The organism is Flavobacterium aeripolare (assembly GCF_013294025.1).
In the GTDB taxonomy this organism is placed as follows: Bacteria; Bacteroidota; Bacteroidia; order Flavobacteriales; family Flavobacteriaceae; genus Flavobacterium.
The window spans coordinates 346,030-403,700 of record NZ_JABSNL010000002.1 but is presented as its reverse complement, the minus strand read 5'-3'; the positions used below and the strand labels follow the sequence as shown (position 1 = coordinate 403,700).

48 protein-coding genes (1 of these 48 running past the window's edge) are annotated in these 57,671 nt (G+C 34.8%); 25 read left to right on the top strand and 23 right to left on the bottom strand.

What is annotated here, in order from left to right; translation table 11 throughout:
• Nucleotides 1-229: 229 nt before the first annotated feature.
• A complete protein-coding gene (locus HNQ00_RS04160) occupies nucleotides 230-763 on the top strand; it encodes a hypothetical protein (protein ID WP_173837068.1) in 534 nt (177 codons plus the stop codon).
• 7 nt (nucleotides 764-770) lie between these two features.
• Here the strand turns inward: HNQ00_RS04160 and HNQ00_RS04155 are convergent, their stop codons facing one another.
• A complete protein-coding gene (locus HNQ00_RS04155) occupies nucleotides 771-1,436 on the bottom strand; it encodes a hypothetical protein (RefSeq protein ID WP_173837067.1) in 666 nt (221 codons plus the stop codon).
• 258 nt (nucleotides 1,437-1,694) lie between these two features.
• Here HNQ00_RS04155 and HNQ00_RS04150 point away from each other — a divergent pair, with 258 nt between their 5' ends.
• The 6 genes from HNQ00_RS04150 to HNQ00_RS04125 all read left to right on the top strand — a co-directional run bounded on the left by HNQ00_RS04150 (nucleotide 1,695) and on the right by HNQ00_RS04125 (nucleotide 7,487).
• Nucleotides 1,695-2,081, top strand: coding sequence for a RidA family protein (locus HNQ00_RS04150; RefSeq protein ID WP_173837066.1), 387 nt, complete (start codon nucleotides 1,695-1,697; stop codon nucleotides 2,079-2,081).
• A gap of 50 nt (nucleotides 2,082-2,131) precedes the next feature.
• Nucleotides 2,132-3,388, top strand: coding sequence for a voltage-gated chloride channel family protein (locus HNQ00_RS04145; protein ID WP_173837065.1), 1,257 nt, complete (start codon nucleotides 2,132-2,134; stop codon nucleotides 3,386-3,388).
• Nucleotides 3,389-3,456: 68 nt separating this feature from the next.
• A complete protein-coding gene (locus HNQ00_RS04140; protein ID WP_173837064.1) occupies nucleotides 3,457-4,464 on the top strand; it encodes a DHH family phosphoesterase in 1,008 nt (335 codons plus the stop codon).
• A gap of 9 nt (nucleotides 4,465-4,473) precedes the next feature.
• Nucleotides 4,474-5,124 (top strand): gliding motility-associated peptidyl-prolyl isomerase GldI, encoded by a 651-nt coding sequence (gene gldI, locus HNQ00_RS04135; RefSeq protein WP_371738810.1) that lies wholly within the window; start codon nucleotides 4,474-4,476, stop codon nucleotides 5,122-5,124.
• A gap of 15 nt (nucleotides 5,125-5,139) precedes the next feature.
• Nucleotides 5,140-6,264: a peptidylprolyl isomerase gene (locus tag HNQ00_RS04130; protein WP_173837062.1), complete on the top strand. Its 1,125-nt coding sequence runs from the start codon at nucleotides 5,140-5,142 to the stop codon at nucleotides 6,262-6,264.
• A gap of 35 nt (nucleotides 6,265-6,299) precedes the next feature.
• Nucleotides 6,300-7,487, top strand: coding sequence for a peptidylprolyl isomerase (locus HNQ00_RS04125; RefSeq protein ID WP_173837061.1), 1,188 nt, complete (start codon nucleotides 6,300-6,302; stop codon nucleotides 7,485-7,487).
• Between the two features lie 96 nt (nucleotides 7,488-7,583).
• Here the strand turns inward: HNQ00_RS04125 and HNQ00_RS04120 are convergent, their stop codons facing one another.
• The 11 genes from HNQ00_RS04120 to HNQ00_RS04070 form a co-directional block, all read right to left on the bottom strand.
• Nucleotides 7,584-8,024 (bottom strand): hypothetical protein, encoded by a 441-nt coding sequence (locus HNQ00_RS04120; RefSeq protein ID WP_173837060.1) that lies wholly within the window; start codon nucleotides 8,022-8,024, stop codon nucleotides 7,584-7,586.
• A 36-nt stretch (nucleotides 8,025-8,060) separates the two neighbouring features.
• A complete protein-coding gene (locus HNQ00_RS04115) occupies nucleotides 8,061-8,420 on the bottom strand; it encodes a hypothetical protein (RefSeq protein ID WP_173837059.1) in 360 nt (119 codons plus the stop codon).
• A 68-nt stretch (nucleotides 8,421-8,488) separates the two neighbouring features.
• Nucleotides 8,489-9,667 carry an AIR synthase related protein gene (locus HNQ00_RS04110; RefSeq protein ID WP_173837058.1) on the bottom strand — a complete coding sequence of 393 codons (1,179 nt, stop codon included), beginning with the start codon at nucleotides 9,665-9,667 and terminating at the stop codon, nucleotides 8,489-8,491.
• Nucleotides 9,668-9,850: 183 nt separating this feature from the next.
• Nucleotides 9,851-11,344: a carboxypeptidase regulatory-like domain-containing protein gene (locus tag HNQ00_RS04105; protein ID WP_173837057.1), complete on the bottom strand. Its 1,494-nt coding sequence runs from the start codon at nucleotides 11,342-11,344 to the stop codon at nucleotides 9,851-9,853.
• Nucleotides 11,345-11,414: 70 nt separating this feature from the next.
• Nucleotides 11,415-12,773: a CsgG/HfaB family protein gene (locus tag HNQ00_RS04100; protein WP_173837056.1), complete on the bottom strand. Its 1,359-nt coding sequence runs from the start codon at nucleotides 12,771-12,773 to the stop codon at nucleotides 11,415-11,417.
• Between the two features lie 4 nt (nucleotides 12,774-12,777).
• Nucleotides 12,778-13,176, bottom strand: a complete 399-nt coding sequence (locus HNQ00_RS04095; RefSeq protein WP_173837055.1) for a curli production assembly/transport component CsgF — start codon at nucleotides 13,174-13,176, stop codon at nucleotides 12,778-12,780.
• Nucleotides 13,177-13,191: 15 nt separating this feature from the next.
• Nucleotides 13,192-13,479 carry a CsgE family curli-type amyloid fiber assembly protein gene (locus tag HNQ00_RS04090; protein WP_173837127.1) on the bottom strand — a complete coding sequence of 96 codons (288 nt, stop codon included), beginning with the start codon at nucleotides 13,477-13,479 and terminating at the stop codon, nucleotides 13,192-13,194.
• Nucleotides 13,480-13,517: 38 nt separating this feature from the next.
• Complete coding sequence (locus HNQ00_RS04085) at nucleotides 13,518-13,898, bottom strand: hypothetical protein (protein WP_254598436.1); 381 nt, start codon at nucleotides 13,896-13,898, stop codon at nucleotides 13,518-13,520.
• A gap of 19 nt (nucleotides 13,899-13,917) precedes the next feature.
• A complete protein-coding gene (locus HNQ00_RS04080; RefSeq protein WP_173837053.1) occupies nucleotides 13,918-14,448 on the bottom strand; it encodes a hypothetical protein in 531 nt (176 codons plus the stop codon).
• Between the two features lie 72 nt (nucleotides 14,449-14,520).
• Nucleotides 14,521-15,375, bottom strand: coding sequence for a hypothetical protein (locus tag HNQ00_RS04075; protein ID WP_173837126.1), 855 nt, complete (start codon nucleotides 15,373-15,375; stop codon nucleotides 14,521-14,523).
• A gap of 543 nt (nucleotides 15,376-15,918) precedes the next feature.
• A complete protein-coding gene (locus HNQ00_RS04070; RefSeq protein ID WP_173837052.1) occupies nucleotides 15,919-18,108 on the bottom strand; it encodes a glutamine synthetase III family protein in 2,190 nt (729 codons plus the stop codon).
• A gap of 286 nt (nucleotides 18,109-18,394) precedes the next feature.
• Here HNQ00_RS04070 and HNQ00_RS04065 point away from each other — a divergent pair, with 286 nt between their 5' ends.
• The gene (locus tag HNQ00_RS04065; protein WP_173837051.1) at nucleotides 18,395-19,354 is read left to right on the top strand and encodes a TerC family protein; all 960 of its coding nucleotides are present in this window, start codon (nucleotides 18,395-18,397) and stop codon (nucleotides 19,352-19,354) included.
• A gap of 59 nt (nucleotides 19,355-19,413) precedes the next feature.
• Here HNQ00_RS04065 and HNQ00_RS04060 read toward each other — a convergent pair whose 3' ends face one another.
• The gene (locus HNQ00_RS04060; RefSeq protein ID WP_173837050.1) at nucleotides 19,414-19,911 is read right to left on the bottom strand and encodes a hypothetical protein; all 498 of its coding nucleotides are present in this window, start codon (nucleotides 19,909-19,911) and stop codon (nucleotides 19,414-19,416) included.
• A gap of 85 nt (nucleotides 19,912-19,996) precedes the next feature.
• Between HNQ00_RS04060 and HNQ00_RS04055 the strand changes: the two genes are divergently transcribed.
• Both HNQ00_RS04055 and HNQ00_RS04050 read left to right on the top strand, forming a co-directional pair.
• On the top strand, nucleotides 19,997-20,578 hold the full coding sequence (locus HNQ00_RS04055) for a DUF1543 domain-containing protein (RefSeq protein WP_173837049.1): 582 nt from the start codon (nucleotides 19,997-19,999) through the stop codon (nucleotides 20,576-20,578).
• A 129-nt stretch (nucleotides 20,579-20,707) separates the two neighbouring features.
• On the top strand, nucleotides 20,708-21,253 hold the full coding sequence (locus HNQ00_RS04050) for a type 1 glutamine amidotransferase domain-containing protein (protein WP_173837048.1): 546 nt from the start codon (nucleotides 20,708-20,710) through the stop codon (nucleotides 21,251-21,253).
• Nucleotides 21,254-21,852: 599 nt separating this feature from the next.
• Here HNQ00_RS04050 and HNQ00_RS04045 read toward each other — a convergent pair.
• Complete coding sequence (locus tag HNQ00_RS04045) at nucleotides 21,853-25,293, bottom strand: methylmalonyl-CoA mutase family protein (protein ID WP_173837047.1); 3,441 nt, start codon at nucleotides 25,291-25,293, stop codon at nucleotides 21,853-21,855.
• Between the two features lie 190 nt (nucleotides 25,294-25,483).
• On the opposite strand from HNQ00_RS04045, the gene HNQ00_RS04040 reads away from it, so the two are divergent.
• From HNQ00_RS04040 to purU, 3 genes are all read left to right on the top strand, one after another.
• The gene (locus HNQ00_RS04040; RefSeq protein ID WP_173837046.1) at nucleotides 25,484-26,740 is read left to right on the top strand and encodes a hypothetical protein; all 1,257 of its coding nucleotides are present in this window, start codon (nucleotides 25,484-25,486) and stop codon (nucleotides 26,738-26,740) included.
• A gap of 221 nt (nucleotides 26,741-26,961) precedes the next feature.
• Nucleotides 26,962-27,669: a DUF4197 domain-containing protein gene (locus tag HNQ00_RS04035; protein WP_173837045.1), complete on the top strand. Its 708-nt coding sequence runs from the start codon at nucleotides 26,962-26,964 to the stop codon at nucleotides 27,667-27,669.
• Between the two features lie 22 nt (nucleotides 27,670-27,691).
• The gene (purU, locus tag HNQ00_RS04030) at nucleotides 27,692-28,546 is read left to right on the top strand and encodes a formyltetrahydrofolate deformylase (RefSeq protein WP_173837044.1); all 855 of its coding nucleotides are present in this window, start codon (nucleotides 27,692-27,694) and stop codon (nucleotides 28,544-28,546) included.
• A gap of 202 nt (nucleotides 28,547-28,748) precedes the next feature.
• Here purU and HNQ00_RS04025 read toward each other — a convergent pair whose 3' ends face one another.
• From HNQ00_RS04025 to HNQ00_RS04015, 3 genes are all read right to left on the bottom strand, one after another.
• On the bottom strand, nucleotides 28,749-29,534 hold the full coding sequence (locus tag HNQ00_RS04025; RefSeq protein ID WP_173837043.1) for an alpha/beta fold hydrolase: 786 nt from the start codon (nucleotides 29,532-29,534) through the stop codon (nucleotides 28,749-28,751).
• A gap of 120 nt (nucleotides 29,535-29,654) precedes the next feature.
• A complete protein-coding gene (locus HNQ00_RS04020; protein WP_173837042.1) occupies nucleotides 29,655-31,055 on the bottom strand; it encodes a di-heme oxidoreductase family protein in 1,401 nt (466 codons plus the stop codon).
• Between the two features lie 63 nt (nucleotides 31,056-31,118).
• On the bottom strand, nucleotides 31,119-32,291 hold the full coding sequence (locus HNQ00_RS04015; RefSeq protein WP_173837041.1) for an imelysin family protein: 1,173 nt from the start codon (nucleotides 32,289-32,291) through the stop codon (nucleotides 31,119-31,121).
• A gap of 319 nt (nucleotides 32,292-32,610) precedes the next feature.
• Here HNQ00_RS04015 and HNQ00_RS04010 point away from each other — a divergent pair, with 319 nt between their 5' ends.
• From HNQ00_RS04010 to HNQ00_RS03990, 5 genes are all read left to right on the top strand, one after another.
• Nucleotides 32,611-33,831 (top strand): DUF4856 domain-containing protein, encoded by a 1,221-nt coding sequence (locus tag HNQ00_RS04010; protein WP_173837040.1) that lies wholly within the window; start codon nucleotides 32,611-32,613, stop codon nucleotides 33,829-33,831.
• Nucleotides 33,832-33,880: 49 nt separating this feature from the next.
• Nucleotides 33,881-35,005 (top strand): imelysin family protein, encoded by a 1,125-nt coding sequence (locus HNQ00_RS04005; protein ID WP_173837039.1) that lies wholly within the window; start codon nucleotides 33,881-33,883, stop codon nucleotides 35,003-35,005.
• Nucleotides 35,006-35,050: 45 nt separating this feature from the next.
• A complete protein-coding gene (locus tag HNQ00_RS04000; RefSeq protein WP_173837038.1) occupies nucleotides 35,051-36,409 on the top strand; it encodes an HTTM domain-containing protein in 1,359 nt (452 codons plus the stop codon).
• Entirely contained in the window at nucleotides 36,348-38,825 is a 2,478-nt protein-coding gene (locus HNQ00_RS03995) for a TonB-dependent receptor domain-containing protein (RefSeq protein ID WP_371738805.1), read from the top strand. Before HNQ00_RS04000 ends, HNQ00_RS03995 begins: the two co-directional genes overlap by 62 nt.
• 398 nt (nucleotides 38,826-39,223) lie before the next feature.
• On the top strand, nucleotides 39,224-40,303 hold the full coding sequence (locus HNQ00_RS03990; RefSeq protein WP_173837037.1) for a hypothetical protein: 1,080 nt from the start codon (nucleotides 39,224-39,226) through the stop codon (nucleotides 40,301-40,303).
• A gap of 1,225 nt (nucleotides 40,304-41,528) precedes the next feature.
• Here the strand turns inward: HNQ00_RS03990 and HNQ00_RS03985 are convergent.
• The 3 genes from HNQ00_RS03985 to prfA all read right to left on the bottom strand — a co-directional run bounded on the left by HNQ00_RS03985 (nucleotide 41,529) and on the right by prfA (nucleotide 44,676).
• The gene (locus tag HNQ00_RS03985; protein WP_173837036.1) at nucleotides 41,529-42,335 is read right to left on the bottom strand and encodes an ABC transporter substrate-binding protein; all 807 of its coding nucleotides are present in this window, start codon (nucleotides 42,333-42,335) and stop codon (nucleotides 41,529-41,531) included.
• Nucleotides 42,336-42,596: 261 nt separating this feature from the next.
• Nucleotides 42,597-43,424: an orotidine-5'-phosphate decarboxylase gene (gene pyrF / locus HNQ00_RS03980; protein WP_173837035.1), complete on the bottom strand. Its 828-nt coding sequence runs from the start codon at nucleotides 43,422-43,424 to the stop codon at nucleotides 42,597-42,599.
• A gap of 175 nt (nucleotides 43,425-43,599) precedes the next feature.
• Nucleotides 43,600-44,676 carry a peptide chain release factor 1 gene (gene prfA, locus HNQ00_RS03975; protein WP_173837034.1) on the bottom strand — a complete coding sequence of 359 codons (1,077 nt, stop codon included), beginning with the start codon at nucleotides 44,674-44,676 and terminating at the stop codon, nucleotides 43,600-43,602.
• Nucleotides 44,677-45,954: 1,278 nt separating this feature from the next.
• Between prfA and HNQ00_RS03970 the strand changes: the two genes are divergently transcribed.
• From HNQ00_RS03970 to HNQ00_RS03945, 6 genes are all read left to right on the top strand, one after another.
• The gene (locus tag HNQ00_RS03970) at nucleotides 45,955-46,461 is read left to right on the top strand and encodes a hypothetical protein (RefSeq protein WP_173837033.1); all 507 of its coding nucleotides are present in this window, start codon (nucleotides 45,955-45,957) and stop codon (nucleotides 46,459-46,461) included.
• A gap of 228 nt (nucleotides 46,462-46,689) precedes the next feature.
• Entirely contained in the window at nucleotides 46,690-47,541 is an 852-nt protein-coding gene (locus HNQ00_RS03965; protein ID WP_173837032.1) for a formate/nitrite transporter family protein, read from the top strand.
• A 279-nt stretch (nucleotides 47,542-47,820) separates the two neighbouring features.
• The gene (locus HNQ00_RS03960; RefSeq protein WP_173837031.1) at nucleotides 47,821-49,236 is read left to right on the top strand and encodes a carbon starvation CstA family protein; all 1,416 of its coding nucleotides are present in this window, start codon (nucleotides 47,821-47,823) and stop codon (nucleotides 49,234-49,236) included.
• Nucleotides 49,237-49,676: 440 nt separating this feature from the next.
• The gene (locus HNQ00_RS03955) at nucleotides 49,677-50,168 is read left to right on the top strand and encodes a fasciclin domain-containing protein (protein ID WP_173837124.1); all 492 of its coding nucleotides are present in this window, start codon (nucleotides 49,677-49,679) and stop codon (nucleotides 50,166-50,168) included.
• A gap of 341 nt (nucleotides 50,169-50,509) precedes the next feature.
• On the top strand, nucleotides 50,510-52,816 hold the full coding sequence (locus HNQ00_RS03950) for a type IA DNA topoisomerase (protein ID WP_173837030.1): 2,307 nt from the start codon (nucleotides 50,510-50,512) through the stop codon (nucleotides 52,814-52,816).
• A gap of 147 nt (nucleotides 52,817-52,963) precedes the next feature.
• Entirely contained in the window at nucleotides 52,964-53,455 is a 492-nt protein-coding gene (locus tag HNQ00_RS03945) for a DUF6265 family protein (protein ID WP_173837029.1), read from the top strand.
• Nucleotides 53,456-53,781: 326 nt separating this feature from the next.
• Here the strand turns inward: HNQ00_RS03945 and HNQ00_RS03940 are convergent, their stop codons facing one another.
• The gene (locus HNQ00_RS03940; RefSeq protein WP_173837028.1) at nucleotides 53,782-54,312 is read right to left on the bottom strand and encodes a ferritin; all 531 of its coding nucleotides are present in this window, start codon (nucleotides 54,310-54,312) and stop codon (nucleotides 53,782-53,784) included.
• Nucleotides 54,313-54,429: 117 nt separating this feature from the next.
• Nucleotides 54,430-54,786, bottom strand: coding sequence for a hypothetical protein (locus tag HNQ00_RS03935; protein ID WP_173837027.1), 357 nt, complete (start codon nucleotides 54,784-54,786; stop codon nucleotides 54,430-54,432).
• A gap of 303 nt (nucleotides 54,787-55,089) precedes the next feature.
• Here HNQ00_RS03935 and HNQ00_RS03930 point away from each other — a divergent pair, with 303 nt between their 5' ends.
• Complete coding sequence (locus HNQ00_RS03930) at nucleotides 55,090-57,312, top strand: TonB-dependent siderophore receptor (protein ID WP_173837026.1); 2,223 nt, start codon at nucleotides 55,090-55,092, stop codon at nucleotides 57,310-57,312.
• Between the two features lie 178 nt (nucleotides 57,313-57,490).
• Here the strand turns inward: HNQ00_RS03930 and HNQ00_RS03925 are convergent, their stop codons facing one another.
• Nucleotides 57,491-57,671 carry the 3' end of a hypothetical protein gene (locus HNQ00_RS03925; protein WP_173837025.1) on the bottom strand. It continues 197 nt past the right edge of the window, so the window shows 181 of its 378 coding nt (coding positions 198-378); the start codon falls outside the window, past its right edge; it ends in the stop codon at nucleotides 57,491-57,493.

The following is a 57,671-nucleotide window of genomic DNA, read 5'->3' as shown; positions in this document are numbered from 1 at the left end:
ATATTTTAAATTGAAAAGTTGAATTTTGAAAATTTTAGATTTTTTTTCAGCCTATCAAATAATGGCGTTTTTATCAGCTGCTCCTTTTCGAAAATAATGAAAAAACAACAAATCTTTTCACTTAAGACTGGCTGTTATAAATAATCGATTCAGCAAATAATAGTGGCAACTTTTAAAACTGTAGCTTTGCCTCTTTAAGAAGACACCTTTTCGAATAAAAATCTATATCATGACATTAAGACAAAAAAGCACGATCACTATACTAGCAGCAACACTTGCAATCATATCTTGCAGTGTCGTGGATAAATTACTAACCTTTACTATTTCAAATACAGCAACGATTAAAATAGAAAGTGGCTTGCCTATAGGAGGCGTTTTTGAGATAGTCACTCCAGACATCACCACGAATTCAAGTAAAGAATTTGAAAACAATAATACCAAAGCAAATTTAGTTAAAGATGTCAAGCTAAACTCTTTGAACTTGACAATCACAGACCCTAGCGGTAAAAGTTTTAGTTTTTTAAAATCAGTGCGTTTGTATATATCAACTGACGCAAGTGACGAAATGGAGCTAGCTTATTTAGAGGATATTAATACCACATCTAATACGATCACTTTAATCCCTAACACAATTAAACTTGACAAATATATAAAGGCATCAAGCTATACAATTAGAACAAGCGCTGTTTTAAAAGAAACCGTAACTAAGGATATCACAATAGCAGCAAATATGAAATTTAAAGTAACTGCAGATCCATTTTAATAATTAATTACTCTTTTACTAATAGAATAGTTGCTTTAAAACCAGTCCCTAAATTCCATTGACTAGCAGATATCAAACCACCTTTATCGTCATATACTTTGAACTCAGCAGTATTAGGCCCAGAAGTTCCTTGATTAAGAGCTTCAAAATCGATTTTATTAAAACCTTTTTCAAGTGTAATCTCAAAACCCTTAAAGTTACTATCTAAATTTACTTGATATTGAATAACCTTATCATTTAGATACACTCTAATCTGGTCACCATCTACATAAGCGGCATCTCTATAAAGCACTTTTGCTGTAAGCGAGCTCGTTTTAAAATCCCCTAAATTTTGGTTTTTTCTATAAACAGTTGCCTCAGGATTGTCTTCTTTCTTATTGTACTTAGCTACAATCTCATCACCCGGATTCACAAAATCATTTTTTTTAACCATCGACATTTCTTTTGGCGCACCTATAGTGTATTGCCTTGGCGCAGGCAACAATGGATCTGGCTTTTTAAAAACATTAGGAGCCGTAATTACAGCTGGATCATTGTTTTTAATTTCTGATTTCTTGGGAGTGTAGTTGTTATCCACAGGTGGAATCGCCTTAAACTTATTGCTAAATTCATTTTGAGCGTATCCTGCAGTAGTGAAACCTACTATTAATAAGAGAAAAAATATTTTTTTCATAATGTGTTGTTGACTCGTCTAATAATTTTTTAAAAATAAAAAACCAAAATTAATAACTGACCTTCATCTAGATAATTTAACGTACTATTATAACTATCTTTTTTAACATTTATTACATCAAATGCTATAAAAAAGTATCCTATTAAACCATTAAACAAGCTAGGATTAAGACCGTCGTTTTATTATTTTTCCTAAATTGCAAAAAATATACCAAAGTACGTCTCGGGCCGTAAATAGCTTAATATAACATTCTAAATTATGAAAAGACAAAACATCTTAACAGGTTCTCAGTGGGAAGAGAAAATGGGGTACTGCCGTGCAGTAAAAATTGGCAATATAATAGAAGTCTCTGGCACCGTAGCCATTATCGATAGCAACACAGTTAAAGCCGATGATGCTTATGCACAAACTTTAAATATTCTAGAGAGAGTAGCTGTTGTTTTACAAGATTTAGATGCAAGTATGAGTGATGTAATTAGAACGCGTATTTTTACTAGTGATATTAATTCGTTTGAAGCTGTTGCAAAAGCCCATGCTACCTTTTTTAAAGACATTAAGCCTGCTACGGGATTTTACGAAGTTAGTAAACTCGTTGCTCCAGAATATTTGGTCGAAATCGAATTTTCAGCCGTACTTACAAACTAAACAGCAATACGAGATTTGCTCCACCACGTATATCACGTCTAAATTATAAAATGAATTTATCTACAATAAAAACAACGAGTGTCCTCATTTTAAAATGGGTTCTTATTTGTGCATTAATTGGTTTTTTCTCAGGATCAGCCTCCGCTTTTCTTCTAGTTGCTCTTGAATGGGCGGCAGCTACAAGAGAAAATAATAGCTGGATAATCTGGCTCTTACCCATCGCGGGCTTTATAATAGGACTAAGCTACCACTACTATGGAGTCATCGCCGTACGAGGCAACAACCTACTATTAGAAGAATATGAAAAACCCGTAGCCAAAATTCCTTTTCGAATGGCTCCCTTAGTTCTTTTTGGAACCATTGGTACGCATTTATTTGGTGGTTCTGCTGGTCGAGAGGGCACCGCAGTTCAAATGGGCGCTGCAATTGCTGATCAATTTACCTCATTTTTCAACTTAGACAAACCTGATAGAAAAACAATTATTATCCTTGGTATAAGCGCTGGATTTGCATCTGTTTTTGGCACACCATTAGCTGGAGCAATATTCGCTCTCGAAGTACTCTACTTCAGTAAAATCAGCCTCAAGAGTACCGCACTTTCTTTTCTTGTTGCTTATTTTGCCTATTATACAGTCGCCATCTGGAAAGTACACCATACTCATTATGCAATTCCCTTTGTGCCTGATTTTAGTTTAATAGTACTAGCGTGGATCATTCCTTCAAGTATTTTATTTGGTTTGGCTGCCATGCTATTTTCAAGGAGCACTCATTTTTGGGGTGCGTCATTTGCATCTTATATTAAATACGCTCCACTACGTCCTTTTCTTGGCGGCATAGTAATTGCACTAGTGGTTTACATAATAGGTACGACAAAATTTATAGGCTTAGGAGTACCAGTGATTGTAGACGCCTTCTCTAATCCAAGCGGACAGTTTGATTTTTTATGGAAAATTCTGTTGACTGGGTTTACTTTAGGTGCTGGTTTTAAAGGAGGCGAGGTTACCCCGTTATTTTTTATTGGTGCAACATTAGGGAGCGCATTATCACTAGTAATCCCCTTACCTATTGCTTTTTTAGCTGGACTAGGGTTTGTCGCTGTCTTTTCGGGAGCTACGCACACACCTGTCGCTTGTACAGTAATGGGCATGGAGCTTTTTGGTACTGAAGCAGCTGTATACATTGCCTTTGCTTGTTTCATCGCTTACCTAGCATCTGGATCGGTAGGGATTTATCACGCTCAAATTGTAAAAGGTCCTAAATATCATTTGTATCAAAAATTAAAACGCAAGAAAGCAAGCTCACTTTAGTTTCTACTAATTTGAAAAAACAAAAATCATCTCAAACTTTACATTAAAAAAATGTAATTTCGCATACTATGAAAACACAAGATATTGAAGCTATAGCGTTGTTATTAGCAACGCCAAAAAAAATTGCAATCATTCCACATAGAAGTCCTGACGGAGATGCTATGGGATCAACACTTGCCTTATACCATTTTTTATCTAAATTAGGTCACGAGGCAGTGGTTATCGCTCCTAACGAATTTCCAGATTTCTTAGCTTGGATTCCAGGATCTGAAACAGTGAGGATTTTCGAAAAAGATAAAGACAACTGTACTAAAATATTAGAAGAAGCAGCTATTGTATTTACCCTAGACTTTAATGCTTTTCATCGTGTAGGTCATGAAATGGAGAAGGCACTAGCAGCACTAGACACTACCTTCATCATGATAGATCATCATCAAAAACCAGATGATTATGCTACCTATATGTATAGTGACACGGCTTATGGTTCTACCTGTGAAATGATATTTAATTTTATCGAATTTCTAGGTAAAAAAGACCTTCTTGACAAGACCATTAGTACCTGCATATACACAGGAATCTTGACAGACTCAGGTTCGTTTCGCTTTCCTGGAACAAATGGAAATACACATCGCATTGTTGCCGAACTAATAGATTTAGGTGTAGAGAATACTAAAATACCAAATTTACTGTTTGAAAACAGTTCGTATCAGCGTCTACAACTTTTGGGAAGAGCGCTGCAAAACATGAAAGTATTTAGTGAACATCACACTTCATATACAACGCTGACTCAAGAAGAATTAGACAGTTTTGATTATGTAAAAGGAGATACAGAGGGAATTGTGAATTATGGTTTGAGCATAAAAGGAATTGTATTTACTGCTATTTTTATCGAAAACAAAGATGAAAAGATCATCAAAATTTCTTTTAGATCGCAAGGTGACTTTGATGCTAATCAATTTGCTAGAGACCATTTTAATGGTGGTGGTCATAAAAATGCTGCCGGTGGAAGATCAGAAGTTTCAATGGCAGAAACAATTGAAAAATTTGAAAATTTAGTTGCTAACTTAACGATATAAATAATGAAAATGAGGCAATCAATAGTAGTACTCACTTTTGCTGCACTAGCAGTTAGTGGTTGCAAGCAACAACAAGAAGCACGCAGACCTTTATCTCAAAGTTCAGGATCATTCATGAAGAAATCCATAGAACGCAATAAAAAGCTAGTTGCTACAGAGGAAGATGTTATAAAGGGAATCATCAAGAATAACGCTACAAAAAAATATACTGCCTCAGCAAAAGGATATTGGTATGCGTATGAAACAGCAAACTCTAATGATACGCTCAGACCTAAAAGAGGTGATGTAGCCCTATTTACTTATGAAGTAAAAGATCTCAAGGGAAACATTATTTATAATGAACTCGAAGTTAGGCCTCAAGTTTATTTTGTAGATAAGCAAGAGATCATGATGGGGTTGAGAGACGCAATTAAATTAATGCATAAAGGTGAAAAAGTAAAATTCTTATTCCCTTCACACATTGCTTACGGTTACCATGGTGACAATAAAAAGATAGGTCCTAATGTACCCTTACAAGTAACAGTTACCTTGAATGATTTTATGCCAGAGGCAGCTTATGAAAAAAGCAAAGTAGCAATAACACCAGCTGCTTCAACACAAAAAGTAGAAAATGTGGTTCCTAAGAAAAGTGCAACTACTGCAAGAGACACCATTAATTAAGTTAATATTATTGATATGAAAAAAAAGATACTATTTGTACTGCTAGCAATTATTGCTTTATCATCATGTAAGGAAGACAATAGCAACCTTCCTGATGGTTTGTACGCCAAATTAGAAACTAGTAAAGGGGAAATTATAGTAGCCTTAGATTATAAAAAAGCACCTATAACAGTGGCTAATTTTGTAACGCTGGCCGAAGGTAAGAATGATTTTGTAACAAACAATAACCTAAAGGGTAGACCATTTTATGATGGTTTAAAATTTCACCGTGTTATAAATGACTTCATGATTCAAACAGGAGATCCGCTAGGGACAGGATCAGGAGATGGCGGTTATAAATTTAAGGATGAATTCTCTGATTTACGTTTTGAAAAAGGTGGTGTGCTAGCGATGGCAAACAACGGACCTGCAACTAATAGTAGTCAATTTTTTATTACGCATGTAGCAACACCATGGTTAGATGGTAAACACACCATTTTTGGACATGTTGTAGAAAATGGTATGGAGGTTGTCAATAAAATTCAGCAAAACGACTATTTGAATAAAGTAACCATAATTAGAAATGGTGAAGCTGCAAAAAAGTTTGACGCTGCAAAAACATTCTTCAATTATTTCTCAGTAGAATCTGAAAAGCAAAAAAAGATCCTCGCACAAGAAGCTGCAGAGAAAAAGGAATATGATGAAAAGTATAAAGATGTACGTGAGGATAAAGTGAAATACTTTAACGCTTTAAAAAGTAAAGTAACTAGAACTTCAACTGGTTTAAAATATGTAATCACAAAGAAAACAACAAACAAGAAACCTACAAAGGGAACGCAAGTATTCATTCATTATGCTGGTTTTCTAGAAGACGGACAATTATTTGATAGTAGTATCGAAAATGTTGCGGCTACCTTTGGAAAATTTGATCAAAATAGAGCTGATCAAAATGGGTACCAACCAATACCGTTTCAAGCAGGTCGTAAGGAAGGTATGATTCCTGGTTTCATCGAGGGACTAGAGAAGTTATCATATGGAGAAAAAGCAATTTTATTTATTCCATCACATCTCGCTTACGGTGCAGGAGGTGCAGGAAACGTAATTCCACCGAATGCTAATATTATTTTCGAAATTGAATTAATGGAGGCCACTCCACAATAAAGTTACAACTACGTTTTATCAATATACCAATAGCAATGAAATTAAGAATTTTAGGTCTTGTATTATTTGGAATAATCAATTTACAAGCACAAACAGTTAAAAAAGCATCCACAACAGTAACCGAAAGTACGGCAGTAGCAACTCCTTTTTCATTAAAAAAAACTGACGGCCTTTATGCTACTATCTCAACAAACAAGGGAGATATAGTTGTATCGTTAGACTATGAAAACGCACCAGTGACTACCGCAAATTTCGTCTCACTTGCTGAGGGTAAAAATAAATTTGTTACTGATCAATCACTTCTTAAAAAACCATTTTATGATGGTTTAAAATTTCACCGAGTGATAAAAGACTTTATGATTCAAACTGGTGATCCTCAAGGTACTGGTAGTGGTGGTTCAGGATATAGTTTTAAAGATGAATTTGGCGACGCTAAGTTTGACAAAGCAGGAATTTTGGCTATGGCTAACTCTGGTCCCGCTACTAACTCTAGTCAAATATTTATCACCCATAAAGAAACACCATGGCTTAACGGCAAGCATACCATCTTTGGTCATGTGGTAAGTGGTATGGATGTAGTAAATGCTATTGCTCAAGATGATGTCATGAATAAAGTAACAATTACTCGTACAGGAAAAGCAGCAAAGAAATTTAAAGCCGACAAAGTTTTTGCTTACTACTTCAATAATAAAGAAGAAGACGCGAGAAAACAAGCTATAATAGACGAAGAAAAAAAACAAGCGCTTATTAAAATCAAGGAAGAAAAAGTAGCCGCACGTAAAGTAATGATTGTAGACAAAGCAGCTTACTTTAGCACTCTTAAAGCTACTGCTACAACAACAGTTTCTGGTTTTGCTTACAAAATAATTAAGAAAGGAACTGCTGTAAAACCGGTTGATGGATCAACATTTTATTTTCACTATGCAGGATACTTCGCTGATGGGAATTTATTTGACAGCAGTTACGAAGAAGTAAATAAAGACTATGGGAAATTTGACGAGAGAAGAGCTGCAGGTAACGGATACAGACCAATACCTTTTCAAGCCGGACGTAAAGACGGTATGATTCCTGGCTTTATGGAAGCATTAAGCTTAATGAGTTACGGCGATAAAATGGTTGCATTCATCCCAGCTAATTTAGCTTACGGAGCAAAGGGCGCTGGCGATGTAATACCTGCTAATACCGATTTAATTTTTGAACTAGAAATGTTTGAAAAGCAATAAAACTAATTCATACAAAGCAATTAAAAACCCGATAAGTACACGTACCTATCGGGTTTTTTAATTTTATGGCAGTTAGCACACTAAGTGAACGGAAAATTATTTTTTACCAAACTTCCAGTCAAACTCATCTTTATCATTGATAATTGCACCTATTTCAAACTTTACAACCTCTTCAAACTCTGTTTGCATGATAATCCAGTTGTCTTCATTGAAATAGTTTTCAAATGTATCAAACTCTTCTTGTGTGAATTTTGCAATTCCTTTACGCGATAAATCTTTCTTTACATCTTTGATTTCTCTACCTATAATTTTATTTTCAAATAACTCTAAATCAGCGCTAGATGCAACAAGGTATCCTAATTTTAAATCTTCCTCTTGATAAAAAGTTAAACGGACCTTGTGCGCATTATAAGCAAAAATAACATTATCATCTTCGTCCTTGTAATTTCTGTCTGGCTTACCATAAACAGCAATTACATCATTTTGTTTCATCCCGAAAATGAGCTTATCAATTCCGCTTTTTAAATTTATTTTCATCTTTTTTATTTATTCTTTATTTGAAGCTAGTTGCTATTACTCACTCATTTCATCATAACGCTCAGGAACTTGTGGATCGTACAATGGGCATTTAAATTCTTCCATTACACTTACTAATTTATCCATGGTAGTACCTTGTGTACCGTAGCAATCAATCTTTATACTTTGAGCTGTCGTACGCACTTGAAAAGCTCCTACTCCATTACTGTTCTTCCAGCTTTTATCATCTACTTTTTCCCATTTTGAGAATACTGATGCTATTCTATTCAAAATTACTTGAACAGGGAGTGCTTCAAGACCTTCGATATTCTCTTGTTCTTCAGAAATATATTCATAAATCTCGTGATGATTTAAGTATACTTCTTCTAGATATTTCCAAAAAACTAATTCGTACATTTTATTAAATTGAAAGATTAAAAAATGGAGAGATTAAAATCTATCCTTTCGTATCGCTAGAGAATTGTTTAATATTCGAATATTCCGTATTCACTACTGATTGTCAATTTTTTGTCATCAGCAGCTTCGACTCTACCTACGATTTGAGCATCAACGTTGAATGATTTAGAAATAGCAATAATATCTTGCGCAACAGCCTCTGGAACGTATATTTCCATACGGTGCCCGCAGTTAAATACTTGGTACATTTCTTTCCAGTCAGTTTTAGATTGCTCTTGTATCAATTTAAACAGCGGTGGAACTGGAAATAAGTTGTCTTTTATAATATGTAGCTTATTTACAAAATGTAAAATTTTAGTTTGTGCTCCTCCACTGCAATGTACCATTCCGTGAATCTCGTTAGACGAGTATTTGTCTAAAATTTTCTTGATAATAGGCGCATAGGTTCTTGTAGGAGAAAGCACTAGCTGTCCTGCATCTATAGGAGAATTTTCTACTGAATCTGTGAGCTTCACTTGACCAGAGTAAATCAAATCTTCTGGAACTGCAGCGTCAAAACTTTCAGGATATTTAGTCGCTAGGTACTTTTCGAATACATCGTGACGTGCAGATGTAAGTCCGTTACTTCCCATACCACCATTGTAACTTTTCTCATAAGTCGCTTGACCAAAGGAAGCCATTCCTACAATAACATCACCCGCTTTTATATTAGCATTGTCAATCACTTTTGAACGTTTCATGCGCGCCGTTACAGTAGAATCTACTATGATTGTACGCACGATATCACCCACATCAGCTGTTTCACCACCTGTAGAATGTATGGTTACTCCAAAAGAGTCTAGTTCTTTAATCAACTCCTCTGTTCCATTAATAATCGCCGATAAAACTTCACCCGGAATCAAGTTTTTATTCCTCCCAATAGTTGAAGAAAGTAAAATATTATCTGTCGCTCCTACACACAATAAATCATCGATATTCATTATTAAAGCATCTTGAGCAATTCCTTTCCAAACAGAAATATCTTCTGTTTCTTTCCAATACATGTAAGCAAGGGACGACTTTGTTCCCGCTCCATCAGCATGCATGATCAAACAATAGTCTTCATCTTGCGTTAAATAATCTGGAACAATTTTACAAAATGCTTGAGGGAATAAACCTTTATCAATGTTTTTAATAGCATTATGCACATCTTCTTTTGACGCCGAAACACCACGTTGTGCATATCTTTTTGAAGTATCTGAACTCATTTAGTGTAGTTGTGTAAGTTGCAAAGTCGCAACTAAGTTGTTCCAGCAAAGGTAAATATTTTTTTTGGGTTTTATGTATTGTAAAAGAGTAAGAATTAGCAATTGTTGAACAGTTTTAAAGCATGAAAAAACCAAAAACGCCTATCAAATTGATAAGCGTTTTTTAACTACTAAATATATAAACTATTCCCAATCTGGCATACTAGCATTGGCAAACAGAATGGTTCTTAAGGCACCAGAGCTTTCAGAAGATGGTGTGTAACGAATGATATTTTTAATAGACAAACCATCATTTGATGTATTTGTAAATAATAATTCGGCCTCGTTAGGGGAATACCGCACATCTAAGTCAAGTGTACCAGAAGGCTTGTCACTTACAATTAGTGAAACGACACGCGAGTTCAAATCATACTGATAAACACGAGTATCTAACTGGCGGTAAGATCCTCCCTCATACCCTGAAGCATCCTTAGTGTAAATAATAGTTTTTCCATCTACTGAAAAATCGAGTCCTCCTGCTGCTCCAGTATCACCACTAGCAATCTGGTTGAGCACTGTGCCTCCCATATTTATGACATAAAGTGCTACATTGTACCCATTAGCATCATTTGTTTTCAAAGCAATTTTTGTACCATCTTTGCTCCAGTCACACTCTGAAATAAATTTACCATCTGGCGTTTCATAGATTTTAGTTAAGCCACTACCATCTTTATTAATGCGATACAACTTATCAAAATAAGGATAGATAATCTGGCTCCCCGAACTATTCCATGAAAAATTAATAAAATCAGAATTAAATCCTGCGATCGGAACTGCAGCTGTTACCTTAAATACTCCTGTACCGTCTGGATTCATCGTGTAAATATGGTTTTGAGCCCCGCTTGATCGTATGAAAGCAACCTTAGCAGCAGCATTATTTTTTCGAGGCCTCCAGCTATTTGTACTTGAATTAGTGATTTGTACTTCGGCAGCTGATTCATTTCCAGCAAAAATTACATTATTGTCATTTATTTTTCGAACAAATAAAAACCTGGAATTACCAAATGGCATCGTTGTAAAAGAACCAACTGCACTTAATACGGGTTGGTTAATTCCATCAGAAGCAGCAACTTGCCAAATATACTTAGTACTATAAGCTAATTCTTTCACCGTATAATTCATTGCAGTTATGTCCTTAAAAGTAACAACATCAGTACCGCTCTCTTTTCTAAGTGTAATAGTATAACTAAGAGCATCTTTTTCTGGGTCTGTAGCTGTCCAGCTTAGCGCAAGTTCTAAAGGCTGATTTGTAGCGTTATCTGCAGGAGAAACTAGAACGGGAGTTGCTGGTGCTTTGTTATTAGAAGTAGATAATTTTAATTCGAACACAACGGTAGTTGCTTTATCTTCGTTAATTGTAGCTGCTTCAAACTTTGACACATAACCCTCTTTTTGAGCTTCAAAGGAGTAATCACCTGTTTTTACACTTGGAATAGAGAATTTACCTTCCTCATCTGTAAAAACAATGCTTGAATTAGGGCTTGAAAAAACCTTTACATTAGCTAATGGTTTAAAATCAACTGCACTCACCACTTTACCTTCGATACTACCAAAAGTTTCACCAGCAAACTTCTCTTCACTGCACGCGCAGAGTAAAAGCAACATTAGACAGCTAATTTTAATATATATATTTTTCATTATCGTACATTTTAGATTGGTTGTAATAAGTAGCTTTTAATTAAGTGAAGCGATTCAATTTAGTTGCCTATTATTTTCTATTGGGGAAATAGTAAGTTAAACCCAAACCAAAGCGATAATAATAATCGTCCCGCACTCCTCGTTCTAAATAATCTATATTGTCGCTAAAATTTACATTTTGTTCACCATATAATTTAATTCCTATATTATCTGAAACCAGATATTCTAGACCAGCTCCAAATTGCACTTTTAAATGTGTATTTTCTACATTTTTATTGAATCCAAAACCGGTACCTGCAAAAACGTATGGGCTAAATCGATCTTTAGGGAGTAACATCCACTCGGCATTTAAATCGAGAGTTGTATAGCCTCCATTAAAGTAGCCTTTGTTAGCCAATTTAATAACGTTTGCAGAGGCACTCAAACTTAAAGAAGGTGTAATTAAATATTTTACAGCACCACGAGCCATGGGTTGTAAAGATGCACTAGGATAATCACCATCCATTAACGTAGCCCCACCAGATAATTCCATAGCAAAACGAGTTCTACGGTCTTTTAATTCACGAGCATAAATTGCGGTATTGCTCGCTTCTTTATTTTCTAAATCATAGTCTGCTATTATAGCATCAACCGTTTGCTTAGGAGCGTTTGCTTGCCATATATCTTTTTTTATACCCTCTATAACAAGTGTGGCAACAGCTTTTTCTATTGCCTCTGTGACTGCCATTTGTACGGGTTCATTTGTTGTATATCCTGTTTCAACTTCAAGTAATCTTTTAAAATTGACATATTTAAACAAGCTTTGATCAATTGCCTGCGATAAAATAGTTTTTGAAATATACACTGACTTCAGTATTTGTCCATTTGCTGTTGACACTAATCTAAGATAAATAGTAATTCTATCTTGTCTATATTTTATAGATCCTCCAGTACCAAAATATCTTGCTCCAAAACCGCCCGTGATAATATTAGAATCATAAGATATAATTCCTCCTTCTAATAAAACACCTGCATATAGTAATGGTGTAATTTGTGGGGCTGTTGATTTTTCACCCTGAGTATATTCCTCTCTAGTTGACCTAATTAAATTGCGCTCTTGTAATAGATTACCAATATTTTCTCGCTCTATAGGAATGAACCAATTAGAATCCTCCAAGGCCTTAATGAGTACAGAAGTTGCTCCTTGTGTAACAGCAGTGCTAAAGTTACTCCCGTTCTCAGAAGCTTTGTATTGCCCAGTTTGATCTCTAAATTTATACACCCCTACAACTACCTGTTTTACAGGTTTAGGCAATTCACTAAGTACGGTTGTAGCGGGAGTAGACTCACCTATGGCCGCTCGCTCTATACCGGTAGGCTGGTTATAATACGCACCACAATTTACTAGTATAAAAGCGATAGGAATTAATAAGTAGGGTCTTAATTTCATAATATCAATTTGGAATGATTACTTGAGTTTGTTCTCCAGTTTTAGTATCTAAAATATCAACTGTTAGTCCGCCAGAAGACGGATAAATTTCGACCGCTAAGCTACCAAAGGTGTAACTACCCGCAGATAATGCATCAGTTCCAAATTGTTGTGTAAATAACGATCTTGATATTTGTCCTAAAAGCTGTGAATTTAACTGATCTCTAAATTGCTCTAATTCTGTTTTTTCTACAGTTTTAACTTCCTTAGCAGTAAATTTATTCTGCGATTCAGCAGAGCTAGCTAGCCATTGATAATTAAACGTATCGCCCCCAAAAGCAGGGTTTTTAGGTTTATAAACTAGATCTTGGGCACTAGAATAAGAGCTGATAAATAGCGATGCAAAAAGTAGAAGTAACTTCATAGCTTCAAGTTTAGGTTAGTATTGCGTAAAAGATTTTAGTTGGTTTTCAAGCTGACGTAAATATTGATATGTTTGATAAACTGAGGACTGCACCATAGCTTCTATATATTCTTCATCAGGCCTAGCTAGAAATTCATACACCACATTATTATCAATATTAATCACAATTTTAGTATTTCTACCAAAGCTTAACTCCTCACTAATAGTTACAATTTTAGTACTATTAATGTTATATTCGTTGTATTTATAATAGTATAAGTCGTAGAAATCCTTCCCAATTTTCGTTTTGGTTTCGTCGACGATAACCCCTTTAAAAGAGAAGCCATCAGCAGGTTTATTAACTACTTTTTTTTTTCTTGACTTAACACTACACGATCTTTTCCTATAAGCGTCTTGTTCTCGTCGTAGAAAAGTAAAAGGATTGTAATTTCATCTTCGCTATTGGCATTCAACTGCGTTTCTGATAAAATCTTTGTTTGATTGGGATCCAAAGTGACAATACCTTCTTGTGCATTATCTGATATATTATTACTTTTTATATTTTTCTTTATTACCGTCAACTTATAAGAGAAACTTTGAACAATGCCACTTAAATTTTCTGAAACTCCCTTTACTTTTATGAGTCCATTTGCTTGATCAATTTCAATCTTTGCTTTTACTACAGTATTTGATAACTGTGCATAGTTAGCTCTAGAAATTAAAAGCACTATTAAAATTAGCATTGGTTTCACTTTTATCATTTTACTTGTAATTTATAATTACTACTGCTGCTTCATTTCCTTTTTGAACTACCTTCATATTTTGGGACAAAGAATTTGAACCAAAACTTCTTATGCTTTGATTATTACCACTCTGGATCATCTGAGTGTTGACATTGTTATTCGCAGCGTTTGAAAAATCATGAATCTTGTTATTATTTCCTTTTTGAATAATGTCCTTAGTCAGATTATCTCCGTAAGCAGTTAAAAAATAATCATTATAATTTCCATTTTGACTCACATTTATCACCGCTTTAGTAGTGTTTGATGTAACTGTAGCGCTATTATAGTTCCCTATTTGCTCAATATTAACAGCCGAACTTTGCGAAGATAAATTTGCAGCAGTACTTACTATTTTTTTATCTACTGGAAAGAATAACCCAAAGGCATTTTCTTTTTGATCAAATAAAGAAGAACTATAATTTTTAAAAATGGAGTTTTGCTCTTTCTCTTGGGCAAATAATGGACACGAAAACAATAAAATCAGCATAAAATTTAATAATATCTTTTTCATCTTATGAGTTTTAAAATTAAAAAAAATGAGATAACCGCTATGGTTATCTCATTCCTTGCTAATATCAGAATCTTACATTCCGTTATTTTGTGCTACAGTAATAGAGTTGTTGTTACCGTTAGAGTAAGCAGTACTAACATGTCCCATACCGTTTTGAGTTACCATTGCAGTGTTACTATTTCCAATTTGCAATGTGTTGTCTACTAATCTACTACCATCTTGAATTAAAGTAGCAGTGTTGTTTCTTCCATATTGGTAATGGTTAGACACATTCCCTGCTGCCATAGATGTACCTGCTGCAGAAGTCTGTGTTTGAAAAGAATGATTTTCTACACCACCTTGACTAGCGTAAGCTGTGTTAGCATCTCCATTTTGAGTTTGAGTTGCATCATTGTTAAAGTTTGGTGATACTGGAACTGGAACTGCATTTACAGCTGCAATTTGTGTAGTACTGAATACCGCTGTACCTGATGGTATTTCATTTCCGTTAGTACCTTGGTCGATTGTAGCTACGTTTCTGTTACCCGTTTGAACTTGAATTCCCAAATCAGATCCACGTGTTGCAGCTGGTGCTCCATTAATTTGATCTTGCCAAATTGTTGCTTTGTTGCTGTTACCTGTTTGAGTTTGAAATGCTTCGTTGTCTTTGTTACTTTGTGAGATAAATGCCGTGTTTCTGTTACCATCTTGCATTACTTCTGCAGTGTTGCGTCTTGCATCCCATGATCCTGGATTGATTCCTTGCGAAACTTCAGACGTGTTGCTATTTCCAATTTGATCAACATCTGATGAATTGCTGTGACCATGTTGCATAACAGAAGAAACATCTGCATTACCTACTTGATTAACATTAGACATGTTACTTTGAGCGAAAGAAACCGCTCCTACACATAGCATCGCTGAGACGCTTAAAATTACTTTTTTCATAATACATATATTTAATTGGTTATTAATACAAGTTATTATGTAGGTTCAAAAAAGTCTGGGGAAAACTTTTTATCTTAAAGTAGGTTTGAAAATGATTTGGGAATCTTTTCAACTGTTATAGAGACATTTTGTTTAACTACAAATAGTCGAGTCCTTGTTTCTATTACATTTCAAAGATAGAAAACATAGCGGCTTCAAACACCCCGTATAAACACCTGTTTTCCAATTATATAGCTGTTTTTCGATGAAGTGTTGTGTTTAATCGATGAACTACATAGACAACTATTACTTCGTATCAGAAATGAATTGTTAACATTAATCAATTGTTAACAAATATATAATTATGCGACTAAAACAATCATGCTTTACATTATAATCAGTGTTAAACAACTAAATAGCAGTATTCTATATTTTAAAATTATTTAAAATTTCGAAATAGGATTATAATATTCATGGATTTTCATCACAAATACATTAGGATTTAGTACAAAAAAAAGCCGCTCCATTACGGAGCGGCACTACAAATCAAACTATTATTAAAAATTATTTAGTAAATAGTAATTCTCTATACTTTGTTAAAGTCCATAATTCATTATCAACTAAAAGTTCTAATTTATCACAGTGTTCTCTGATTACTTCAAAGTAAGGTTTAACATTATCACAGTAAGCCTCAGCCATTTCTTGTGCGTTTGTTAAAACATTTGCTTTCTTTCTTTCATTTGTCATCTCTACAACTTTTGAATTGATTCCTTCAATGTGTCTTGAAATTGACTTAATGATATTGATTTGCTCTTTAGCGATAGTTTCAAAATCATCTCCAAAGATGTCTTTCAATCCTTTTACGTTTTCGATCAAAGTATTTTGGTAACGAATAGCTGTAGGAATTACGTGGTTAGTAGAAATATCTCCTAAAACCCTTCCTTCAATTTGAATTTTCTTAGTGTACTCTTCTAATTCAATTTCGTAACGCGCTTCAACCTCTATATGATTCATAATTCCCATACTTGAGAATAAGTCTAATGCTTGTTTAGATGCTCTCGCTTTTAAGGCTTGCGGCGTAGTTTTAAAGTTACTCAATCCTCTTTTTTCAGCTTCTTTTTCCCATGCTTCGCTATAACCATCTCCTTCAAAAAGAATCTTCTTAGAATGCTTGATGTACTCTCTTAACACATTGAAGATAGCATCGTCTTTCTTCATGTCTTTAGTTTCGATCAAAGTATCCACTTCTTTCTTAAATTCTTTTAATTGTTTTGCAACAATAGTATTTAAGGTAGTCATTGCATTTGAACAGTTAGCCGTAGAACCTACTGCTCTAAATTCAAATTTATTTCCTGTAAAGGCAAATGGTGAAGTTCTGTTTCTATCTGTATTATCAAGAATTACTTCTGGAATTTTACCTACTACATTTAACTTTAAGTCAGTTTTTTCTTCAGGAGATAATTTACCAGTAGTTACACCTTCTAGTTCCTCTAAAACTTTAGTTAATTGTGCACCAATAAAAACAGAAATAATTGCTGGTGGCGCTTCATTTGCCCCTAGTCTATGATCATTACTCGCTGTAGCAATTGCTGCTCTCAACAATGCTTCGTGATCATTTACCGCCTTAATAGTATTGATAAAGAAAGTCAAAAACTGCAGGTTTGTCATTGGCGTTTTACTTGGGCTCAATAAATTCACCCCAGTATCTGTTGCAAGTGACCAGTTGTTATGTTTTCCTGATCCGTTAACTCCTTTAAATGGTTTCTCATGTAGTAACACTTTCAAGTCGTGACGTTCAGCCACTTTTTGCATTACATCCATTAATAAACAGTTGTGGTCTACCGCTAAGTTTGTTTCTTCAAAAATGGGTGCAAACTCAAATTGGTTTGGTGCCACCTCATTATGACGTGTTTTAACAGGTATTCCTAACAGCATACATTCTTGCTCTAAATCTCTCATGTACGTTAAAGCACGAGTAGGAATTGAACCGAAGTAATGGTCATCTAATTGTTGTCCTTTTGCAGACGTATGTCCTAATAATGTTCTTCCTGTCATCATTAAGTCAGGACGAGACTCTGCTAATGATCTATCGATTAAGAAATATTCTTGCTCCCATCCTAGAGTAGCAGTCACTTTCTTTACGTTTTTATCAAAATATCTACAAACATCTGTAGCAGCATCATCAATTGCAGACAATGCTCTTAACAAAGGAATTTTATTATCTAATGCTTCTCCAGTGTACGAAATAAACACTGTAGGAATACATAAAGTTGTACCATAAATAAAAGCTGGAGATGTAGGATCCCATGCAGTATACCCTCTGGCTTCAAATGTATTTCTAATTCCTCCATTAGGAAAACTAGAAGCATCTGGCTCTTGTTGTACTAATTGCGCTCCACCAAATTTTTCAACAGCATCACTTCCATCGTATGACGTTTCAAAAAACGCATCATGTTTTTCAGCAGTAGCACCCGTTAATGGTTGGAACCAGTGCGTGTAATGAGTCACTCCTTTTGAAAGTGCCCATTCTTTCATACCCATTGCAATATAATCTGCTAACTTTCTGTCAATTTTAGTCCCATGCTGAACAGCACCCTGAACTCCTTTTAAAGCATCTGAAGTCAAATATTGCTTCATTGCTTTCTCATTGAACACATTCGCACCAAAAATTGCAGATTTTCTACCGTTTTCTTCGAATTGTACTGGTTTTCTTGTTGAAGCTTCTCTTAAAGCCTGGAAACGTATTGTTGACATAATTTGTTTTTTAATTAAACCCCCGTTAATAGAGTGCAAATATAAAATAATTATCACCTTAATTAAAACTTACCTCTATTTTTTGAGGGTATAGCCACAAAATTTATGATATTATTAAAAAGTTGTTCAAATATTATAAAAGCATAGCATTTATGTAGCTTAAATTAGCAAAACCGTATTTCGTTTAAAATCAACCCACAAGCAATCTCTACAAGTTTAGTATTTTTATTTTCTAAGATTGAAATCTAAAAGTATCTTTGTAATTGTAATTATTAAAATTAATCTCATGATAGTTTGGAGCTTTTTCATCGTCGCTATATTATTGTTTTTAGCATTAGACCTAGGGGTCTTTAATAAAACGCCTCATGTAATAGGTACTAAAGAAGCTAGTAAGTGGACCGCAATATGGGTAACAATCTCCTTTTTGTTTTCGGGAGTGATTTACTGGTTGTATAGTAATGCCTATATCGACAATCCTGACAAGCTGAAGCCAACCGTGGCGGCAATGAAATTTATCACTGGTTATCTTATCGAACTTTCTTTGAGCGTAGATAACATCTTTGTAATAGCCATTATTTTTGCAGCTTTCAAAATACCAAAAAAGTACCAACACCGCGTATTATTCTGGGGAATTCTAGGTGCAATCGTTTTTAGAGGTCTTATGATTTACTTTGGTGTAATCTTAATTAACAAATTTGCATGGACAACGTACATTTTTGGACTATTCCTATTGTACACTGCAATTAATATGTTGTTCTCAAAAGATGATAATGATTTTGATCCTAAAACTTCGCTTGCTTTTAGAATGATTAAAAAAGTCATCCCTATTACAGATACAATTGAGGGGGAACATTTTTTTGTAAAGAGAAATCACATTAACACTGCAACGCCATTATTTGTAGCGCTACTTGTTATCGAAGTAATGGACGTGATTTTTGCATTAGACAGCGTTCCTGCAATATTAGCAATTACAAGCGATCCTTTTTTAGTTTTTAGCTCAAATATATTTGCCATCTTAGGACTGCGCTCTATGTACTTTTTCTTAGCAAACATGCTGGAAAAATTTAGTTATTTAGAATACAGTTTGATCGCTATTCTAAGTTTTGTAGGTTTAAAAATGCTACTGCATGATTTTATCGAAATACCAGAATGGGCATCACTAGCCTTTATTGCTTTATCATTAGCGACAGGAATTATTATCTCTCTGGTGAAAAACAAACCTAATACGATTGATGAATTCGAATAAAATTAAAAAAGGGAGAACTTAAAATTAAGTCTCCCTTTTTTATTAATTGAATATAGCTACTACAAATTGATTGTTTTAATTTGGCTATCCTTTACATCTAGTGCATTAATAACATCTTGGTAATTTTTCTTGTTGATTGATTTTGCAAAACTATCCGGAACAACAACTACTCTTAAAATTTGATTTAATCTAAATGCAGTAGGCACCGTTTGCAAATCTCTTCCAACTAAGTAGATGCTTACATCACGATTGGTGTAATCATATTCATACCCAAAATCTAGACTACCATCACTAAAATAGTGATACTCTGGCAGTAATTCATAAACATCAGTATTTTGCGTGCTTCTCGTTAAACGGTATACTAGCACCTCATCGCTATTATACAATTTACTATCAAAGAAAATTTGCTTTGTGTAATTATTCGATGCAGTAAATGAAGTGGGCACATCATATACCTCGTTTCTAGGCGTATTATCTACATAAATCTCGTCTGAAACAGTACAACTTTGCAGCATAAAAGCGCCTGCAATGGCTAATAGGGTAAATATCTTTTTCATAATCTATTTATTTTAATGGTTACATTTGATACTATTCATTAACTGTGCCAAAAGATATTTGACTTAAACTTTGTAGCTTTGAATTATGGAACAAAAAGTACATTTATACATGCTATTACTGGGCTGCACACCAGAAGGAAGACTAACGGAACAGCACGATATATTTTTTGGTATAGCCGCTAATCTGAGAGATTTAATTTCAGAAATCAAACTATTTTGGCCTGAAGCCAAAGGTAAAATTCACATAGATGCTTGGCGCCAAATTACAAAAGTGGGGAATCACACCATTGCGGTAGCAAACAAGACAACTGGTAATTCCACAACAGATGAAAAATTATTTTTCTTAAACTTGGGAGGGTATAAGAAAAATGAATTTGAAGAATACCATTATAAAGCCTTAGCTGTAGCACCCACTAAGAGCAAAGCTATATCAGCAGCGAAAAAATCTACTTTTTATAAACATTTCAATATCGCTGGAGCACCTTCTCATATCGATGAGCAATACGGCATTGATGTAGATGACCTTCATGACATTAACGATGTTATAAGTGCTTCAGATAAGGAAAAGTACGCACTAATCATTTCTAGTTGTGATTTACCTTATTATGATGACCAAATTCATCTTGGCTACCTTACCTTGAAAAAATTAGCTACTTCCAATCTATAAACTAGCAATACATCTCCATTCTCGCTTTAACAAATATTAGTTCTTTTTTAATAAGTTGTTGTGATTTGTTCCTGGCAATGATTTGTAATTTTATATCAAACAAAATATTAACAGACAAACTATAATACTATGAACAAGAAAATAGCAATTTTAGCAACAAACGGATTTGAAGAAGTAGAATTAAGTTCACCAAAAGAATATTTAGAGAAACAAGGTTGGCAAGCCGATATTGTAAGCCCTGAAAGTGGAAGTATTAAATCCTGGGCATCTACAGATTGGGGTAAAGATTATACAGTAGATCAAGAATTAAAAAATGTAAAAGCTACTGATTACGATGCCTTAGTATTGCCGGGCGGAGTAATCAATCCAGACAAATTAAGAACTGACGAGAACGCTTTAGCATTCATTAAAGATTTCTTTGAAGCGGGTAAACCGGTAGCAGCAATATGCCACGGACCGCAAATTTTAATTAGTGCGGGATTGGTGAAAGGAAGAAAAATGACATCATACCCATCTGTAAAAGTAGATTTAGTTAACGCTGGAGCAGATTGGCATGATTTAGAAGTAGTAGTAGACAAAGGATTAGTCACTAGCAGAAATCCGGACGATTTACCTGCTTTTAATAAAAAAATGGTGGAAGAAATTAAAGAAGGAAAACACCAACCACAGGTTTAAGAGACCTTAATTAATACCATAAAAAAATGCGGAAATCACTTTCCGCATTTTTTTTGTTTTACTATTTCTTATTATCCCCATAAAAATCGGGATAAGCGATTCACACGCTTTCTACAAATGACTATACGCGGTTCTCTAGATCCCGACAAAAATCGGGATAAGCGATTCACACGCTTTTTACAAATTACAATACGCGGTTCTCTAGATCCCAACGAAAATCGGGATAAGCGATTCACACGCTTTCTACAAATGACTATACGCGGTGCTCTAGATCCCGACAAAAATCGGGATAAGCGATTCACACGCTTTCTACAAATTACAATACGCGGTTCTCTAGATCCCGACAAAAATCGGGATAAGCGATTCACACGCTTTTTACAAATTACAATACGTGGTTCTCTAGATCCCGACAAAAATCGGGATAAGCGATTCACACGCTTTTTACAAATTACAATACGCGGTTCTCTAGATCCCGACAAAAATCGGGATAAGCGATTCACACGCTTTCTACAAATTACAATACGCGGTTCTCTAGATCCCGACAAAAATCGGGATAAGCGATTCACACGCTTTTTACTTCGTAAAAAGCGGTTCTCTGCTTACATGTTTCTTCTATACTGACCACCTACTTCAAACAAAGCAGCTGTGATTTGTCCTAATGTGCACACTTTTGTTGCTTCCATTAAATGATCAAATAAATTTTCATTTTTAACGGCTGCGTCTTGAATCTTATCTAACTGTATTTGCACTTGCTTCGCATTAGCTTTATGCAAGTTCTCCAAAGTCTGGATTTGGAATTGCTTCTCCTCTTCTGTAGCACGAATTACCTCAGCCGGTATAACTGTAGGTGATCCTTTTGAACTTAAGAAGGTATTTACTCCAATAATTGGGAATTCACCTGTGTGTTTCAAAGTTTCATAATACAAGCTTTCTTCTTGGATTTTTGATCGTTGGTACATCGTTTCCATGGCGCCAAGGACTCCTCCACGCTCTGTGATTCTATCAAATTCTAATAAGACAGCTGCTTCAACTAAGTCGGTTAATTCTTCGATAATGAACGACCCCTGAATTGGGTTTTCGTTTTTAGCTAGACCTAACTCCTTATTAATAATCAACTGAATTGCCATTGCTCTACGTACAGATTCCTCTGTAGGCGTTGTAATAGCTTCATCATACGCATTAGTATGCAATGAATTACAGTTATCATAAATAGCGTATAAGGCTTGCAAAGTGGTACGAATATCGTTGAAATCAATTTCTTGCGCATGTAATGAACGTCCAGATGTTTGAATATGGTACTTCAACATTTGTGCTCTTTCATTAGCTCCGTATTTATTTTTCATGGCTTTCGCCCAAATTTTACGTGCTACACGACCAATAACAGCATATTCAGGATCTACACCATTCGAAAAGAAGAACGACAAGTTAGGTCCAAAATCGTTAATGCTCATTCCGCGGCTTAAATAGTATTCAACATACGTAAATCCGTTAGAAAGTGTAAATGCTAATTGAGTAATTGGGTTAGCGCCCGCCTCAGCGATATGGTATCCTGAGATAGAAACCGAATAAAAGTTTCTTACATTATTTGTAATAAAATATTCCTGAACGTCTCCCATTAATCGAAGTGCAAATTCAGTAGAGAAGATACAAGTGTTTTGTGCCTGATCTTCCTTTAAAATATCAGCTTGAACTGTTCCACGCACCTGTGAAAGCGTTCTTACTTTGATTTCGTTATACACCTCAGCTGGTAAAACTTGATCTCCAGTAACACCTAATAAATACAACCCTAAACCATCATTTCCAGCTGGTAAATCACCGTTGTATGTAGGTCGCGTTACTCCTTTTTCTTTATAAATTGCTTTGATTTTTGCCTCAACTTCTTTCTCTAAGCCATTTGCCTTGATGTACAATTCACATTGTTGATCAATTGCAGCATTCATAAAGAAACCAAGCAACATAGGTGCTGGTCCGTTGATGGTCATACTCACAGAAGTCAATGCATGCACTAAGTCAAAACCAGAGTATAATTTTTTAGCATCGTCAAGACAACAAATAGAAACTCCAGCATTACCAATTTTCCCATAAATATCGGGACGTAAATGCGGATCATTACCATATAAAGTCACACTATCAAACGCTGTTGACAAACGTTTAGCAGGCAATCCCGCACTCACATAGTGAAAACGCTTGTTTGTTCTTTCAGGTCCACCTTCTCCAGCAAACATACGTGAAGGATCTTCACCTTCTCTTTTAAATGGGTACAAACCTGACGCAAAAGGAAATTCTCCAGGTACATTTTCTTGCAAGCACCATCTTAAAATATCTCCCCAAGCTTCATACTTTGGTAAAGAGATTTTCGGAATTTGAGAGTGTGATAAAGACTCTGAATGTGTTTTTATTTCGATCACCTTATCTCTCACTTTAAAGGAGTAGATTGGGTTTTTATATTTATTTACTTTTTCGTCCCAGGTCAAGATTACTTCCCAGTTGTAAGGATCTAAATCCATTTTTACTTTATCAAACTGACTTAGTAATAGATTTAAAAATACTTTATTTTCATCTTGCTCTTTAAGATCTGTTGGGTAAACTGTAGTATCATCAAGACCCGTTTTTGTGATGGCAGGCATTTTTCCTGAAACCGATTCAATGGTTTTAAAAATACCGTACAACTTTTGAGCGACTTTTTGTTGGCTCAAAGCCGTTTCGTCATACTTACGATTACTTTCAGCAATTTCAGATAAGTAGCGCGTTCTATGCGGTGGAATCACAAATATCTTCTCACTCATCTCACGAGTTACCTCAAATGTTGATTTTAAGTCTGAATTTGTTTTCTCTACAACTTTATCCATAATAGATTTGTAAAGCGTATTCATTCCTGGATCATTAAATTGAGAAGCGATTGTACCAAAAACTGGCATCTCATCAGGATTTACATCCCAAAGATTATGGTTGCGTTGGTATTGTTTTTTAACATCGCGAATAGCATCTAAAGCACCACGTTTGTCAAATTTATTAAGTGCTACCAAATCAGCAAAATCAAGCATGTCGATTTTTTCTAATTGTGTTGCTGCACCAAATTCTGGCGTCATTACATATAGTGAAACATCAGAGTGGTCCATGATTTCTGTATCAGACTGCCCAATTCCAGAAGTTTCAAGAATGATAATATCATATTTTGCTGCTTTGATTACTTGAATTGCATCAGCAACGTATTTAGACAAAGCCAAATTAGATTGACGAGTGGCTAGCGAACGCATGTATACACGAGGGCTGTTAATCGCATTCATACGGATTCTATCTCCAAGTAATGCACCACCTGTTTTACGCTTAGATGGATCTACAGATATTAAACCCATTGTTTTCTCAGGGAAATCGATTAAAAAACGACGCACTAACTCATCAACAAGCGATGATTTTCCTGATCCACCTGTTCCTGTAATTCCTAAAACTGGCGTTTTGCAATTTTCATTCATTTTTAAAATAGCATCCAATGCAGGTTTAGCAATCTCTGGAAAATTCTCTGCCGCCGAAATAATTCGAGCAATTGCAGTAGGGTTTTTAGAAGCTAATTGTGCTACTTCATCAGTTAATTTATCCCCGGTAGGAAAGTCTGATTGTTGTACTAAGTCATTAATCATTCCTTGCAATCCCATAGAACGACCATCATCTGGCGCATAAATTCTAGTGATTCCGTAAGCTTGCAATTCGGCAATTTCAGATGGCAATATTACACCACCTCCACCACCGAAGATTTTTATGTGCCCTGCTCCTTTTTCTTTAAGCAAGTCATACATATATTTAAAGTACTCATTATGACCACCTTGATACGATGTCATTGCGATTGCATTAGCATCTTCTTGAATAGCAGTATTCACTACTTCTTCAACACTACGGTCGTGACCAAGATGAATTACCTCTACTCCTGTAGATTGAATAATTCGTCTCATTATATTTATAGCTGCATCATGGCCATCAAATAATGAGGCTGCAGTTACAATTCTTACTTTATTCTTAGGAATATACGGTGTTTGTGGATTCATTTTGAGAATATGATAATTTTAAGTGTGCAATTTACAAAAATTTTTAATGATTGCTTCTTAGTTTTATAAAATTTGGAAGAAATAAATCCTGTATAAATTAAGATAAAGTATCATACATCTTGAATTACAGCTGATCAAAAAAACATTCAAAATAAAACATATATTTGTTCAAGAATTAAAACCATATAAAATGAAAAAAATAACCTTATTGCTAATCTTAGCTGCAGTTACAGGCACATCTTACGCACAGAAAGCAGATACTGAAAAAAAGAAATTAAAAATCAACATTCCAAAATCTGAGTTTTTTAAAAAATTAAAAACTTATGACATTATTATTCAAGGAGATGACACCTGGAATAAAGATTTTGCTGATAAGAAAAAAAACACTTATGAAAAAAATCTAACAAAAAACACTATTGAAGATTACAGTAAAAAAGACACCTTAAATCCTGACGTTCGTGTATTAATGGGTTACAAAGGTGCTACTTATAAAAAAGCTAGCAATGGCCAATTTGTATTAGACGGAGATTTCAAATATTTGATATTAGACAAAAATAATGAAATAATATACGAGAAAGGTGCAAATGCAACTATGTATTCTCCTACGTATAATGGTAAACCATACGTAAGCCTGACAAATGACTTAAACAACATTGGCTACAAATATCTAGCTGATAATAATATCATTATAGATGAAAAAGAACTTAATATTCACTATGGTTTTTTTGACAAAGCTGATGATTTTCCCGAATTGTTGGAATTTAACACTAAAACTCAAGAGTTTTTAACAAAAATCGAATCTAAATCATTGAATGAAAACTATCTTAATGATCTAGAAAAGTTTTATTTAAGTTATAAAGATAAAGAATATAAAAAAGTAAAAACTAAAGACTTTAATAAGGTTATTTATTTAAATCTAACATTAACGCAGCTATTCTCAGCACACTTTGAAAAAGCATTTAAGTATCTTGAAACTGCTAAAGAAGGTTCTGGAATGTTTAGCATGTGGCCAACAGATACGCAAGCTAATATTGATGGCTTTGTACTAGTTAACTCAAAACATGAAGGTGTGAAAGTTAAAAACCTAACATCTGATTCAGCTTACTACATTTACATCAATGGAAGTGTAACTAAAAATGGGACAACACAAACGGGGAAATTAAAACTGGATCGTTTCCCTAATAAGGCTGAAGGCAGCATCATGGATTCGAATGATCCTACAAAACCTAAAGTTTGGATTTATAGTGATAACGGAGAAGTTGATTTTGTATTATCGGATGATGCAACCACCATTAAAACGAATGAAGGATTAGAATTAATATATATAACTGTTGGAGCTGAACTGCTGCTGGTAGAAAAACTGAGTGATGGTTGTTATAAAAAATACGAATCTAATTCGAGTATAATTTACTGTAACAAGGACGGAAATTTTCAGATCAAAAAATAATTTTGTTGAAAATTAGAAATAATTTAAAAGATGTAATCTATCATTGATTGCATCTTTTTTTTATACAAGTGAGAAGCAATAAATTTTTCATCAAAACATCTTTCTAAATTATTATAGAATTAAGAAAATTAAAAAAAAACAATAAATTCCTTTGCTTCCATACTAGAAATAATGGTAAGTCTTTATAATAACAGTATTTTTATAAAATAAAATAAAGAAACATGAAAAAATTATTGATTTTACTTGCCGTTTTTACGCTTTCAAGCTGTGCCGAATTACAACAAATTGCCAATCAATATCCAGCAATAGGTACTGCCAATAACATCAATATTGCCAGCGGATTAAAAGAAGCCTTAAATAACGGAATCACAAACCAAGTGACTAAACTTACAGCCACAGACGGTTTTTACACTAATGCAGCCGTAAAAATCTTACTGCCTGAAGAGCTACGTAAAGTTGACTCTGGTTTAAGAAGCATAGGACTAAGCGCCTTAGCGGATGAAGGTTTAAAAGTGTTGAATAGAGCCGCTGAAGATGCTGTTAAAGAAGCAACACCTATATTTGTAAGTGCAGTAAAGAATATGTCATTTAATGATGCTAAGTCTATACTGCTAGGAAATAATACTGCAGCGACATCTTATTTACAAACAAGCACTTCAACAGCCTTGTACGGAAAATTCAATCCAGTAATCAAAAATTCGTTTAGTAAAGTTGGTGCCGATAAAGTATGGACAAATATTATTACTAAATACAATAGCATTCCACTTGTAAACAAAGTTAATCCTGACTTGACAGATTATGTCACAAATCAAGCAATGAACGGTGTCTTTAAAATGATTGCTGTTGAGGAGCAAAACATCCGAACAAATATTAGCGCGAGAACAACTCCTTTACTACAGTCTGTATTTGCTATTCAAGATAAAAAATAACACGATACTAAAAACCAAAACCATGCAGAAAATCACACTACTTATTCAGTGTAAGGATCAAAAGGGAATTATAGCTGCAGTAACTAATTTTATTGTTACTATCGAAGGAAATATTACCTACATCGACCAGCATGTTGATACAGAACAAAGCGTTTTCTTTATGCGTTTAGAAACCGAATTAACGAGTACAAAGCTATCATTAGACAGTATTAGGGAAGAATTTAAAAGTAAAATTGCTGCCAACTTTGATATGCAATGGGATTTTTACAACAACGAAATTAAGCCTAAAATGGCTGTTTTTGTTTCTAAATACACGCATTGTCTTTATGATATTTTGAGTCGTCATGCAGCAGGAGAATTATTTGTAGAAATCCCTTTGATTATAAGCAATCACATGGATTTGAAACCCATTGCAGATCAATTCGGAATTCCGTTTTATCATGTGCCTTTTACAAAAGATAATAAAGAAGAAGGAGAAAAAGCACAAATTGAGTTATTAGCAAAGTACAACATCACTTTAGTAGTTTTAGCACGATACATGCAAATCATCACTCCTAATTTGATTGCCCGCTATAAAAACAAGATTATAAATATTCACCACTCTTTTCTACCTGCTTTTCCAGGTGCAAAACCATACCATTCAGCATTTAAAAGAGGGGTCAAAATAATAGGAGCAACAAGTCACTATGTTACAGAAGAATTAGATGAAGGTCCCATTATTGAACAAGATATTACACGCGTTTCCCATATTAATTCAATTGAGGACTTTATAATGAAAGGACGTGATTTAGAGCGTGTTGTTTTAGCAAGAGCAATAAAATTGCACGCTGAAAGAAGGGTAATGACTTACAGTAATAAGACTATAATTTTTACGTAATCTCATTAGCTACTTGCTATTCTCTAACGTAGGAATTATTAGTTAAAAAAGTTAACTTATCTACAACAAAGTAATAACATAATCTTAACAGCAAAACATGGATTTCTAGCCGACCTTTGTAACAGTAATAAACTGGTTATTTATTATTTGGTTTTGGTTAGTTAAATAGTGCCAGCATCTTAATTAAGGTGCTGGCATTTTTTTATTGTGCTCCATTCATGAAGTTGAGAACGGCAGTGTTAAAAGCAATAGGCTGCTCAACATTTACCACGTGTCCCGCATTTTTTACTACAAACAGTTTTGAAGATCTATAATGATTTGCCACTACTTTTCTAACTGAGGGAAGAAACATATAATCTTCCTCTCCCATTATATATAAGGTAGGTATATTGAGTTCAACTTGCCTGAACCATTTTAAAACTGGATTTATTTCGGCAGTTAATTTGAACCATTTGATAAATTCTTTTTGGTATAATTTCTTAGCCTCATTGATAAAAAGTAAGCGCGATTGCTTGTGATTCTTTTTAGGCATGATTACAAAAGCAAAAAATTGATACAATACTAGATACGGTAAAACATTTTTAAAGGCATTACCTAGTTTCATCAATATTTGTGATCGAAAATTCATCTTCAATATCGCTCCACCTAAAATCATGCTTTGTACACGATCAGGATGCATCTCGGCTAATTGTCGAATGAGAATTGTTCCCAGAGAGATACCAACGAAATGTGATTTTTCAATTTTTAAAAAATCCAGTACCTCAAGAATATCATTTGCTAGAGCAGAGAAAGTATATTTTTGCTTAAAAGCCGTTCTCAAGGTTGGTTTTGATTCACCATGTCCTCTTAAATCTAAAAGCAGAACATTGTAATCCTTTTGAAAGTCTCTAATTTGTTTGAACCAAATAGAAGAACTTCCACCGGCACCGTGCACGAATGTCACCCACTGTGTGCTATTTTGATTTTGATATATAGTGTAGTTTATCAAGTTTTTTTTTGACAAAAGTAAGCTAATAATTCTATATTTCAATTTACTCTAGCATAACACAGCTTCACAAAAAAAAAAGGATGCTCCATAGAACATCCTTTTAATATTAAAAATTTGATTTTATAATGAGTTGATAAAATCAAGTAAGTTGTTGCGCTCTATTGCAGACAATTGCTTAAAAGCGTTCTTAGCCTTTTCAGCCTCTCCACCGTGCCACAATATGGCTTCGGTAACATTTCTAGCACGACCATCGTGCAGTAAATTAGTGTGTTTATTGACTGTATTTATTAATCCTATTCCCCATAAGGCTTGTGTACGCCATTCGTTTCCGGTTGCTTCAAAATCTGGCGCATTATCAGCGAGACCTGCACCCATATCATGTAACAGTAAATCAGTATAAGGTCTAATCGTTTGATTACGCATAGCAGCAATAGCATGCGTATTACCCGTTTTTATTTTAGGAATATGACAGCTAGTACAATTGATGGTTTCAAAAACCTTCTTACCTTCTAGTACATTTTGATCGTTATAATTACGCCTTGCTGGAACTGCAAGCGTACTTGAATATAAAGCCACTCGGTCTAAATTAAGATCACTTATTTCTGGTGTACCGCCATTAGGAATAGTGCTACAATCAACTCCAGGAGGACAATTTTCGAAAGGAAATAAACTAGTAGTAATCCCAATATCACCTGAAAACGCTGCTGCTACTTGCTGGCGCACATTGGGCTGATTTGATTTCCATCCAAATCTCCCTATTTTTTTCGAATTAGATTGTATGTCGTAAACATAATTTGGTCTTCCAGAAATGCCATCATTATTACTGTCGTCAGGATCTGCTAATTTTAAAATAGTACTTTCATCTATAGCTTCCAGCAATCCCAAACCGATCATTTGGTTAGCGATTCTAGGAGACAGCTTTAAATTTGCAGCAAGTGGACCATATCCTAACGAGTTAAATATATAGTTGGGTTTCCTTAATGAAACTGTAGTTCCATCTGCTAAAGTTTCTGTAAATTCTTGGTATACAATGTTGAATTTCCCTTTTACAGTTTGCCCTAAGACAGCATTATCTTGCAACTGACCGCCATAGATGGGATCTCCTAAGTAGCTTCCATTAGCATCTCTTTCATTAATACTTAATCGAAGTAACAATCCGTGTGCCGTTTCACCATCTACTAATGGTGGTCTTCCACGGCCATCTTTAAAGTGACAACCCGAACAAGAAACAGCATTAAAAAACGGACCTAAGCCGTCTCTTGCTGTTGTTGAAGACGGTGATGTAACCCAACTTTGACGAAAAAATGAATTCCCAATTCCGAAATCACCTTCTTCTTGAAAAGTTAGGTTAGGCGCTGCAAAACCAAAAGCTTCCTCGGTGGCATTAAAAAACGTAGCTTCCCCTCCAGAAAACTGCTCTCCCTCATCTGCTACTAGTGGAATGTATTTGTCATCAGCATCACTACAGCTAAAGAATTGAAAACCGATAATTAAAATTAGAATTTTTGTACTTTTTTTCATTTTTTTAAAACAGAAAAAAGTGCCTTTAAAAAAGGCACTTTATGATTACTTACTTTAATTAAATTAACCGTTTACAGTGATGCCTAATTTTGATGCACCTGCTAGTAAGTTAGCACCCAAGTTTTTTAATTGAATGACTGCTGCATTTACTTTTGCTCCCTCAACAGAGTCTAAACCTCCTGAAATAGCCAAGTCAAATGGGGTAATAATTGCAGCTACTTTTGACAAAGCATCGTTTGCTGAAGTCGCCGTTTCATTATAGGTTGTAGTATTGGCTTGTTTCACTAAGTCTTCTAATGAAGGACCGTCGATCGTACCATAACTTCCTTGATACACATTTAATACACCTTGTAAATTTAAAGCTATGTCTCTGTGCGTATTATCGCTAAAACAAGAATGTTCATCTTCTTGATCTGCATTTCCTAAAGCCACGTACATACGTTCAACAGGCAATTCTGCAGAAACTAAAGTCGTTATCCCTAAATACATGTTTTTAATCGCCACATCCTCAGACAAAGCTAAAAATGTTGTTCTGTATGGTCCGCCCACTTTCCATTGGTTGACCATATACTCTAGATGATCTGTTAGCAAATCTGCACAAACGTTTAAGTATGTAGCTCTACGAGTTTGATAAGCTGCTGTACCTCCTATAGTGTAATCAGTAAAAGGGCGCAGTCCAGCTTTTTTCTCAGAAGGAGCAGTTAAATCCTGTCCCCACAATAAAAATTCGATGGCATGATAACCCACACTAATATTTTTTTCTCCACCGTTTTCATTTTCTGCTTCTAAAACTGCTTTAGTAATTAAGGGGAATAAAAGCGGATTATTTATAATTCCAGCACTACTAGCACCATCTACATAATCAATATAAGCCCCATCTAATGGCCATGCGTTAAGCATACTTTCAGGTCCGTTTGCGTCATCTATTGGTCCGTTTGCAAATCTAAAAGCTTCTGTTGTACCATAACTCTCTCTTGATTCTTTCCATTTGTTTTTAGCATTATCAAAATTAGCTTGACTAGGACTAGTAGTAAACGTAGTGATGGCCGTTTCTAAAATGACGGCATCGTCATATGCTTTTTTATAATTAGCATAAGCAATATCTGCATAAGTAGCGACAACCTCTTTTTTAGTTACTGAGGCAACAGTATCTGTAGCATTATCATTACTACTACATGCAATAGCAAGTGTCCCTAAAAATAAAACTAACGACGCTCTTGAGATCCTTTTCTTCATGTTATTGTTATTTAGAATAATTAAGTTTAAGGCAAAAGTATGTGCTTTATTCTTATCAACAAACATTATTTAGATTTATTTTAAATAGTTTTTTAGTATTTATTATGATTTACAGCTGAATTCCAAAGGGCGCCACACTGTAATTAAATGAAATACAACACTTACAGTTATTATATCTGACAGCACTCTTAAAGTTATTCACATTGCTTTATAGCAAAATGTTAATTATTTATTTAGAAATAGTATAAATAAAATTTGCACATTCGAAATTGACTGTTACCTTTGCGTAAATTATTTTTATTTAATCTTAATAACTAACATGAAATATTCAAAATTTGTATTCGCATCAGCGCTTATTGCTTCAGTAACAATAACTTCTTGCTCGAATGATAATGATGACCAAGCAACTTCTTATACAGTCCCTACAAACTATTCATTTGAAAGAAACGGAGCAACTACAGTAGAGTTCTCAGGACAAACGAATAGAATATTAATGCTAGAGGAACTAGGAAATGTTATAAAAACAGCTGCAACAAACGGAACCGTTGCTGATTTAACTGTACTACAAAACATGTACACTAATACTAATAATCCTTTTTCTGAAGCTTTTTTAAATACATCAGGAAAACAATTAAAAAATAAAACTGCTGCTTCAACAGATTATTTCGAATTGAATTTAGGTGGAGGAAGCATTACAGAAAGTACTGCTGTTCAAGCATCCTTTGAAAGCCAATTACTATTATCTAATCAAGCAAGTCAAGGACCTAATGCATCTGCAGGAGTTGCGGGAGTATATCTTGACGGATCTAGCTCAAGATTGTTTGCACCAAATGGTTTAGAACCACAACAAGTTCTTTTAAAAGGAATGATGGGTGCTGTATTTTTAGACCAAATTGTAAACAATTATTTAAGCGTCAATAAATTAGACGAAGCGAGCAATCGCTTGAATAACTCTAATAAAATAGTAGCTACTGGACAATCTTACACCACTATGGAGCACGCATGGGATGAAGCTTATGGTTACGTTTATGGTGCAGATAATGTATCAGGTATTACAGCGGCTAAATTCTGGAGTAGTTATATCAACCAAGTAGATGCTGACGCTGATTTTAATACTTTAAAAAGTGATATCGAGCTAGCTTTTCGTACTGGTAGAGCAGCAATAATTGCTAATGACTACACGACTCGTGATGCACAAATAGATATTATCAAATCTAAGTTGGCGTTAGTTCCTGCTGTAAGAGCGGTATATTATTTACAAGACGGAAAAGCTAAATTAGTTACAGACAATGGAGCCAAAGCGTTTCACGCACTATCTGAGGCGTATGGTTTTATTATCTCACTACGTTATACAAACAAACCGGGAACAAATAGCCCTTATTTCTCTAAGACAGAGGTTGATGCTATGTTAGCTTCTATGGTAAGCGGAAACAATGGTTTGTGGGATATCGATACGCTAGGTGCTAAACTAGATACAATTTCGACACAAATAGCAACAAAATTTGGTTTCACAGTAGCTCAGGCTGCAACAGTAAATTAAATATTAGTATTATAGAAAAGCTAAAAAACTCTTTTAAAAAAAGAAAATCATGAAAAAGAAAATATTTTTATTTTTAACCGTAATTGCAACAGTTATCGCCTGCTCTTCAAGCGATAACGAAACTGACGATACAACGACAGGAAGCGATTTTGATAGAACTGCACTACTAACAAACTGGGCAGATAATATTATCATTCCTAGTTTTACAAATTATCAAGCTAAGATTCAAGCATTGAATACTAGTATCACCGTGTTTAATACTACTAGTACTGAGGCAAATCTTAACAATGTGAGAACAGCATGGTTAGAAGCTTATAAAGCGTATCAGTATGTTTCTATGTTTAATTTTGGTAAGTCTGAAGCTATTAATTTAAAAGAAAGAGCCAATACCTATCCTACAAATACGGCTGGAATTCAAAGTAATATTGCTGCTGGTGACTACAATTTAAGTTTGATTTCACAGTTTGACAAGCAAGGTTTTCCTGCAATAGATTACATGATCAACGGTCTAGGAACTACAGATGCTGCAATTCTTGCTTTTTATGCAACTACCGATGAAACTAATAAGTACAAACAGTATTTAGTGAACTTAACAGCTCGCTTACAAACAAATGCTGATTCAGTATTAGCTGACTGGAATTCATCGTACAGAGCTTCATACATTGCTAGTAATGGTGTATCAGTAAGTTCTTCTATAAATGTTACAACAAATAACTTTGTTAAAAACTTAGAAAAAGATATCCGTACTGGTAAACTAGGAATTCCTTCAGGTGTATTCTCAAGCGGAACATTATTTCCAGAAAAAGTAGAAGCATTCTATAAAGGAGATGTTTCTAGAGCGTTATTAACTGCAGCTTTAAAAGCATCTCAAGATTTCTTTAATGGAAAAAATTTCAATAACGGAACTGCGGGACCAGGAATACAATCGTATTTAGATTATGTTAATGCCACACGTTCTAATCAAAAGTTAAGCGCAATTATCAATGCTCAGTACGAAGCGATTACCATTTCAAATGCGACACTAAATGCTAGTTTTGCAAACCAGATTACAACAAACAACAGTAAAATGTTAGCTGCTTATGATGTATTACAACAAAACGTAATCTACACAAAATTAGACATGATGCAGGCATTGAATATTTCAATCGACTACGTTGATGGTGATGGAGATTAATTCACTTTAAAACCTCAGCATTATCATTACAAGATTTTTAGATTCATGAAACAAGCTTATTTTAATCAATATACTTCTACCGCAACGCTAGCTTTTTACAGGCTGGCGTTTGGTTTGATGATGCTATTTAGCTTGATTCGCTTTGCAAGTTATGGTTGGATTGAAAAATTTTACATCACGCCTGAGTTTCATTTTTCTTATTACGGCTTTGAATGGGTAAAACCGTTAGGAATTTACACCTACCTCCTATTTGTGATTGCAGCAATTGCTGCACTATGTATCGCTATAGGTTACAAATACAAATATGCAACTATCCTCTTTTTCCTGAGTTTTACGTATATCGAGTTAATGGATAAAACGACTTATCTTAACCACTATTATTTTATAACTGTAATTAGCTTCATTTTAATTTTCCTTCCTGCTAATGCTTATTTTTCAATAGACGCATTACGAAATGAGAAAATACGTTTTGAAAAAATCCCAAGATGGAACAGCGACATTCTAAAACTAATTTTAGCGATCGTTTATATCTACGCAGGAATTGCAAAAATAAATTCTGATTGGTTGCTTCGAGCAATGCCTCTTAAAATATGGCTACCTAATAACTCCCACTTACCGTTTATAGGTTCGTTACTTAATGAAAACTGGGTACACTACGCTTTTAGCTGGACAGGTATGTTTTATGACTTAGTGATCGTTTTCCTGCTGTTGTATAAAAGAACTAGAATCTTCGGTTTTGTAATAGTAGTTATCTTTCATATTCTAACAAAAATATTATTCCCCATAGGTGTATTTCCTTATGTGATGATTATAAGTTCGCTCCTATTTTTTGACGCTAGTTTTCATCATGAAGTGCTTCAATTAATTAGCAAATTTTTTTCTAGAAGCAATGGCATTTTCGAAAACAAAAAAACAAAAACTCCAGAGAACACCACCTTGTATAAAGCTAAGATAGCGTTCTTAAGTTGCTTTATAGTTTTTCAATTATTGTTTCCTTTTCGCTATTTGTGTTATCCAAATGAGCTTTTTTGGACCGAAGAAGGTTTTCGCTTCTCTTGGCGCGTGATGCTCATGGAGAAAGCAGGATATGCAACCTTTACAGTCAAGGATCCAAGTACCAATAAGGAAATCAAAATAAACAACAAGCAGTTCTTAACTACATTCCAAGAAAAACAAATGGCTTTTCAGCCTGATTTTATCTTAGAGTACGCCCATTATTTACAGCATTATTATCAACAACAAGGCATCAAAGATCCTGAAGTTTACGTAGAGAGTTACGTGGCGCTGAACGGAAGATTAAGCCAAAAATACATTGACCCAAAAATAAATTTAGCAAAGCAAAATGACACTTTCAAACACAAAACCTGGATACTCCCTTTTAATGATTCTATTAAAGGATTTTAAGCTATTCCTCTTTTTATTATTACCACTATTAAGCCTTGCCCAAAACAAAATTTCGGGAACGGTCACAGATAGCAACGGAAAAAAATTAGCAGGCGTTGAAGTATACAACAAGTCGGCAAGCACTAAAATTTACACAGATGCAGAGGGACTTTTTGAAATTAACGTAAACAAATCAGCTAGTTTTGACTTGGCTTTTTTTAAGGAGGGATATAGCATTGTAGAACAAAGCGGTATCTCTACAGGAAGTACTATTAAAATTGTATTGAATAAAATTACCAATCTTACAGAGGTCATTATTAAAAAGCAGAATAAAAAGCTAGCTGCCATTCACAAACTGAAAGATATTGAAGGAACAGCTATTTATGCTGGAAAGAAGACCGAAGTAGTTGCAATAGAAAACCTAACCATAAATAAAGCGACAAATAATGCGCGCCAAATCTTTGCGCAGGTTGTAGGTATAACAATTAACGAAAGCTCAGATGGTGGTTTACAATTAAGCATAGGTGGCCGCGGACTAGATCCTAACAGAACGTCAAACTTCAATACCCGTCAAAATGGTTATGACATAAGCGCCGATGTTTTAGGGTATCCCGAAAGTTATTATGCGACACCTACAGAAGCTCTAGAAGAAATTCAAGTCGTTCGTGGAGCGGCATCATTACAATATGGAACGCAATTTGGTGGTTTGATAAACTTCAAATTAAAAACACCTACAGCAAAACCATTTGAATTAATCACTAGAAATACTGTAGGCTCTTATGGACTGTACACTAATTTCACCTCATTAAGTGGAACAAATGGAAAATTTAGCTACTACACCTTTTTTAATTATAAAAAAGGAGACGGATTTAGACCTAACTCAAATTTTGAGAGTAAAAACTATTTTGCAAACTTGAATTACAAGTTCAACGATAAAACATCCTTACACTTTGATTATACGCATTACGACTACCTAGCGCAACAAGCTGGTGGTTTAACTGATGTAATGTTTAACGAAAACCCAAGACAAAGCAACCGTTCTAGAAACTGGTTTGCCATTAACTGGAACTTATTTGCTTTAAAATTAGAGCATAAGTTTAGTAATGATGCTGATTTCTCTTTACAATTATTTGGTTTAGACGCTAGCAGAAAAACTGTTGGCTATCGTTCTAACCGTGTTTCAAATCCAGATACTGAAGGAACTGTACGTGATTTAATTTCTGGAGATTTTGTGAATTGGGGAGCAGAAGCGCGTTACTTGAAAAAATACAACTTAAACGGGAATCGCAGTGCTTTTTTAATTGGTGCTAAATATTATCAATCTAGGAATACTGGATTACAAGGCCCAGGAAGTACGGGGAGCGATGCCAATTTCAACTTAGCTGATACTGAATTTCCGTTTTATGCAAATCAATCTAATTATACATTCCCTAATTTAAACATTGCTGTTTTTGGTGAAAACATATTCAAATTAACTCCTAATTTCTCTGTAACACCTGGTTTTAGATTCGAAAAAATAAAGACTCAAGCAGAAGGTTCGTATCGAAATATTAATCTTGACTTAGCTGGAAATGTAATACTAGATAATGAACAGTTTGAGGACAATGTTAAAGATCGAAATTTTGTTTTATTCGGAATCGGATTGAGTTATAAACCCAAAAACGAACTAGAAGTCTATGGGAATGTTTCTCAAAATTATCGTTCGGTTACTTTTAACGACATTCGTACTGTGAGTCCAAGTAATGTTATCGATCCTAATATTTCTGATGAAAAAGGCTACACATCTGACATAGGAGTTCGCGGACAATTAACTGAAAATTTAGCTTTTGACTCTAGTATTTATGGTTTGTACTATAATGACAAAATAGGTGAATACGAAACGCGTAATCCAAACGGAGCAGCCGCTATCGTTCGCTATCGTTCTAATATAGGAACGGCTATAACCTATGGATTTGAAACAATGTTAGATTGGAACATTGGTAAAAAATTCTTTGCTGATAACGACAATTTTAGTTGGAATGCATTTACAAATGTCGCAATAACCGATTCAGAATATTTAAAATCTGACGCTCCACAAATTGAAGGCAACAAAGTAGAATTTGTGCCGCTTTTCAACATCAAAACTGGAACCACAATGGGTTACAAGAATTTTATGGCAAGCTTACAATTAACTTACAATTCTTCACAATACACAGAAGCTAACAATAACAAAATTGATAACAACGACAACACCTACGGTATCTTTGGCGAAATACCATCGTATTATGTAGCCGATTTTTCATGCTCTTACAAATGGCGCAATTGGAAACTAGAGGCGGGTGTCACCAATTTTACAAACAATAGCTACTTCACCAGAAGAGCCACAGGATACCCTGGTCCAGGAATCATTCCATCAGACAATAGATCGTTCTACACCACATTAGAATTTCTATTCTAAAATAAAATAACCCAAAGTGTAAACCCCTTTAGAATTAAGAGTACTTAATTTTAAAGGGGTTTCTTTTTATTTAACACAGTAGTCCTTACTACCTCAGCTCGAATGTCGAATATTTGAAAACAAGGAAAAGGTAGTAAAGTAACGAAAACACTCCGTCCTTACTTCCGCAGTCGAGCGTCGAATGTTTGAAGAACACGCAATAAGAAAAGCTGTTTGAGCGCAGCGAGTTCTTTTATTTTAGTGTTCGAAAACCAATTCGACAGACGAGAAAGAACCGACTTGATTTTTTTGTTTCTTTTTTTATCAAGAAAAAAAGAAAGATCTCCATCACAACAACAAGACGCTATAGATTAACGAGAATAAATTCGTCCTCACTTCCGCAGTCGAGCGTCGAATGTTTGAAGAACACGCAAAAAGAAAAGCTGTTTGAGCGCAGCGAGTTCTTTTCTTTTAGTGTTCGAAAACCAATTCGACCGACGAGAAAGTACCGACTTGATTTTTTTGTTTCTTTTTTTATCAAGAAAAAAAGAAAGATCTCCATCACAACAACAAGACGCTATAGATTAACGAGAATAAATTCGTCCTCACTTCCGCAGCCGAGCGTCGAATGTTTGAAGAACACGCAAAAAGAAAAGCTGTTTGAGCGCAGCGAGTTCTTTTCTTTTAGTGTTCGAAAACCAATTCCACCGACGAGAAAGTACCGACTTGATTTTTTTGTTTCTTTTTTTATCAAGAAAAAAAGAAAAATCACCATCACATCAACAAGACGCTATAGATTAACGAGAATAAATTCGTCCTCACTTCCGCAGTCGAGCGTCGAATGTTTGAAGAACACGCAAAAAGAAAAGCTGTTTGAGCGCAGCGAGTTCTTTTCTTTTAGTGTTCGAAAACCAATTCAACCAACGAGAAAGTACCGACTTGATTTTTTTGTTTCTTTTTTTATCAAGAAAAAAAGAAAGATCTCCATCACAACAACAAGACGCTATAGATTAACGAGAATAAATTCGTCCTCACTTCCGCAGCCGAGCGTCGAATGTTTGAAGAACACGCAAAAAGAAAAGCTGTTTGAGCGCAGCGAGTTCTTTTCTTTTAGTGGTCGAAAACCAATTCCACCGACGAGAAAGTACCGACTTGATTTTTTTGTTTCTTTTTTTATCAAGAAAAAAAGAAAAAACACCATCACAACAATAAAACGCTATAGATTAACGAGAATAAATTCGTCCTTACTTCCGCAGTCGAGCGTCGAATGTTTGAAGAACACGCAAAAAGAAAAGCTGTTTGAGCGCAGCGAGTTCTTTTCTTTTAGTGGTCGAAAACCAATTCCACCGACGAGAAAGTACCGACTTGATTTTTTTGTCTCTTTTTTTATCAAGAAAAAAAGAAAGAATACCATCACAACAATAAAACGCTATAGATTAACGAGAATGAATTCGTCCTTACTTCCGCAGTCGAGCGTCGAATGTTTGAAGAACATGTAAAAAGAAAAGCTGTTTGAGCGCAGCGAGTTCTTTTCTTTTAGTGTTCGAAAACCAATTCGACCGACGAGAAAGTACCGACTTGATTTTTTTATTTCTTTTTTTATCAAGAAAAAAAGAAAGAACACCATCACAACAATAAAACGCTATAGATTAACGAGAATAAATTCGTCCTTACTTCCGCAGTCGAGCGTCGAATGTTTGAAGAACACGCAAAAAGAAAAGCTGTTTGAGCGCAGCGAGTTCTTTTCTTTTAGTGGTCGAAAGCCAATTCCACCGACGAGAAAGTACCGACTTGATTTTTTTGTTTCTTTTTTTATCAAGAAAAAAAGAAAGATCTCCATCACAACAACAAGACGCTATAGATTAACGAGAATAAATTCGTCCTTACTTCCGCAGTCGAGCGTCGAATGTTTGAAGAACACGTAAAAAGAAAAGCTGTTTGAGCGTAGCGAGTTCTTTTCTTTTAGTGGTCGAAAACCAATTCAACCGACGAGAAAGTACCGACTTGATTTTTTTGTTTCTTTTTTTATCAAGAAAAAAAGAAAAAACACCATCACAACAATAAAACGCTATAGATTAACGAGAATAAATTCGTCCTTACTTCCGCAGTCGAGCGTTGAATGTTTGAAGAACACGCAATAAGAAAAGCTGTTTGAGCGCAGCGAGTTCTTTTATTTTAGTGTTCGAAAACCAATTCGACAGACGAGAAAGAACCGACTTGATTTTTTTGTTTCTTTTTTTATCAAGAAAAAAAGAAAGATCTCCATCACAACAACAAGACGCTATAGATTAACGAGAATAAATTCGTCCTCACTTCCGCAGTCGAGTGTCGAATGTTTGAAGAACACGTAAAAAGAAAAGCTGTGTAAGCGAAGCGAGTTCTTTTATTTTAGTGTTCGAAAACCAATTTGACAGACGAGAAAGAACCGACTTGATTTTTTTGTTTCTTTTTTTATCAAGAAAAAAAGAAAGATCTCCATCACAACAACAAGACGCTATAGATTAAGAAGAATAAATTCGTCCTCACTTCCGCAGTCGAGCGTCGAATGTTTAAAGAACACGCAAAAAGAAAAGCTGTTTGAGCGCAGCGAGTTCTTTTCTTTTAGTGTTCGAAAACCAATTCGACCGACGAGAAAGTACCGACTTGATTTTTTTGTTTCTTTTTTTATCAAGAAAAAAAGAAAGAACACGTTATAAAAAGGAAAACAACTTAAAACTAAAAATACTACTTCCCTAAATTAGAATGCAACATTTTAAAATATTCAAAAGCCTTTAGCAACCTACTACCATACCACGAAAACATCTCCCCATCAACAAGCACAGTCTGCGCTTTTACGGTATAGTTACTAATCTCATACCCATCCTCCTTTTTGAAAGGGAACGGTTCTGAAGAAAGAAATATATAATCAGGATCTCCTTCGGTAACAATATCCTCAATTGCTACTTCGGGATAACGTCCCTTTGTACTATAAATATTTTCAAAATGATTTAGTTTTAATAATTCATTTATAAAATTATTAGCACCGGCAACCATGTATGGCTTCTTCCAAATAAAGTAAGCCACTTTCTTGACTGGAACATCTTGAATAAAATTTTTAAAATTAGACAAGGCAAAAGCCAACTTATCATTCCACTTTCTAGCTTCGGTTCTTGCGTTAAAAAGCTGACCAAAATCCGTTATCATTTGGAAATTATCCTCTACGGTAATAATATCAGTAACCCAAACCGGACAAATTTCGCGTAAGCGCTCCACCATTTCCTGAGTATTCTCCTCTTTATTACAAATAATAATGTCGGGTTGCAGTTCTTTTATTTTTCGATAATTAACCTTTTTAGTACCACCTACACTTTTAATAGTAGATTTAAAGTGGTAAGGGTGAACACAAAATTTTGTTATACCCACAATCCTTGCTTCTAATCCTAGATCATAAAGCAGTTCTGTTTGCGAGGGCACAAGTGAAATAATTCTCTGAGGCGAACCCTCAAAAATATGTGCCGTTCCGAATTGATCTTGTAGAAAAAGTGGTTTCAAGTTTTTATTTTTTAAGTACTAAAATTAGTTTAAAGTGAAAAATTTAGTTTCAAATTTTCCTTGTTTAAAGTTTAAAGTGTGAAAAATAGTTTCAAATTTTCCTTGTTTAAAGTTTAAAGTTAAACTGTGCTGCTTTTACAAAATGTCCTGGATTAAAATTTGCGTTTACCTAAAACATTTTACGCCCAGACAGCATCAACCTGAAACCTTAAACTTTAAACCTGAAACATTTCAAGCCCAATCAGCATCAACTTTAAACTTTTAAACCTGAAACAATTTAAACACAATTTCACTCATTTCTTCCTGCATTTTTAAAGCTTCTGCTCTTGCTTTATCGGCAAAATCTGTGTCTTTTGATGCGTAGATAATGGCTCTAGAAGAATTGATTAACAAACCTATGTTGTCGTTCATTCCGTATTTACATACTTCAGACAAACTACCTCCTTGTGCTCCTACTCCTGGAACTAATAAAAAACTATCCGGGACAATTTTACGAATCTCAGTGAAATATTCTGCTTTTGTTGCTCCCACAACATACATTAAATTTTTACTATTGGTCCATGACTTAGAGGTCTCTAAGACTTGTTTGTAAAGCTCTTTTCCATTTACCTCTAGTGTTTGAAAATCAAAAGCACCTTCATTAGAAGTTAGTGCCAGCATGATGGTATGTTTGTTTTCGAAAGCCAGAAATGGCTCTACTGAGTCTTTCCCCATATAAGGAGCTACCGTAATACTATCAAAATTTAAATCTTCAAAAAAGGCCTTGGCATACATAGCCGAAGTATTTCCTATATCACCACGTTTAGCATCTGCAATCGTGAAAATATCAGGGTAGTTGTCGTTGATGTAATTGATTGTTTTTTGGAGTGCCATCCAACCTTTGATTCCGTACGCTTCAAAAAAAGCGATATTGGGTTTGTAAGCCACACATAAATCGTGAGTCGCATCGATAATCGCTTTATTAAACTCAAAAATGGGATCTTCGAGTTGCAATAAATGCGGTGGGATTTTATCTAAATCAACATCTAAACCAACGGCTAGAAATGATTTTTTAAGTTTGATTTGGCTGATTAGTTGGTCTGTAGTCATGTTGTCTATTTAAAAGCGAAGTTTACAAAAATGCATCGCAAATTTCGCTACGTTCTTTTATATCCAATTGTTTTTTAGCCCCGATTGAACCGATATCCTCGTAGTACAACGAAGAGATAAAGGAGAAAGCGGGAAATAGCTCCAAAAAAAAGCCTCAATAAATGAGGCTTAATAATTAGAAAACTTCACTAGCTTCCTTTAGTTTTTCCATATTGTTTACAAGAGCAAGCTCCTCGACAATTTTCTGGATATCTCCATTCATGATATTTCCTAAATCATATAAGGTCAAACCTACACGGTGATCCGTTACACGACCTTGAGCATAATTGTAAGTACGAATCTTAGCCGAACGGTCACCTGAACTCACTTGAGAGGTACGCGTGCTAGCATCTTCGGCCTGTTTCTTAGCTAATTCTTGTTCGTATAAACGAGAACGCAATACAATAAACGCCTTATCTTTATTCTTGTGTTGCGATTTTTGATCTTGACATTGTGCCACTAATCCCGTAGGAACGTGCGTTAAACGTACCGCTGATTTGGTTGTATTTACCGATTGCCCACCAGGTCCTGATGAACAAAAGAAATCGACACGTACATCGTTCATATCAATTTGCACGTCAAATTCCTCAGCTTCTGGTAAAACCATAACTGTCGCTGCAGAAGTATGCACACGTCCTTGTGTCTCTGTTTGCGGCACACGTTGCACACGGTGAACACCCGCCTCAAACTTTAAAGTACCATAAACATCCTCACCAGTAACCTCAAAGATTACCTCTTTAAATCCACCTGATGTACCCTCGTTCATGTCAACCACAGAAGTTCTCCAACCTCTGTTCTCACAATATTTAGTGTACATACGGAAAAGATCTCCTGCAAAAATACTCGCTTCATCCCCACCGGTTCCGGCACGAATTTCCACCATCACATTCTTAGCATCTTCTGGATCCTTAGGAATCAACATAAATTTGATTTCCTCCTCTAATTCTGGTAATCTATCCTTTGCTTCATCTAGTTGCATCTTGGCCATTTCGGTCATATCAGCATCACTATTATCAGCTATAATTTCGTTTGCTTCTTCAATATTTGCCATTAAAAGAACATATTCATCTCTTTTCTCAGCCAATGCTTTCAGGTCTTTGTACTCTTTATTCAACTGTACATAACGCTTCTGATCAGAGATAACATCCGGCTGAATGATCAAATCCGAAATCTCATCGAAACGTTGTTTTACTATTTGAAGTCTATCTAACATAATCTTAGTCCTTTATTTGGAGTGCAAAATTACGAAATTTTTGTTTAAAATTTCATCATTACATCTTCTAGTTTTCATAGCTTAAAATCCAGTCAAAAATTGCCCATTCAAAAACTTAAAATCTTAAGGGCGTGCCTGCCAAAAAAAGGCAGTCAGGCACCCGTCGCTTCGGGACGCTACAATCTATTTATGGTTCCACTATCGCTCCGTAATAAGAAGGATTTTCACCGTTAACCTTAACGCGGTATTGCATTGTTACAAGACAACACGCTCATTTACTCAAGAAAAACCATCTCAGTATTGTCACGCTTAAAGCGTCTCACCTAAGAAGCTAAACAGCCAGAATCCCCTTGAAGTAAGAAGCTTTATGGTTTACTTTATTAGTCATTTTGCCTGCGGGATTTTTTGAACTTGGAGCTAAAAAAAGCTCTGATGGTTCTTGGTGTAACGCCAGTTTGAAGTCTTTGTAGAATTTGCTTTACTGAGACTCTTTCAGAGTGATAAGATTGTCGATTCTTAATTCGTAAAAAGTAATTCCTGATACTCCTTGATATTTCTTAAGAAAAGACTAGAAATCTTTATCTTAAAAAAACTCAACGATGATCTTTCTACAATATTGAGCACAAAACATTACTAAAACTATTTCTCTCAAAAGGCTCCTCAATATTGTCACGCTGAAAGCGTCTCACCTAAGAAACTAACTCAGCCAGAATCCCGATGAAATTACAAGCTTTATGGTTTACGTTATTAGTCATATTGCCTTACGGGATTTTTTGAACTTGGAGCTAAAAAAAGCTAGGGTGATGCTGGGAGTAACTCTAACTTGAAGTATTTGTAGAGTTACTTTGCTCTGTTAAGTTACGTGCTGAGACTCTTTCAGAGTGACAAGATTGGAGTGCATTGTCCAGTATTAGTGTACTTTGATTGGTCAAGTTACTTTGCTAAGACTGTTTCAGAGTGACAAGATTGGAGTGCATTGTCTAGTATTTGTCCTACTTGCTTTGTCGAGTTACTTTATCAACACTCTTTCACAGTGACAAGATTGGGTGATAATAGTAAACAGTAAGTCATAAATAATAAACTATGATTCCTAACGAACTAAAATATTTTGACTCAGGTTTTCAATATTCTATCAATAATTAGTAACATTAAAATGCTTTAGCTTTTTTATCAGCTATTACATTTAAATTTGTTGCTATCAATTATATTCTTAAATTGAGACTTTAAAAAAAGATTTAGAGCAGCGACAATCGCTACTCTTTAAAGAGAAATAACAGTATGGAAAAATATTTACGTCAATTGATTTCGATTGAATTTGAAGATAAAAAAGACATTTTTACCGGGTTTTTAATTGATTGGACTGAGGATTGGATTCTGCTAAAGAATAATCCTGTGGATTTTATCATTGATGGTTTTACTATTTTGAAAAACAAAAATGTAAAAGCAATTATACAAGACAAGGATCACGAGTTTACAGAGAAAGTCATTAAACTAAAAGGCCTTAAAACTAGCGCTGAAGAAATCATTCCTTTAACTAATTTGGAATCTATAATTAGCTTTTTAGCTAATAAATACCAGATTTTTCAGGTAGCTAAAAAATCCGATAAGGCAGTGTATCTAGGGAAGTTAATGGAATTCACTGATAAAGAATTGGTAATGGATTTTTTGAGTCCGGAGGGTAAATTTGAAGGTGTGATGAGTTTCAAACACAGCAAAGTACGAGTGATCGAGTTTGATACTGATTATATTAATTCTCTAAAATTACTTGTTGACGAGAACGACTAACTAGCTGTTCTCTTTATGGATACTTAAAAAATAAAAATAGACTCCCCTAGCCCTGATGGCAGCGGCATCGCCCGGTGAAGTAAACAAGGCTTTTTGTGCCGTAGTTTACTTAGCGGGAATATAGCGTACAGCAGGACGGATGGTCATTTAAATTCATAGTAGTTCTGCTACTAATAAATAGGACACCAAGCTTATTATTAGATACGAGAATGATAATAAAATAGTCTTATGAAAGCCGAGGAAAAAGAGCAAGAAAAATATCAAGAGGAGTTAGAAGAGACTTCAAAGGAGGTTGATGGTGTTAATGAATACCGCGACATTATAAGTAGGGTAATTCATGAAGGGGAAGAGATTTTTAAGATTAAAAATAAGGCGATCACACTAAGTGCGATTATTGCCGGACTCGAAATTGGTTTTAGTTACATGTTGCTTTGTGCGCTGCATCATTTATTGCATGGCAAGGTTGAGGAAAACACCATTTTTAAACTTTTTAGTTTTGTCTATCCCGTGGGTTTCATATTAGTTATTCTAGGTAAATCAGCCTTGTTTACAGAGCAAACATCGGTGTTAGCATTGCCTGTTTTAAACGGACAGCGTTCTATTAAAGAGCTGCTTCGTATATGGGGATTAGTGATAGTGGGTAACGTAGTGGGTGGTATTTTGTTCACACTATTTATAGGTTTCTTAGCACCCCATCTCAACTTGTTTACTCCTGATACCATGATTAAAATAGGTAGTCATGTGCTGCATCATGAGAGTTGGGTGATTTTTTTAAGTGCAGTTGTTGCAGGTTGGTTAATGGGATTATTGAACTGGCTATTGAATAGTGCAAAAAACTCGCTAACACGTATTTTTTTAATATTTATGATTACAGCAGTAATTGGTTTTGGGGGTTTCCACCACAGTATTGTGGGCAATATTGAAGTCTTTGGTGCTTACTTACTATCTGATTCAATAGGACTAGCAGACTATTTATGGTTTTTAGTGCTGGCCTTATTAGGAAATAGCATAGGTGGTGCTGTGGTAGTGGGATTGTTCAAATATAGAATTTTTGAATCTAATTATAATAAGGAAAACTAGGATTACGGTGCTGTTAACAATACCTCTTTATACAATGGCAATGAGTGCAATTTTGATACTCATTGCCATTTTTTTTTACAAAAATACCCTTAGAGCTATTTTCAAATAATCTTTGCAAGCAGCAACTACTATTACGATTGCGTGTATTTAAATCAGTTTGATTCGTAATTCTCAATAAAAATCATAAAAAACGAATTAGACAATAAAGTTGTGATTTAATTATGGCTAAAGCATTATATTTAAAAATTAATACCATTTTACCAACTTAAAACTCCACCTATGATTACATTTATTGTCGCCCTCATTATATTGCTATTGGGCTATCTGACTTATGGAAAGTTTGTCGACAAAACTTTTAAATCTGACGCTACTAAGATAACTCCTGCCCATACGCATGCGGATGGTGTAGATTTTGTTCCCATGAATAGTAGTAAAAATGCATTTATCCAAATCTTAAATATTGCGGGTGTTGGTCCTATTTTTGGTCCTATTTTAGGAGCACTATATGGTCCTTCGGCGTTTTTATGGATTGTTTTTGGTTCTATTTTTGCTGGTGGTGTACACGATTATTTAACTGGAATGATCTCATTACGTTATGGTGGTGCCCATTTACCTGCTCTGGCTTCTCGCTTTTTAGGAAAATCATTTAGTCATGTTGTCAACTTTTTTACGCTACTATTATTGCTGTTAGTAGGAACTGTTTTTGTTACGGCTCCAGCAAAAATGATTAATGAATTAATAGGAAACGACGGCAGCGTCCTTACAATTATTATCTTTTGTATTTTCTTATATTACATCGCTGCGACAGTATTACCCATTGACAAAATCATTGGAAAAATCTATCCAGTACTAGGCTTTTTACTAATTGTAAGCGCTGTTGGAATTTGTATTGGGATGTTTATGTATGGTAACCCAATTCCCGAATTAACCTTAGAAAATTTGCATCCAAAAGGATTGCCATACTATCCGGTGATCTTTTTAACGATTTCTTGTGGTGCCTTATCTGGGTTTCACGCCACACAATCGCCTATCATTTCGCGTACTATCGATAATGAAAGAGATGGAAGAAAAATCTTCTACGGTATGATGATATTAGAAGCTGTAATTGCCATGATATGGGCAGCTGCAGCTATGAGTTTAGTGAACGGAGAAGAGTTAAGCGTTTTACTTGCAAATGGTGGACCAGCTGCTGTAGTAAATAAAATTGCAGTTGTATTTTTAGGAACTGTAGGAGGTACAATCGCTGTTCTAGGTGTAATTGTACTGCCTATTACCTCTGGTGATACTTCGTTTAGAGCGGCTAGAATGATCATTGCTGACTACCTTAACATTGACCAGAAAGCTTTGAAGAACCGTTTCATGGTTGCGATTCCGTTATTTGTGATTTCGTATATTTTAACCAATATGGATTTCCAATTATTATGGAGGTACTTTTCATGGGCAAATCAAGTAACGGCAGCCATCGCTTTATGGATAGGTGCTGTGTATTTATACCAAAAAAAGACCCATTATATGATTGCCGTAGTACCCGCATTTTTTATTACCACTGTTATTTTCTCGTACTTATTTTACGATCCTACAATAGGTTTTGGAATGGCAGTAACTACATCAAATTGGATTGGAATTATTTTAACCGCTATAGTAACAGCACTATTTTTTGTTTCAATGAAAAAACGTAAAGAAATCATCGAATAACCAAAAACCATTTTTTTAAGAAAGCCACAGTTATAGAAACTGTGGCTTTTTTTTGGTTTTCACCAAAGTAAAATAGGTAGGAGCCAATGTGATTTCAAATACGATAAACTTCAGCTAATGGCAATTTAGTTTTATAATCTGTTTAGATTACCATCTTTCAAATAGCAATTTCATAAGCTGAAAGCTTTACATTTCAACTTCACTATTTCTAGAAAAAATACAATGATGGCAATGCAACAAATAGCTAACTTCTAAATCTAATTTTGTTTAATAAAATGTTAAAAAGATTAAACAATAACTTTAAATAGGTATATTTGAATTCATTAACACTCAAACTTAAAATAATGATTATGAAACTAGTAACATAAATTAGCGCATTGGCACTGTTAGGAATAGTAGCCGTGTCTTGCGGAGAAAAAAAAGAAGCAAAATCTAACGAGATGAACGACTCTACAGAAGTTGCAATGGATACAGTTGTGGTAGACACACCTAATATAGTAGGTGTAGCATCAGCAAATGAAGATTTTTCAACTTTAGTTGCTGCAGTTAAAGCAGCTGAATTAGTAGAAACACTAAGCAGCGAAGGACCTTTTACAGTTTTTGCACCAAATAATGCAGCGTTTGCAAAACTTCCTGAAGGAACAGTAGAAAATCTATTAAAACCAGAAAATGCAGAAAAATTAAAAGCGGTATTAACCTACCACGTAGTTGCAGGAAAATTTGATTCGGCAGCAGTAATCGATGCTATAAAAAAGAACAATGGAAAGTATAGCGTAACGACCGTACAAGGTGGAACCATTGTGCTAAGCTTAAATGGTGATAAAGTTATGTTGACAGATGCAAATGGCGGAACTTCAACAGTAATACTTGCCGATGTCGCTGCTTCAAATGGAGTTATTCACGCTATTGATACAGTAGTTATGCCTAAATAAGGTTTTAATTCATCTTAATAATGAAAACCGCTGCCGTAGTGCAGCGGTTTTTTTTTGTCACTACCATAATCTTTAAATGGTCATTGTAATTGGAATTCACTTTTAAACCCACTGCATCCGTAAGTGAGACAGCTAATAATTACTAAACAATTTTTACAATCTAAAACACATTCGAATACAAATCAATAAGACCTTAGAACGTCTATTAGAAAACTTTCTGACATCTTTATATTCGAAAATAAAGGTACTATTCAAAATTTCAGTTATTTAAAACTCCTGATGATTTCCTTTTAATACCAAATTCTAAATCCCTAATTTGCACCCTCAAAATTAGTAGAAAAATGAAGGTCTGTATTGCCGAAAAACCAAGTGTCGCACGTGAAATCGCATCTGTATTAGGAGCTAACACTAAGCATGATGGCTACTATGAAGGCAATGGATATGCGGTAACCTACACTTTTGGACATTTATGCACTTTAAAAGAACCTAATGACTACAAGCCCTACTGGAAAAGTTGGGATTTGAATAATTTACCTATGCTTCCTGAAAAATTTGAGACAAAAGTTGTTGCTAACTCAGGAATACAAAAACAATTTAAAATTATAAAAGGACTTTTTGACAAAGCTACATTAGTGATTAATTGCGGGGATGCTGGACAAGAAGGAGAATTGATTCAGCGCTGGGTGATGAATGAAGCAAAATATAAAGGTGAAGTACAGCGGTTATGGATTTCGTCTTTAACTACAGAAGCAATTAGAGATGGTTTTGACAATTTAAAACCTTCGGCTAACTATGATAATCTATACTACGCCGGTTTTTCTAGAGCAATTGGGGACTGGTTGTTAGGAATGAACGCTACCCGATTGTATACCGTAAAACATGGTGGCTACAAGCAAGTATTGTCTATAGGTAGAGTGCAAACACCTACGCTTGCAATGGTTGTAGATCGCTGGAAAGAGATCGATAATTTCAAACCACAACCCTACTGGGAATTACAAACATTGTATCGCGAAACACTGTTTAGCTATGAAGACGGCCGTTTTCTAAAAAAAGAAGATGGAGAAGTATTAGCCAATAAAGTAAAAGAAAGTGATTTTGAAATTGTTTCTATCGAAAAAAAGCAAGGAAACGAGTATGCCCCTAAACTATTTGACCTTACAGGGTTACAGGTTTACTGCAATACAAAATTTGGCTTTTCGGCAGATGAGACGTTGAAAATAGTGCAAACACTATACGAACAAAAAGTAGTGACATACCCTAGAGTAGATACTACATTTTTACCCAATGATATTTACCCTAAAGTGCCTGGAATTTTACAAAAACTTACAAACTACAGCAATCTCACAGAGCCGCTATTAGGAAAAAAAATAAAGAAATCAGCAAAGGTATTTAACGATAAAAAAGTAACAGATCACCACGCTATAATCCCCACTGGAATTCAATCTAATTTACAGTACAATCAGCAGCAGGTATACGATATTATTACCAAACGTTTTATTGCTGTTTTTTATGATGATTGTACGGTCGCAAATACAACTGTAATGGGACAAGCTGCAGCAGTATTATTTAAGGCGACTGGAAAAATTATAATAAAGAAAGGTTGGAGAATTGTTTTCGAAAATCCCGACGCTAAAGAAAAAGAGGCTGATTTATTACCTGCGTTTATTAAGGGAGAGAAAGGGCCGCACCAACCCTCATTTCTTGAAAAAGAAACCAAAGCGCCCAATCAATTTACAGAGGCAACACTACTACGTGCGATGGAAACCGCAGGAAAGCAAGTGGACGACGAAGATTTACGTGAATTAATGAAAGAGAACGGAATAGGGAGACCGTCTACTCGTGCTAATATCATTGAAACATTATTTAAGCGGCAGTATATTATTCGAAATAAAAAACAAGTGCTCCCTACTCCCACCGGAATTCAGTTGATTGATACAATTCAAAATGACTTAGTAAAATCGGCAGAACTTACAGGGTCTTGGGAAAAGCAATTGAAAGATATCGAGAAAGGTACTTTTAGCGCTGCTGCGTTTATCAATAACATGAAGCAAATGGTCGATGCCTTAGTGTATGAGGTGCGTAGCGAAACAAAACGTGCTAACATTTCGCACTCACAACACAGTGCAAAGAAAGAGGAAAAAGCGGTTAAGAAAAAAGCGCAAGGAATCACTGCCGAAATTTGCCCTAAGTGTAAAACAGCTTCTGTGATTAAAGGAAAATCAGCTTATGGTTGTGCCAATTATAAGGCAGGCTGCGATTTTAAGCTGCCTTTTGAATTTGCTGAAAAGAAAATTTCCGAAAACCAGTACCTGCGGTTACTCCAGAAAGGATCCACTGTAAACTTAAAAGATTTTAAAGTTGGAGGCGCTTCGGTTGAGGGATTGCTTCGTTTTGATGACGCTTTCAAAATTGTTCTCGAACCTAAAAAAACGGCCGTTATAGCTTCTAAAGCGGTTGCTGATAACGCTACGCTACAATGCCCTAAATGTAAAAATGGTAGCATTATAAAAGGCAACACAGCCTATGGTTGTAGTGCATACAAAGTAGGCTGTGATTTTAAAGTTTCGTTTGATACCGTCAGAGAAAAACTAAAAGACCAAAAAGCTACTAAAGAATTAGTACATCAAATTTTGAAAAGTAGCTTCTAGCTGCCTCTATTTTGAAAGCAGTATTACCTTTACTTTCGATCAAAAGTAGTAGCCTTGTAGCGACGTGGAGCAACCTACAAATACTTAGAATAAATGAATATATTTTGCTAATTTTGCCATTATTAAACCCTATAGAAACAACCCATTATGATTAAAAAAATTACGCTACTTATACTTTTAATATCATTTATCTCTTGTAAGCAATCTAACAACGACGCAACTGATAATGAAAAAGAACATTTAAAGGCAGCTCGTTTTATTCTTGGGAATTGGGAAATGGTTACACAAGATGGCCACTTGAAAGAATTATGGGAAAAACAAAATGATAGTCTTTACAAAGGACAATCTTACTTTATAAAAGCCACAGACACCATTCATTTTGAACAAATACAACTAGAACAAAAAGGAGACAACCTTACTTACACTACAGTAATCAAAGGACAAAACGAAGATAAACCGATTGTTTTTACATTACTAGACCATAAAGAGAATGAAGTTGTTTTTGAAAATAAAACCAATGATTACCCACAAAAAATAACCTACGCTAAAACGCCTAATGGAAATTTGACTACGGAGATATCTGGTACACAAGTTGGAAAACCTAGTTCAGAAAAATACGAAATGAAGAAAATAAAATAAATTATAGTACACTAATAAGAAACCTTGCTCATCGCAAGGTTTTTTTATAACTATAATTTAAGCAAATAAATATTTGAAAATTTCCAAGACGCTTTACATCAAGACTTTTTGAAGCAGGATAATTTAAAACCGCTCTAATTTTAAAACTACAGCAACTAAAATATTGATTGCAAAATAGTTAAAACTGATTCTAGCTTTCTCTGGAAGATTAATTTGGTGGTATAAAAAAAAGAAAAGTGAGCCTCAGCTCAAATAAAAGCCTCTTGTACTTAAAAAAAAATGCCTTTACTTAAGTAGTAAAGGCATTTATTGTAATGGCGATTCAGTTATACTTCTGTAGCACCTATTTTTGCAATTTGTTTGTCTAATTCAAATTTACCTGCAGCTGTATTCTCGTCAATTAATTCAAAGAATTCCAGTGCTCTCCTTGCATTAATTTCTTCTTCTCTTTGTTCTCTTACGTACCACATCATGAATTCTTCGGTAGCGTAATCATTTTCTATTCTACACTTTGCAATAATTTTATTCACAGCGTGTGTCACTGCAATTTCGTTTTGTAATGCGATTTCAAAAACTTCTTTAAACGATGAAAATTCCTGTTGCACTTCGTTAACGGTAGGCGTAATTGCAATTCCTCCCATGTCAGTAATGTACTTGAAAACTTTAAGAAAGTGACTTCTCTCTTCCTCTGCTTGCTCATACATGTAACCTGCAGTATTTTCAAATCCGTTTCTATCTAACCACGATGCCATTGCTAAATATTTAGCTGAAGCATCACTTTCTATTTTTGATTGTAAGTTTAATAATTTTTCTATCCCTTCTTGAAGTGAGGTATGTGAACGTAGTAAGTCTTTCATAGCGCTTGTATTTTAATGTAAAATCAAAGATACGGAATTGAAGCATTAAGTAGCTAAAGGAACTTTAAAACGAGTGAATTTGAATTAAATCTAAATAAATATCCTGTGAGTAAATGACTAATATACTACAGTATCACTTAGCACTTCAAGCACCATTGAATTCAGTACAATCGTAAATTTTGTACCGTTTAGCAAATCACGTAACTGTATAATTTCGCAGATTGTTAATTCCTTAGAGAAATTTCTTTTTGTTGCCTCAATTAGTTTGAAATCCCCTTCATCTGAAAGGTTGTAAATCATATCAAGCACGTTAACACTATTCACCATCCTTTGAAAAACCAAAAAATCTCTGATCTTATAAGAGGTAGTAATCCCGTCAAAATTAATAACAATGGTATTGGTCAGTTCGCACTGGTAACTGTATCCCTTCTTATTCTCAAACAATAAATCATTATTTTGATTAATGTACTCCATGGTTTAAATATAATTATGCCGCAAATTTAAACACTTATTTGCATACATACAAACTTAATTGAGATTTAGTCTAAATAAGTATGTTAAATTTTAAGTGCTATTTATTCGAGAAATCTTTAACTCATTAACTAGATGAATTAACCTTGAAAATACCATTGTTTGTACCGTCTACAAAATATGACTTGTTAATTACTTCACAAATAGCTTGTTAAAAATATTATCTTTAATTATTCTAAATAAGCTTTGTGCAATCCGAAAAAGCGTGTACATTTGCGCTGTTATTTTAAATAAATCTAAATAAAAATGAAAGCTTTACTATTATCTACAGTTACATTACTCTGCCTTACAACGGCAAGTGCTCAGCAGTCATCTAAAGCGTCTTTTAACGATACACAAACATTGACGCAGTTCATGAACAATCCAATTGATACTATAAAAGGTAAAAAAGGAGAATCTTTGAAGGAAGTGTTAATTAATGTAAACCAACAAAAAAGGACAGTTAATGCTGTAAGATCTGGCTTGAAGCCAATGGACATTCCGCAAAGCGTTCAAGTAATAGGTAACGAAGTAATCACACAACAACAAGCCGTTCGCTTGAGTGATGTTATAAAAAATGCCAATGGTGTATATGTAGGTTCTGCCAGAGGTGGCTCTCAAGAGACTTTCTGGTCTAGAGGATATGATATGTCATCAAACAATATGTTTAAAAATGGTTTCCGTTTTACTAATGGTTCTATACCTGAGGTTTCTTCATTAGAGCGCGTTGAGTTACTTAAAGGTAGTGCTGCATTATTATATGGTAATGTAGCTCCCGGAGGAATTTTAAATATGGTGACTAAGAAACCTACTTTTGAAAGTGGTGGAGAAATAAGCATGCAAATGGGAAGTTATGCCTTCTACAAGCCGTCAATTGATATTTACGGCCCTTTGAATGACAACATCGCCTACCGTTTTATAGGTTCTTATGAGAATTCAGAAAGTTATAGAGATGTGGTAAAAAAGGAACGTTACTATGTTAACCCTTCTTTCTTATTTAAGGTAAGTGATAAAACAGATATCACATTACAAGGTGATTACCTTCATGATGACTGGACACCAGATTTTGGTACTGGAATAATTGAAAAAGAAACTGCCGATGTGCCTAGAAATACGTACTTAGGAGCGACATGGTCAAATGGTCAAACAAAACAAGCTAGTGTTTCGGCCTTATTGAATCACGAGTTTAACGCTAACTGGAAATTAAACTTCAATTCTTCTTTCCAAGATTACAATAGAACTTCAAAAGGCACAGAACGTGTTCAACCAGCTGCAGACGGTACTTGGAGCAGACCATTAGGGCAAAATAAAAACCAAGAACAAATTCTATCGGAGCAATTAAGCTTCATAGGAAACTTTAATACTGGTGCAATTAAACACCAAATTTTCACAGGAGTTGATTTTGAAAATGCTGATGTAACTGCTTACACATTCAAGTTTGACCCTGCTACTTACGGATCTGGGAACATATTTGACTTCGATAATTTTGATCAAGGTGGCGCTATACCTACTGCAGACAATACAAAAATAGTAAGTACAGAAACTAACCGTTTTGGTGTGTACGCACAGGACTTAATTTCGATTACAGATAAATTTAAAGTATTGGCAGGATTGCGTTGGTCTTGGCAAGAAGCAAAAGTAACTACACAAGACTTTGTTGCTGCAACGACCACACAAGATGCTAATAGAGTAGATCAAGCATTTACTCCTAAGGTTGGACTGGTGTACCAACCAGTAACTGAAGTGTCTTTATTTGCTAGTTATGCAAACTCATTTACACCTAATTCAGGGACAACAGTAGACTTAAAGGTAATCAAACCATCTGTAATTGATCAATACGAACTAGGTATTAAGAAAGATTTCATGAGCGGATTAATCTCTACAAATCTTACCGTATACCAAATAGAAAACAGCAACCTAGCACAAACTGCAGAATTTAAAGCTGACGGATCATTTAATAGTGATTCTAGCATTAAAGTATTAAGTGGTGCAACAAAAAGTAAAGGGGTCGAAGTGGATATTACTGCTAAACCTGTGGAAGGACTAAGTATTATTGCTGGATACAGCTACAATGACATGCGTTACACAAAAACTTCAGGTTTAAACGGAAGTTTTATTGAAGGAGACCGTTTAGCTAGAACACCATCAAATACTGCTAATTTAAGCTTCTTTTATACCTTACCATCTGGAGTCCTTAAAGGTTTATCGCTAGGTTCTACAGCAAATTATGTTGGGAACCGTGTTGCAGGATGGAATAATCAGGTAGTGATAAATCCTACAACGGGTGCAATGTCTATTAATGATCGCGAAGTACCTATTGATGGTTACACAACTGTAGATGTTTCTGCTGGATACACTTGGAGAAAAATTTCAATCTTATGCAAATTATCTAATATTTCAAATACATTGAATTATACTGTTCATGAAAACTATAGTGCTAATCCTATCGCACCTAGACAAGTAATGACTTCATTAAAATACCAATTTTAATTGGGCCTTTTAAAATAAACTCTGGAGTCTAGCACTTAAATACTAGCTGTAAACATTCAAATAATAAACATTAGACTTCTTAATTATTTGTGGTCAAGCCAAAGTTAAAAGCAAAAAAAATCCGTGAAGATGTTTACATTTTCACGGATTTTTCATTTTAATTCGAATGACAAACAGATTAAATAGGCATCGCGATTTTTTGATCATTTAACAATGATGACAAATTAGCAAACTGGTTTGGATCATACTTCTCTGTACCACTTTGATACCATTTAGAAATAGTATTGATTTGAAAGGTAGTGTATCCTTCAATGTCAATATCAAAACCGAACATACCAGCTACTAAAAAATCTTCTAGC

Bases quoted from the DNA above. Each gene is read 5' to 3' on its own strand.
- HNQ00_RS04060 (WP_173837050.1), bottom strand. From the start codon at position 19,911: ATGAAAAAGATATTTACCCTATTAGCCATTGCAGGCGCTTTTATGCTG.
- HNQ00_RS04085 (WP_254598436.1), bottom strand. From the start codon at position 13,898: ATGCTAATTTTAATAGTGCTTTTAATTTCTAGAGCTAACTATGCACAG.
- HNQ00_RS03955 (WP_173837124.1), top strand. From the start codon at position 49,677: ATGAACGACTCTACAGAAGTTGCAATGGATACAGTTGTGGTAGACACA.
- HNQ00_RS03995 (WP_371738805.1), top strand. From the start codon at position 36,348: ATGACACTTTCAAACACAAAACCTGGATACTCCCTTTTAATGATTCTA.
- HNQ00_RS04055 (WP_173837049.1), top strand. From the start codon at position 19,997: ATGGAACAAAAAGTACATTTATACATGCTATTACTGGGCTGCACACCA.
- HNQ00_RS04160 (WP_173837068.1), top strand. From the start codon at position 230: ATGACATTAAGACAAAAAAGCACGATCACTATACTAGCAGCAACACTT.
- HNQ00_RS04120 (WP_173837060.1), bottom strand. From the start codon at position 8,024: ATGAAAATAAATTTAAAAAGCGGAATTGATAAGCTCATTTTCGGGATG.
- HNQ00_RS04035 (WP_173837045.1), top strand. From the start codon at position 26,962: ATGAAAAAATTATTGATTTTACTTGCCGTTTTTACGCTTTCAAGCTGT.
- HNQ00_RS04065 (WP_173837051.1), top strand. From the start codon at position 18,395: ATGATAGTTTGGAGCTTTTTCATCGTCGCTATATTATTGTTTTTAGCA.
- HNQ00_RS03935 (WP_173837027.1), bottom strand. From the start codon at position 54,786: ATGGAGTACATTAATCAAAATAATGATTTATTGTTTGAGAATAAGAAG.
- purU (WP_173837044.1), top strand. From the start codon at position 27,692: ATGCAGAAAATCACACTACTTATTCAGTGTAAGGATCAAAAGGGAATT.
- HNQ00_RS04100 (WP_173837056.1), bottom strand. From the start codon at position 12,773: ATGAAATTAAGACCCTACTTATTAATTCCTATCGCTTTTATACTAGTA.
- HNQ00_RS04010 (WP_173837040.1), top strand. From the start codon at position 32,611: ATGAAATATTCAAAATTTGTATTCGCATCAGCGCTTATTGCTTCAGTA.
- HNQ00_RS04015 (WP_173837041.1), bottom strand. From the start codon at position 32,291: ATGAAGAAAAGGATCTCAAGAGCGTCGTTAGTTTTATTTTTAGGGACA.
- HNQ00_RS04130 (WP_173837062.1), top strand. From the start codon at position 5,140: ATGAAAAAAAAGATACTATTTGTACTGCTAGCAATTATTGCTTTATCA.
- HNQ00_RS03960 (WP_173837031.1), top strand. From the start codon at position 47,821: ATGATTACATTTATTGTCGCCCTCATTATATTGCTATTGGGCTATCTG.
- HNQ00_RS04075 (WP_173837126.1), bottom strand. From the start codon at position 15,375: ATGAAAAAAGTAATTTTAAGCGTCTCAGCGATGCTATGTGTAGGAGCG.
- HNQ00_RS04145 (WP_173837065.1), top strand. From the start codon at position 2,132: ATGAATTTATCTACAATAAAAACAACGAGTGTCCTCATTTTAAAATGG.
- HNQ00_RS04125 (WP_173837061.1), top strand. From the start codon at position 6,300: ATGAAATTAAGAATTTTAGGTCTTGTATTATTTGGAATAATCAATTTA.
- HNQ00_RS04005 (WP_173837039.1), top strand. From the start codon at position 33,881: ATGAAAAAGAAAATATTTTTATTTTTAACCGTAATTGCAACAGTTATC.
- HNQ00_RS04150 (WP_173837066.1), top strand. From the start codon at position 1,695: ATGAAAAGACAAAACATCTTAACAGGTTCTCAGTGGGAAGAGAAAATG.
- HNQ00_RS03970 (WP_173837033.1), top strand. From the start codon at position 45,955: ATGGAAAAATATTTACGTCAATTGATTTCGATTGAATTTGAAGATAAA.
- HNQ00_RS04155 (WP_173837067.1), bottom strand. From the start codon at position 1,436: ATGAAAAAAATATTTTTTCTCTTATTAATAGTAGGTTTCACTACTGCA.
- HNQ00_RS03945 (WP_173837029.1), top strand. From the start codon at position 52,964: ATGATTAAAAAAATTACGCTACTTATACTTTTAATATCATTTATCTCT.
- HNQ00_RS04105 (WP_173837057.1), bottom strand. From the start codon at position 11,344: ATGAAAAATATATATATTAAAATTAGCTGTCTAATGTTGCTTTTACTC.
- HNQ00_RS03965 (WP_173837032.1), top strand. From the start codon at position 46,690: ATGAAAGCCGAGGAAAAAGAGCAAGAAAAATATCAAGAGGAGTTAGAA.
- gldI (WP_371738810.1), top strand. From the start codon at position 4,474: ATGAGGCAATCAATAGTAGTACTCACTTTTGCTGCACTAGCAGTTAGT.
- HNQ00_RS04050 (WP_173837048.1), top strand. From the start codon at position 20,708: ATGAACAAGAAAATAGCAATTTTAGCAACAAACGGATTTGAAGAAGTA.
- HNQ00_RS03930 (WP_173837026.1), top strand. From the start codon at position 55,090: ATGAAAGCTTTACTATTATCTACAGTTACATTACTCTGCCTTACAACG.
- HNQ00_RS03940 (WP_173837028.1), bottom strand. From the start codon at position 54,312: ATGAAAGACTTACTACGTTCACATACCTCACTTCAAGAAGGGATAGAA.
- HNQ00_RS04140 (WP_173837064.1), top strand. From the start codon at position 3,457: ATGAAAACACAAGATATTGAAGCTATAGCGTTGTTATTAGCAACGCCA.
- HNQ00_RS04070 (WP_173837052.1), bottom strand. From the start codon at position 18,108: ATGTCAACAATACGTTTCCAGGCTTTAAGAGAAGCTTCAACAAGAAAA.
- HNQ00_RS04000 (WP_173837038.1), top strand. From the start codon at position 35,051: ATGAAACAAGCTTATTTTAATCAATATACTTCTACCGCAACGCTAGCT.
- HNQ00_RS04115 (WP_173837059.1), bottom strand. From the start codon at position 8,420: ATGTACGAATTAGTTTTTTGGAAATATCTAGAAGAAGTATACTTAAAT.
- HNQ00_RS04095 (WP_173837055.1), bottom strand. From the start codon at position 13,176: ATGAAGTTACTTCTACTTTTTGCATCGCTATTTATCAGCTCTTATTCT.
- pyrF (WP_173837035.1), bottom strand. From the start codon at position 43,424: ATGACTACAGACCAACTAATCAGCCAAATCAAACTTAAAAAATCATTT.
- HNQ00_RS04080 (WP_173837053.1), bottom strand. From the start codon at position 14,448: ATGAAAAAGATATTATTAAATTTTATGCTGATTTTATTGTTTTCGTGT.
- HNQ00_RS04110 (WP_173837058.1), bottom strand. From the start codon at position 9,667: ATGAGTTCAGATACTTCAAAAAGATATGCACAACGTGGTGTTTCGGCG.
- HNQ00_RS04020 (WP_173837042.1), bottom strand. From the start codon at position 31,055: ATGAAAAAAAGTACAAAAATTCTAATTTTAATTATCGGTTTTCAATTC.
- prfA (WP_173837034.1), bottom strand. From the start codon at position 44,676: ATGTTAGATAGACTTCAAATAGTAAAACAACGTTTCGATGAGATTTCG.
- HNQ00_RS04045 (WP_173837047.1), bottom strand. From the start codon at position 25,293: ATGAATCCACAAACACCGTATATTCCTAAGAATAAAGTAAGAATTGTA.
- HNQ00_RS04040 (WP_173837046.1), top strand. From the start codon at position 25,484: ATGAAAAAAATAACCTTATTGCTAATCTTAGCTGCAGTTACAGGCACA.
- HNQ00_RS03950 (WP_173837030.1), top strand. From the start codon at position 50,510: ATGAAGGTCTGTATTGCCGAAAAACCAAGTGTCGCACGTGAAATCGCA.